The organism is Marinimicrobium sp. UBA4209, assembly GCF_002381585.1.
GTDB classification, from domain to species: domain Bacteria; phylum Pseudomonadota; class Gammaproteobacteria; order Pseudomonadales; family Cellvibrionaceae; genus Marinimicrobium; species Marinimicrobium koreense.
The window spans coordinates 57,732-105,479 of sequence record NZ_DFTP01000070.1 but is presented as its reverse complement, the minus strand read 5'-3'; the positions used below and the strand labels follow the sequence as shown (position 1 = coordinate 105,479).

The window sequence follows — 47,748 nt, the reverse complement described above, 5'->3', positions numbered from 1 at the left end:
ACAAAGTAATTGACGTTAGACAGGTAATAGCCATTCCGGTGAATTCTGCTATGGGGGACCGCCTGACTCAAGTGTTTGGGCATATGGGGCTTTGCAGCGGTGTTGTGAGGAAGCCAAGCCCCGTTCAACGGGAAATCAATCCTCATCTTCACCCAAGCCATAACCGCCCGTAAAGGCACCGATCTGGGGTCCTTACCAGCGATAATGGCATGGCAGTCACACTTCTGGCTGGGCCTCGGGTCCCCACTCGCCGTCATATGGCGAGCCAGGCGCTTACAGTCGTGACTCTCATTCATGAGCTGCTCGAAGGTCATACCCCGGCCCTTGGCCTCATATTCCGCCAATCCTCGCTGTATCTGGGAAAGGGTTTTCAGGTGGTTCCAGTCCAGCAGGCTGGGCTGCTCCAGACGGGCAAACTGGCTGATGGCGTGATTGACGACGTGCTCGTGAGGTAATGACATACGCAGGTCCCTTTTGTGATCTCCAGAGATCCGAAGTGTGTCGGAACCGTGCCATAGACGCAACGGGCCATAATCCGCTAAATCCAGGAATGTGACTGCCGTCACACTGCGCTTTTGAGCAACACAGCCCGTGCCAGAGGGTGAGGCTGCGCCCCACCCCCTGACGCCTGGCCAGACGCTCGCTTACCGTTTCGCATACGGAAGGAAAACCACGCCTTATCAGGCGACGGCGCGGTCGGAGAACGCCGGCTTCTCTTGGTCCCGCTCCTCAATCCGAGCCAGTATCCAATCGTGAACTTCTTGCTCAACCCAGGCAACAGCCCGCCCGCCGAGGGAGACGGAGCGGGGAAATAGCCCGTCTTCGATGTATTTGTAGATGGTGGACCGGCTCAGGCCGGTCAACTCGATTACCTCTTTGAGGCGTAAAAATCTCATGGTGGACTCCTGTAGATCCGTTCATGAGATGTGCCCTATAAGTAAACTATTACCCACGTTCCAGCAGAACTCTACTTCCTCGTGGCCACTATCACTCGTTTATAGTCGTCCTTGCCGCAGTTCGGCAGTACGGTGATCGCGTCGAAACGAGACGTAAGCGTTCCGTCCTGCTTCTCCGGCTTCCCCGTAGCGGGGTCTATCCTAATAGCGAGAGCAGAAATCACCTCAGCTTCCTTGACAGATGCCCAGTAGATGAAATTTGCAACCTTCTCTTTCGTTTTATCACCCTGCGTCTCTACATTTTCGATATCAGCTTCGATACGCTCACGGATAAGTTCGTAGTCCTCCCTTACAAACCCACCTTGCGTATCTTTACCTTCCAGTAGAAGCGCACACGCATAGTCACTAACCTTGCGTCGCAGAAGATCGACACTGGTCTTACTGGCAGATTGCTTTAAGGGATTGCAGACAGGGCTCTTGTCGAGATCAATATCCAGGATGCCGCAAAGTTTAAGCTCCAAGAGCCTAATTTTTTGGTCATTTACTGAAGCCCTTCGCACCCATTTTCGGCCGGAGACCAAGTCTGACGGCTCTTCCGAGGCCAATCGGCGAATCTTAGTATTTATCCTGGTTAGCCTCTCAACCTCTCGAAAAAGTCCGAGAGTCATCGAAACGATATCGGAATCTGAGTAGCGAACAGCGTACATCCGAACCCTGTATAGCTGGCTGCTTTCGTCAATATTCATTCTGACGTAAAGGCTCTTAAGGTCGAGGATATATAGCGACTTCACCTTACCAAATAAACTCGGGCTGGTCCCTCCCGGTGATCTAGCCAGTAAGAGCTTATTTGCCTGGAGCGACTCCAGCATGGCTAGCACCTTACTTCGGCTCGCACCAATTAAGCCCTTCAGGGCGGAAAGGCCCAAAGTCCGAACTGTTCCCGACATATCAGCAAATCGCAGCAGTACAGCTAGAAGCAATGTTTCCTCTGGACCTAACTCCTCGGAGCACCGAGTGTTCATCAGAGTTTCAACCAAGTCTTTATGATAGTCGGTAGCCCCAAGCACCACCTCCTTTTCAAAGCTCCCGTCAAAGCCCTCTGTATATTGGTAATGATACTTCGGCCGTCCTCTACTAGCTTGCCCAGGAAGATGGGGCACTGGCTCTACATACTTGGCTAAGTATCCCCTCCGGACCAAATATCCGGAGATTACCGACCTCAATACATGCGGTTTGACTCCAATCATGGTGCTTAGCTCGGATATAGAATAGTGAACTGCACGTACGTTTTTACTTAGCGTCACCAGCCGACACAAAGCGTACTTCTGGGCTGGAGATAGCCCGGGTGTTTTAATCGTCAATAGCTGAAACAAAGTTAATCACTACCATAGCCGCTGAAAAATTCGGTCTATTCTACACAGATAACAGCTGTTATAGTCTAATATAATTGGTAATATTACTTGTAATGTTTCTTGATGCAATCAAAATATAGATTAACAAAATGAATCAGAAAAATACTTATGATAGCTATAGGAAATGGGAGAGATGGGTAAAAAAAGAGAATGCCCCCGGAACCTCCCAGTGCGTCTGGGCACACAATTATCTTGATGAACGAGGGATACCCCGAATCGCGGAGGCACCTTCCCAGATGGCAATGAAAGAAGAGACTGAGACGGAGGTACTGCTCCAGCGGATACTCCAAGTTGCTGAGCGTGGGTCCTTCGGCCAACAGGAAACGCTGAGAAAAATGTGTCTCGCGTGGAACTCAGTGGCCAAGCGAGCAAGAGATCTCAAGAGCCACAAAAAGCCGTACTCGTTTACGTTGGGCACCCATATCGAAGCGAGACTGAGACGAGTCGCACAGCAATTGAACTTCACGTCTTTACACGAAACCCTGGAGTATTTAATTGACCACGGAGACCAACTAGCGGCACAGATGAAAAAAGATACGCAGGCAGCAATTGAGGCTGAGAAATCCCATCTTCGGCAAAATTACAAGCCGAAGGGAAAGTCAAAGTCGATCAAGGATGTGATGCAGAAAGATGACTCAGCTAAAATCCAAAACTTGGAGCACAACATCCAGTCGCTTGAAGCGCATGTCCAGCACTACTCCGAAATCATTATGAGACAAGAGGTGCTCTTACGTCGCTTTCAGCAACAAGCTGGACTAACAGATGCAGAGATTGAGGAGGAGGCCAAGAAAATAGTGGAGGATGATTTGAGGCAACGAAAAGAAAGCCAGTAGCCGACCATGTCAGCACCGGCGTTAAAGCCCCCAAGGGAGTGAGGAAGCAGTACCTGTGCTACCCATCTATCCAACCAAACCATTATTGGCCACCTTGAACCGCCGGTTCACGGATGTGACAGGTATTCCAAGCGGTATTCCAGAGATTAGTTGAACCAACATTTATACTATAAAATTCAATATCTTATTAATTCTTTTCAGTTTCCCCCGGCACCAATAAACAACCCTCAGATCGCAAGATCTGGGGGTTTTTTATGGGTGGCTCTGCGTCGGCTTACTCCTTGGGCCCCTGACGAAACAGCCCACGCGCCGCGCGCCATGCCGTGCCGGCGGCGCCACGCAACTGGCGGCCCGACAGTTCTCTATTCTCCGCCTGGCGGCGCCGGTGCAGGTATCGCCAGTAGTGGCACCGCTCCGCTTGGGCATAGTATTGGTTAAAGGCGGCCTGTAATGGCTCTCGGGCCTGCTCAGAGTCTGGGTCCGCCAGTGAGAGAGGAATGATCTGCTCGGCCGGAATCGACAGTTGCTCTGCCACCACCGCCAACGAAAGGGCTTCTCCCTTCCGCTCCAGGTGCGTCAGGGCCACCAATAGTGGCGGTTCCGGCTGTCCGGCGCGGCGCCCCAACCAGCGTTGCAGTCGCGCCAGTTGCTCGGCATCGTCTTTCATACCCTCGGCGCCGGCATCGCTGACCCAGATGATGAGATCGGCCGCTGCCACCGCCGCGCGCGCTCGGCGCCGGGGCAACTTTGGCCACGCCGGGGTATCCCACAGTTCGAGCTCGCCCCAGACCGGTGACGTGATTCGTTGGGCGTTGATCCACTTATCACTGGCGTTCGGGTTGATGTCGGACTGGCCGCCGGCCAGTGCCTCGAGCAGGCTGGTTTTACCACTGCCGGCCGGGCCGAGCACCAGCACCTGTAGCGGCTGCCCCGTGCCGGCGGTCAGCTCGCCGCTAAGCAACAGGTTTCCGCTGTACAGCTCAATAGCGTAGAACCCCACTTTGCGCACATATTCCTGCAGCAACCAGCGCTGCATGCGCTCGCTGCCGTAATCCAGAATATGGCCGCCCACGGCGCGGCTGAACTCCTGGTACAGTGCACTCGCCGGGCTGATCAGCGCCCGCCCCATGCGGAACGCATTGTGGTAGCGCGTGGCGGTCTGTTGCAGGCGCCGGGCCCGCACCAGGTTGCCCAGACTGAGGCGATGGCTGAAGGGTACCGTATGCACAATTTCCTGACGCAACTCTCGACTGGCACGCTCGATGATCAACAGTGCGTGGGGTACCGTCAGCTCAAGCAGCGGCCGTTCCTTATCCGGGAAAAAGTGCCCGGCCACCCGCTCCAGCGCATGCTGTCCAAGCAGCCAGAGTGCGGAACCGTCGCTGAGGGCGTATTCCGCGGGGTCCGCGCTCTGCGCCAGAGCCTCCACCTGGGTCCAGGCGCCTTCGGCCGTCGTGGACCAGTGGCCGCTGGGACCGGTGCGCGCGTCCGGAATCCGGCGCTTGTCGGTGCGCGCCAGCCACAGCTGGAGCATCAGCGCACAGCCGCCGCAAATGGCCAACAGCAACAACCAATAGGCCAGGTACCCCGTTTGCCAGAGCCAGACCACGCCGGCCACCGGAACCGCGGTCAGCGGCAGATAGGTCAGCACCAGCGCCAACAGACGCAGGCGACCGAATTGGCGGATCAGGTCTTTCATACCGTCACTATATCAAAGGAGCTTTCTTCACGGTTTGGAGTCGAAGCGTCGTATAGTACTCACCGACCTACGACCGTTTTTGAGGGATGACACATGCCGCTGCTTTCCGGATTCCTGCGCCGCACTCTTGCGCTGAGCGGGCTTACCTCCGCTCTATTGATGGCGCTACCCGCGAGCGCTTCGCAGCCGGAAGACCTGCTCCAGACCCTCGACCAGCTGGAGCACAACCGCCCCGTTCGCGTACAACTGTTATCGGCGCTCTGGCGTGCCGAGGGCAAAGGCGACGACCGGGAGGAAGTCGAGGTGTCGGTGAACACGGTCATCAACCGGGGCACTGATGGCATCAGCGTGACCTACGGCTGGCCACTGCTGGATCGGCTCGATGCCGAAGCGAACCGCCTACTGGAGGACCCGGATGCCCGCACCCCCACCACTGATTTCATGTGGCGCCTGGACCTGAACGAGGTTCGCCCGCTTCTGAATGCCGCCGCCCCGCTGCGCCGGGAAATCCAACGATCGAGCTTTCGGACCCTCGTCACCGACCGCTGGCAGGGCCGGCCTGCCCGCCGTCTGATCTTTGACCGGGACAAAACGGTGCTCGACGAGCGAGCCCGGAAATACGTCAAACAGTTCCACTCCACCCTGGAAGTCTGGGTGGACGAAGCCGGGAAGCCCCTGGCCAGCCGTCTCAATCTTCATGCCAAGGGAAGCCTGCTGTTTGTCATCCGCGGCGAGTACCGGGAGGAGTCCACCCAACACTATCAGGTACTGGATGGTCATCTGATCGTCCGCGAGCGCCAACGCTGGCGGAAAACCGATATTCCGGGCGAGCACCATGAGACCCAACTGACCCAGACGCTCCAGCCTCTGTGAGCGAAGCCATCACCAACCCCCAATATTGTGTGACGCCCCGCACATTTTGAGAAACCGATCCGTCTCGAGGGAATAAAATACGGCGCCAAGCGTTGTCGCTAATGAAACACACGGAAAGGTGGCGCCACGCCGCCTTGGTAATGCGATCAACGACGAAGAGGTCTCGCCATGAAACATCTGAAAAAAAGTGCATTGGCCACATCCATCGCTCTGGCTCTGACAGGCTGCGGCGGCGGCAGCAGTGATTCCGCCCCGAACGCCAACAACCCCGGCGGCAACAATTCAAGCGACAAAGTCAGCTCCTCCGGTGTCATTACCGGGTTTGGCAGCGTTTACGTCAACGGGGTGCGCTACGACACCGCCAACGCCGAGATTGAGTTTGAAGGCGAAGGCCGCATGTCCGAAGACGATCTTCGCCTGGGCATGCGGGTCGAGATCGAAGCGGAACAGGACGGAGACGACCGCCGCGCTACCCGCGTGATGTTCGACAAAGACCTGAAAGGGCCGGTCAGTTCCGTCTCCCCCAACGCCGAGGATCCCACCCTGGGCACCCTGGTGGTACTCGGTCAGACCGTGACCGTGGATGCGAACACGGTATTGAGCAGCGACATTGCCGACACCAATATGGACGGCAGCATTGACCTGAACGACCTGGACAGCAGCCAGGGCCGCGTGGTGGTCGAGGTCAGCGGCTTCCCGACGGAAGAGGGCTTTATTGCCACCCGTCTGGAACGTCTCAACCAGAATGACGACGACAGCGACGACGATGGCAACGAAGCGGAGGTCAAAGGGGTCATCGCCGATCTGGATACCACCAATGGCACCTTCATGATCCGGGATCTGCTGGTTCATTACGACCTGTCCGCCCTGGACGATGACATCGAAGACGGTGAGCTCAGCAACGGCTGGTTTGTGGAAGTCGAAGGCGAGGTTCAGGCCGACGGCAGTCTGCTGGCCAGTAAAATCGAACGCGAAGACGATCGCTGGGACGATGACGATGAGCGCGAAGGTGAGTTCGAAATCGAAGGCATCATTCAGGCCGTCGATACCGACAGCACCCCGAACAGCGTCACCATCAACGGGGTGGTGATTCCCATGGCAGACGCCAGTGCGCTGGTCAGCCTGGTGGGCGTCAAAGTGGAAATCGAGGGATCCTTCAACGCAGAAGGCCGCCTGGAAATCGACACCGATGACGATGGCATCAAGCGCGAGTGGAACAACAATGTGGAGATCTCCGATCGGGTCGAAACCGTCGGCGCCACCAGTTTCACCACCCGCCTGGGCGTGACCGTCACCCCCACCGGCCTGAGCCGGGTGGAAGACGACGATGAGGACGACGGCGATCGCCTCAACCCGGAAGACTTCATGGCTCGGCTGCAAGCGGGCGACAGTATTGAAGCCCGGGGTTATTTCGCCGAAGACGGCACTCTTACCTGGACCCGGATCGAGCGCGATGACGATGAGGACGATCAGGAGTGTTCCCTGCGCGGCCCGGTAGACGCCGACAGCATTGATGCCTCCGCCGGCACCTTCACCATCCTGGGTGTGACCATCGATACCGCCAGCATTGTGGACGATGACGCCTTTGGCGATGACGACGACAGCATCCTCGGCCGGGCGAGCTTCTTCACGACCCTCAGTGGCGGTGCGGTGATCGAAGCCGAGAGCGACGAAGACAATGCCGCCGCCTGCTCTGACGGTCTGCTGATTGCCGAGGAAGTGGAGTTCGACTGGGATGACGACGTCGAAACCACCTACGATCGTGACGATGATGACGATTCGGACGATGACAGCGATGAAGATGAAGATGAAGACGACGATCAGGACGATGATGACAGCGCCGAGTCATAAGGCGTAACCACTCGCCGGGCCACAGGGAAAGGGCCCGGCACTTTGCCATCGATTGCCAAACCTGTCGTCCCTGCTCTATTCTGCTTCTCCCCTTCGACGTGAATCGAGCCCATAACCATGCCTGCAAACGGTCTCCTACCCAGCCCTCGCCTGCTACTCGCCAGTCTGCTGGGCGTTGTGTTGGGTGCCGGAACGGTTCAGGCGGACTCGCCCTTTTCCTTCACCAGTTCCTCCCAGACACTCTATCTGGCCCAGGTTGATGACGACGACCTGGATGAACTGGACGACGACATCGACGATGAGCTTGAAGACCTTGAGGACGAGCTGGACGATCTGGATGATGACATCGAAGACGAGTTGGAAGATGACCTGGAGGACCAACTCGACGACGAACTGGAAGATGAACTGGATGATCTTGCAGAAGACGCTGCCGAGGACGCCATGGACGACGATGCGGAAGACCTCGCCGAGGAGCTGGCCGAAGAAGCGGCCGAAGATGAGCTGGAAGACAGCCTGGATGACGACGCCGAGGACCTTGCCGAAGACCTGGCGGAGGAAGCCGCTGAAGATCGACTGGACGAGGATGATTGGGAAGACGAGCTCGACGACATTGACGACGACCTCGAGGATGAGCTGGACGATGATGACCTGGACGATCGCTTCGATGAGGACGATGAACTGGCCGACGCTCTGGAGGAGCGGCTGCTGGACGCGCTGGAAGAGGATCTGGACAGCCTGATCGAGCTCAATACCGGCGACCTCATCGTCCGCAACGAAATGCTGGTGCTGGCGGACGATGAGTTGCTGAAACAGTTAAGCCGCCACCCGGCACTGGACCTCAGAGAGCGACGGCCGCTCTCTGCACTGGGAACCAATCTGGGCAGTTTTGAGGTCAAAGGCGACGTGCCGCTGGAAGCACTTCGCACCGAGTTGCGCGAACGCTATCCGGGGCTGTCGGTCGACTTTAACCACGGCTACGAATACCACCAGGGCCCGACAACCGCGTCCGATGCCCCCCTGACCCTGTCAGCGCTTTACCGCCCCGGCGCGCCCTCCCGTTCGGGTACCGCCATTGGCATGCTGGATGGACCGGTGAATACCCGACACCCTGCGTTTGCCCGTGCGCGCCTGCAACAGAAAGCCTTCGCCGCACGCCCCTCTGTCCGGGATCTGGAGCACGGAACCGCCATTGCATCGCTGTTGGTGGGGCGAACTAAAGACTGGGAGGGCCTGGTACCCGATGCCGAGCTATACATTGCCTCGGTATTTTCCGAACAGGCCGAGTATGGCTCTATTGCTACCACCCAGACCCTGATTACGGCGCTGGACTGGCTGGCGTCCCGGCCGGTGGAGGTTATCAATATCAGCCTCTCCGGTCCCGCGAATCAGACGCTGGAAACCGTTCTGGAACAGATCCGATCCCGCGGCATACTGCCCGTTGCCGCCGTGGGCAATGCCGGCCCACTCGCCGACCCGCAGTATCCGGCCGCCTACCCCACCGTGGTGGCGGTGACCGCCGTCGACCGGGCGCTCGACCTCTACCCCTATGCGGTGCGTGGTGATCACCTGGATTTTGCCGCCTATGGCGTCAACCTTACCGTCGCTTCAGGAGAGGATGGTTTTACCCGGGTATCCGGCACTTCGTTTGCCTCGCCAGTGGTCACTGCCCTATTGGCCCGGCAACTCGCCCATACCGGCTCGCCGGGGCAGGCGCTTCAAGCGCTGAGTGAGGACACGGTGGATTTGGGTGAACCCGGTAAGGACCCGCTGTTCGGCCTTGGACTGCCGGGGAAAAGCCAACTGATAACGCCGGCCTCCCCCTGAGGCCCGACGCCTCAAAGCAGCTCAAAGGTAAAGCGCGCTTCCAGGCGGTTGTCGGTGTAATCCACACTCTCGAGATTGGAGCCATAGTCCCGATGCTCATAGCGCAACTCAAGCTCCAACCGCTTACCCATCGGGATTTCCAGGCGCGCCCGCCACCGCTCACGCTCATCCAGGCGCTGGCCACTGGCGGGAGTCGAGGCACCACTGAGGTACTGCCGTTCCTCGTAGCGCCAATCCAGCTTGAGCGTCGCCCAGTCTGAAAGGCGACGGTTATACAACACACCAAACCGGTGCCCGTCATAATCAAACCGGAACTGTTCGGCGCGCTTGGCATTGAACCGGTAGTTGGCGCTGAGGTAGTGCGCCGTTCCGTCCAGAAAATAATAGCCCGCGAACTGCGCCCGGGTATCGTCGTTATTGCGCTCTGGTGCCTGCAATAAATCGGTCTGTTTGAACGCCAGCTCCCCGCGCAGATACCAGACGCGGTTAAACAAACGGGACGCCTCCAGAGCGATCTGCCGGTTCTCCAGCAGGCGCACGCCGCCCAAATAGGCAATGCTGCCATCGAGGCGCGTGGTCCAACGCACCGCCCCCAGCCGCTGACTCAGGTTGCCGTAACCATAGTGCAGGTCCAGATCATAATCCGGGTGCTGGTCGAAGCGTCGCTGCTCCATAAAATAGCCGGCACCGATCTCGCGCCCACCGCCCAACTCCTGCTCCAGGTCAAGGTCCACCGAGCCGACCCAGGCCGAGCCCGACTCCCGGGACACCGAGTCGAGCTCCTCGACCACCAGATTGTCTTCGTGGCGCGCACCGGCCGACACCGACAGATCCACTGCGTCCCGCAGGCTATTCCACGGGGATTCCTCGGCGAGGGTCGCCGAAGCGGCAAAGCCCAGCAGACACGAACCTATGACATTGAGCCAAGTGGCACCGAGCCAACCGGACCGGGGACGCCATGCGGCGGCCGTCACAGCCCTCATTGCCCCGCCCGGCGCAAGCGGGCCGCCTCTTCCGCCTCGGTCAAAGGCTCACCGGCCTGCAGCCCCGCAAGTACTGCCGCCACGGTATCCGTGGGTCCGGCCGCGGGCCGATAGCCCTCCGGCACGGCGCGGGCTTCAGACACCAGGGTTTGCCACTCTTCCCCGTCGACCCGACAGGCCAGCCCCGACAACGTATCGGCGCCCACTCGCCCGGCGTACTCGCGGCACCATCGGCCCTCGGCGGTCTCGTAGCTGGCCAGCGGCATTACCTGCCAGCCGCGATCAGCGTCCGTTCGGCGCTCACCGCTCGGGGTCTGCTCCAGGGTCTGATAAACAAACCGCTGCATGGCCTCGGCATCCGGTTCTGGGCTTGTCGCCCAGAACAGAACCGCGCTCAGCGCCACGACCACCGACGCGGCCATGGCCCAGTGAGACGGCGCCACCCCCAGACGCCCCGGGAACCGAAGCAGGCGTCCCCGGGCGGGGGCCTTCGCCGTAGCGGTACGGGTCAGCCGCTCTGGAACCGGCTCGTTCAGAACACCGTCCAGGCTGGTTTTGATCCGATCATCCAAGGCGCGCAAACGCGCGAGCGCTGCGCGCGCTTCGGCACTGTCCGCCAGCAGCGCTTCGGCCCGGGCCGTGCCTTCCGGTCCGGTCTCACCGTCGGAATAGGCCATAATCAGTTGAAAATCGGCGTCGTTCATTGTGCTGTCCTGTTTTGTGGTTGAGCTCAAGACAGCCTTGTGGTTCGGCTCAAGGCTGCTTATGGCTCAAGGCTGCTCGTTTGCCTGCTCCGTGGGAGCCAGAAGCTCCTGCACTCGCAGGCGGGCGCGCGCCAAACGGCTCATGACCGTGCCCTGTGGAATCCCCAGTTGCTCCGCCACCTCCCGATAGGAGTGGCCTTCAACGACTACCAGCAGCATCACCGCCCTCTGCTCCTCGGGCAACTGTTCCAGGGCTTTCAGGGTGTGCCTGAGCAGGTCTTCGTTCTCGGCCCGGTCCGCACTTTGAGCATCTTCCCAGTCCGGCATAGCATCCTCCGGCACGCTGACCGGTGAGCGGTTTGCACGACGCAGGTGATCAATCCGCTGGGTCTGGATGATCCGGTACAGCCAGGAGTCCAGTCGGGTGTCCGGCTGCCACTGATCCTGTTTGACCAACGCCTTTTCGCAGGCGGCCTGCACAAGGTCATCTGCCTCCTCCCGACTGGCCGTCAAGCCCAGGGCAAACCGCCTCAGGCGCGGCAACAGCGCCACCAGCTGCGAACGAAAATCCAGTGTCATTCAGGCCTCATATTCCAGACAACGTACCGGGGCGGGTTTTATTCCCCTTTGGCGTAGAATAAAAACTGTGACGCCAAATAGCCAGACAAACAAAAAAGCCACCGGACGGTGGCTTTGAGCGCTGGTATCGAGCCGACACCGGCGGCGGTCAAGGCGATTGAGCGGCACCGCTTTCCGCCACTTGCTGCCCGCTCAAGCGTTCGGCGGTTTCCTGTTCGTAGCGCAACGCCGCCTGAGCCACGGTACTGGCGGTGCCGTTTTCGATCCACCGACGGATCCGACCGGCATCGCCCAAGGGCGTGCGGGTACCGAAAGAGTTCAGCAGAACCACCGCGGTCGGTTCACCATTCATTTCCGTCACCATGACCAGACAGCGCCCGGCCGCCGTCAGGTAACCGGTTTTGGTCAGGTCCACATCCCACCGACCACTGTGCACCAGCGGATTCGTGTTACCAAAGTGCAGGGTGTAGCCCGGCTTGCGAAAACGCACACTGTGGCGCCCGTCGGCACTGAGCTCTCGAAGGGTTTCATTTCCGTAGGCGGCCTGCGCGAGCTTCAGCAGATCGCCGGCACTGGAGACGTTGTCATCCGACAGGCCCGAGGAGTCGACAAAGCGGGTGCGGGTCATGCCAAGGGAGCGGGCCTTCTCGTTCATCGCCTCAATGAAGGCGTCATAGCCCTCAGGGTGATGGCGGGCCAACAGATAGGCGGCATAGTTTTCCGAGGACATCAGGGCAATACGCAACAGATCGCCGCGCTGGGCTTCAGACCCGGGACGCAAGCGGGAGAAGGCATTGGCCGCCGGTGGAAAATGCCGCTCCTCGACCGTCAACCACTCATCCAGAGATGCGCCGGACTCCAGGACCACCAGCCCGGTCATCAGCTTGGTGACCGAGGCGATCGGCATGCTCCAGTCGGCGCGTTTGGTGTAGAACGGGGTTTCGGCACCGATAGGGGCCACCGCCGCACTGACCGAGGCCAACGTCAACCGCTCGGGGTCCGGGGCCTCCTCGGCCAGGGTCACCGGGGCCAGGGGCAAGGTCAGTAGTGTCCCACGGAGCAGGAAACGTGCGATTGACGACGATCTGACTTTATTGATTAGGGTCATGAATCGGAAGGTTCTCTTTTCGTGGGTTCTCGTAACCGGGGTTTATATTAAGGTATTCTAACGTAAGTTTGGCCATCGCGCCGAGCACTCAATCCCAGAATGGAGGTTCCATGCCACGCCAGAAAGTTGAATTCACCAACGCCGATGGCCACAGCCTGGCCGGCGCTCTGGAACTGCCCGACAGCGGCAGCCCCAAGGCCTTCGCCCTGTTCGCCCACTGTTTTACCTGTGGCAAGGATGTGATCGCCGCTACCCGCATCGCCCGTACCCTGGCCGACCAGGGCATCGCGGTACTGCGCTTTGACTTCACCGGCCTGGGCAGTAGCGAGGGCGACTTCGCCAACACCACCTTTTCGAGCAATGTGTCGGACCTCGAGGCGGCGGCAAAGTTTCTCGCCGAAGAGCACCAGGCCCCGGCCCTGCTGATCGGCCACAGCCTGGGCGGCGCCGCGGTTCTGGCGGTGGCCCGAAGGCTGAAGTCGGTACAGGCGGTGGTCACCATCGCCGCCCCGGCGTCCCCCAAGCACGTGGAGCACCTGTTCGCCGATCAGGCCTGCGACATCCGTCAGGAGGGCCGCGCGCCCGTGACCATCGCCGGGCGCACCTTTGAGCTCGGCGCCGAGCTGCTGGAAGACCTGGACAACTGGCCACTGGAAGAAACCGTCGGCGCTCTGCGCAAGCCGCTGCTGATTTTCCACTCCCCGGTGGATCAGGTGGTCAACGTGGATGAGGCGGCGAAAATTTTCCAGGCCGCCAAGCACCCCAAAAGCTTCGTTTCCCTGGACGACGCCGACCACCTGCTCAGCGACCAGAGCGATGCCGACTACGTTGCGCTCACGCTGGCCGCCTGGGCCAGCCGTTACCTGAGACTCGAACCGGTCCAGGCGCAGAGTCACGACCGCCCGAGTGTCGAGGCCGGCGAAGTGTTGATTACCGAGCAGGACGCACACTTCCTGCGCGGGCTGTACACCGCTGACCACCAATGGCAGGCCGACGAACCGAAAGACAAGGGCGGCAGCAATCAGGGCCCCAACCCTTACGACTTCCTGTTGATGTCTCTGGGGGCCTGCACGTCCATGACCTTGCGCATGTACATCAACCACAAAGAGTTACCGGTGGAAAACCTGGAGGTTCGCCTCCGGCACCAGCGCATCCACGCCGAAGACTGCCGGGACTGCGAAACCAAAGACGGCATGGTCAGTGAGATTCATCGGGAACTCAGTTATGAGGGCTCGTTGAGCGAAGAGCAGCACCAACGGATGCTGGACATTGCCGACAAGTGCCCGGTGCACAAAACCCTGAAGGGCGAAATCCGTATTCGCACCACCAACACCGCCCTTGACCAATAACAGTAAAACCCCGGTCCTGACGGACCGGGATCCGCGTTTGATCACAATTCATCAAAACTTCACCCTGCTGTCATTTTTATTCCCGCCAACCGTCATATTTCCCGTTTAACGTTATCGCGTCCGCCAGAGCACCGCTTTCCATTCTGAAAGCCTGCGGGCGCCAAATTCGAAGATAACCCCACAAATAACGGGAGTAACACAATGATGTTCAAGCTGAGTAAAAAAGGACAATTGTTGGCTCTGATTGCCATGGCCTCCAGCCTCGCCGCCTGTAGCGGCGATGACGGCGAGCAGGGTCCGGCGGGCGAACAAGGTCCGCAGGGCGAAGCCGGTGTCGATGGCCAGAACGGCGTTGATGGGCAGGACGGTACCGACGGTCAGGCCGGAGCAGACGGCCAGAATGGTCAGGATGGCGTCGACGGACAAAATGGTGCTGACGGTGAAGACGGTATTGGCGCCGGTCTGATGACACCCGGCCTGACCCGGCTGGCCACCGTGCCACTGGGTGCGGAAGTCACTGGTGCCTATGTGACCGAAGACGGTGACCTGTTCTTCAACGCCCAGCACCCCAGCGGCAGCAACACCGCCCAGGATGCCGACGGCAAAACCTTTCACACCGGTACTGTCGGGGTCGTGCGTGGGGTTAACGTACATCAGCTGCCGCGCAACCTGATTTCCTCGCCCGTACCGCGCACTCAGCAGGAACAGGAAACCATTCAGGTCGCCTACGGTGACTACCAGGTACTCGGGCAAACCGGCGACAACTTTGGTGGCGCGCTCTCTCAGGGGCTGGGCCACGTGCTCGCCACAGACGACACCACCGTCAGTGTTGAAAGCGACATGCCGGATTTCAATGGCTACCTGGCCACCGGCGAAAACGAAGGTTACCTGTTCACCAACTGGGAATCCATTCCCGGTGGCATGAGCCGCATCAAACTGAACAAGGATGCCAACAGCGGTCACTGGTCGGTCGACAACACCGATGTGATGATGCTCGACTTTGGCGACTGGGGTACCATCGCCAACTGCTTCGGCTCCATGTCTCCCTGGGGTACGCCGCTGACATCCGAAGAGTGGGGTAATGAAGGCGACAACACCCACCGCTGGAACAACCCCGAGCGCGCTGGTGAAGGTTCATCGCAAACCGCGCTGGCCCGCTACATTGATTCGTCGGTCAACACCGCCAACGACGCGGCCCAATTCCCGAACACCTACCGCTACCACTACATTGTGGAAATCACCGAACCGACCAGCGCCAACCCGGTTCCGGTCAAGCATTACTCCATGGGTCGCTACGAGCATGAAAACTCCATCGTCATGCCAGACGAGCGCACCGTGTATCTGTCCCAGGACAACTCTCGCGGTGTGTTCTTCAAGTTCGTGGCCGACCAGCCGGGCGATCTGAGCGCGGGCACCCTGTTCGCCGCCAAACTGACTCAAGACGCTGGCAGCAGCGAACCGCTGACCACCGGCTTCGATATCGAATGGATCGAGTTGGCCAGTGGCAACAACACCGAGATCGAAACCTGGATCGCCGAATACGATGGCATTGGCAGCGACGACTATGTGGAAGGCAAGAGCAGCTACCTGAGCGATGCCGACGCCATTGCCTGGGCGAACGGTGACGCCAACTATCCGAGCTACGATACCGCTTACCAGCCAGCGATCGACGCTGGTTACACCGACGCCAACACCTTTGGCGGTCTGGTGACGGCGGGCGAAACCATGGACGATCGCATCGCGTTTCTGGAGTCACGCAAAGCGGCCCGCGCCAAAGGCGCAACCGCCGAGTGGCAGAAGTTCGAAGGTATCAGTGTCAACCACAAGCGCGCCGAAGAGGCCGTGGAAGGTACCGACCTGATCCCGGATGAAGTCGTGGAAGACGCTTACGTCTATTTTGCCATTGCCGATATGGACAACGGCATGGTCGACGATGAGGGGGATATCCAACTGTCGGCCCGCGTTAAAGATTGTGGCGGTGTCTACCGTATGCGTCTGCTGCCCGGATACGATACCGACCGCATTGAACCGGTTGTGATGGGTTCTACCTATCGTTCCACCGCCGACGGCGCGGAGCGTTGCGATGTCAATGCACTGTCCCAGCCGGACAACGTGATTGTTCTGGACGACGGTCGCATCCTTCTGGGTGAAGACGGCTTCCAGACCAACAACACCCTGTGGATGTATGACCCCAAGATCAATAACTAATACACAGCAATAACGATCCGACCCGCTGTCGCGGTCGGCTCAAAGGGGGTGCGATTTTCGCACCCCCTTTTTTATGCACTGTAACAAACCGTTCACACTCCCGGGGGTACCATACGCCACGTAAAAAAAACGGGAGCCGTGACTCAATGATAAGACGCTTTCTCAGCTTGATCTTGGTAAGCAGCCTGACGTTGCTCGTCGGGTGCGATTCGAACACAACCAACGATCGCTCACCAGCCGAAACGAACACCATCGAGTTTGCCGCCGATGCGGTGCAACAAGGCGGCGTCAACGCACAGGATTACCTGCACGCGGGAGAAGCCTACAACCGCGAAGCCCCCATTCCATCCCAGTGCTACACCAAAACCGACGGACGACATAACCCCTGCTACACCTGCCATCAGACCTATGGCGACCGCCGCCCTAACCAGATGCACGACGGTTTTCTTCAGGGCAGCTACGCCTTTTCTGAATTTGGCGAACGCAATCACTGGCAGAATCTGTTCAAGGACCGACGCCCCTACATCGAGCAAGTCTCCGATGAAGCAATCATTGAGTACGTTCACCAGGACAACTACACCGACTTAATTCAGTGGATGCGCTCGGATCAGTGGTCCGGCGAGGAAGCCATCATTGAGGACCTCCACAGAGGTGCGGACGCCTTTGATGAACACGGGCTGGCCAAGGATGGTTCCCGTTGGGTTGCCTTCAACTACAAGCCCCTGCCTAGCACCTTCTGGCCCACCAACGGCTCCACCGACGATGTCATGATCCGCCTGCCAGCGGCTTTTTCTGAAATCGACGGGCAGTTTTCCCGGGATGTGTACTTCGCCAACCTCAGCCTGCTGGAAATGGCCGTTACCGGTACACAGGAGCTGGACACTCCGCCCCTGAACGAAGCGGCGCTGGATATCGACCTCGACGGCGACGGCGTGCTCAGTGTTGCCAGCCACCGCATCCGCCACCGTCCGTTTTACCTGGGTGATGCCAGTGAAGTACCACTGACCCACATGCTGTACCCGGAGGGGACGGCCTTTTTGCACACCGTGCGCTACCTCGGGGTGGACGATAGCGGTCGCATTTATAACGCACCGCGTATGAAAGAGGTACGCTACATGGTGAAAGACCGGTTTCGTCCCGCCACCAGTTTGACCAGCAGCTACTATATGGAAGCCAAGGAAAAACACTTTGGCAATTTGCCTGGGGTGGCGGACCACGCCGACCGGGGCATGGACAACAAATTCGGTTGGCGGCTCTGGGGCTTTATTGAAGACGCTCAAGGTACCCTGCGCAAACAGCATCACGAAGAACAGTTTTTCTGCATGGGGTGTCATAAAAGTGTCGGCACCTCCATAGACCACACCTTCGCGTTTCCGCGCAAGGTCGCTGGAGCCGACGGCTGGGGTTATATCGACCTGACCACCCAGCAGGATACGCCCAGCCTGGGCGAGTACGAAGGGGAATTCCTGCAGTACCTGGAGCGTGTGGGTGGCGGTGATGAGTTCCGGCAGAACGAGGAAATGCTCGAGCGCTGGTTCCACCCGGACGGCCGGGTCAACCGTGAGAAGGTCACCTCGGTACGCAACCTGTATGAGCTGATCACACCATCGCGCGAACGGGCCCTGGCGCTTAACAAGGCCTACCGGGCCATCGTGGAGGAGCAGAGTTATATCTTCGGCCGGGACGCGACCATCAAACCGGCCACCAATGTCTTCCAGAGCGTCGACCCAAGTACCCCGCCCCTGGAGCCCGAACACCGGCATCAGTGGGACATTCGCCTCGCCTGGCCAGACACCTCCACCGAAGACTACTGGTCCTGGCAGGAATGATATCGTGATGCTCAGTGATCGACGCATACGCACCTCGCTGATCGCAATCGGGGCGGACCTTCTACTGACCGGCGCCAAGGTGGGGCTGGCTCTGCTCACCGGCAGCGCAGCATTGCTCGCCGACGCCTATCACTCGGGCACCGATCTGGTGGTGTCACTGGTGCTTCTGGTCAGTCTGATCATCCGCTTTCGTCAGGAGCGCAAAGGCGCGCAGGCGGGACAAAAGGCGCGGATGCTCGAATCGCTCTTGGCCATCGCGGTTGCCCTCTTGATTCTGTACATTCCGGTGGAAATTCTGCTGGAACTGAACGCCCGAAGCGCCGAGGATGTGCGCTTCCTCTGGGCGGGCATTCTCGGTGTGCTGGTGATTCTCGCCCTGGTGCATTTCATGGCCAGGCTGAAAACCTATGTGGGCCAGGAAACCGATTCGCCGGCATTGGAAGCCGACGGTTATCACAGCAAAATCGACCTGTTCACCACCCTCGCCGTACTGGCCTCGCTGGTGGGGCTGCTGGTCGGTATCAATATTGACGAGCCGGTCGCGTTGATCATTGCCCTGCTGATTGCCGTCGCCGGGATTGAGCTGCTGATCTCAGGCATCCAGGGCCTTCGCTACCGGCAGGAGCTGGATCCCATTTCCCTGCTGGAGCCGGCACTGGAATGGCTGGCCCGACGCTCGTTCAGCCAGCCCTTGGCCCGACTGGGGCGACGGCTGGCTCGCATTCTGTATCAATTCCGCTGGCTGCCGATTGCGGCTCTGCTGGCGCTCTGGCTGAGCACCGGCGTCCACACCATCCCCGCCGGCTACACCGGCATTCACAGCCGCTTTGGTGCGCCGGTGAACACCGGCCTGCCACCGGGGCTGCACCTGACACTACCCTGGCCGGTAGATCAACTCAAACAGGTCGACCATGGCCTGGTCTATACCGCCCGGGTCGGCAGCCGCCACACCTTGCCCAAAGAGGATCGCCAGGGAGCGCTTTGGCGGGAAATCAAAACGCCGCAGGCTCATGAAGATGTGACCGACTATCTGGTCACTCAAGACGAGAATCTCATCGACCTGCAATTCGCATTGCATTACCGCATTGAAAACCCGGCACAGATGACGTTGCAGGTCCAGGACTTGCCGACACTGATCACCCGAACCACCGAGGCGGCCCTGTGGAAGGAAACCGCCGGGCACCTGTTTTTTGAATTGTTAAGTCATGGCCAGCACGATTTTGCCCAACGGGTTGCCAGTGAGGCCCAACGGCAACTGCGGGCGCTCGGCATTGGCATTCAGGTTGTGGACGCCCAGGTATTGGTGGCCCAGCCACCGGCAGTAGCGGTACGCGCCTACCGCGATCTGCTCAATGCCGAGCAGGAAAAACGCCAGTATCAGACCCGTGCCGAAGCACAACAGATTCACGACCGACTCATGGCCCAGGCCGAACGCACGCAACAGAAAGCCCGGGTGAGCGCGGAAGCCAACGAGCGGATTCTGCAGGCCGAAGGCGACGTGGAACGCTTCTTGTCGCTGGCGGAGGTATACCGCGAGAACAGCAGCGCGGTCGGCTTCGAGCAGCAATTGCAACACACCACCGACACACTCAGGGGCCGTCGCCTGTGGTTGACCGACCCGGCCCTGGACACCGACGACATCAGACTCTGGGGGCCCCAGAGTCTACTGGGGACTGACGACAGGAAATAACGCCGTGCAAAAACTGCTCTGGACACTCGCCGCGGTCATTCTGCTGGGTTACTTGGGCATCAGCTCGGCGCTGGTGGTCCCGGAAACGCACATGGCCATGGTCACGCAATTCGGTAAACCCACCCGGGCCATTCATCAGGCGGGGTTGGCCTTCAAGTGGCCCGATCCGATTGAAACCGCCGTGTTCTTTGATAAGCGCCAACAACTGCTATCGCTTGAGCCGACGGAACTGGTCACCCTGGACCGACGCAACCTGGTGGTCAGTGCCTTTGTGGTCTGGCGCATTGTCGATCCCGGCCAATTCCTGACCAGCCTGCGCAGCATGGACACCGCCGAGCAGCGCCTGACCACCCTGGCCAGCTCGGAAATCGGCGCGGCTTTGGCGGCCCGGCCGATCACTCAGATTTTTACCCTCAACGAGCAGGACTTTCAGCTCAATGAGATGTTCGAGCAGATTAGCCGCTCCGCCAACCGTATAGCCGAGCGGGAGCTGGGCATCGAGGTGGTGACCGTACGCCCCAACCGGTTCGGCTTTCCCAAGCAGAACCTGCTGGCCATTTACAAGCGTATGGAATCCGAGCGCGATCGTATTGCCCGTCAGTATCGGGCCGAGGGACAGGAGCAGGCCGCCACGCTGCGCGCAGAGACCGAGCGGGAGGTCCGACAGATGCGCGCCCAGGCGCAGCGCGAAGCCCAGGCGCTGATCGGGCAGAGCGAAGCCGAGGCGGCCCGGCGGTACGCCGACGCCTATCAGACCAACGCCGATTACTATCGCTTCATACGTACCCTGGAAGCCTACAACCAGATTCTGGGTGAGGACACCCGACTGGTACTCTCGGCGGAGTCCCCTCTGTTCGACTTACTGTTCAACCCACCGGAGTTCGACCAGCCGTGACCCTGCACGAGGATATCCGCCATATTTTCCAACAGATTCGCCCATTGCTGATCACGGGCCTGGCAGTGCTCTTGCCGGCGTTGTATGTACTCAGCGGGTTTTATTCGGTGGGCACCGAAGAGCGCGGCGTCATTTTGCGGTTTGGAAAACTGGTCGACGACCAGGTGCTTCCCGGCATGCACTACCATTGGCCCTGGCCGGTGGAGTCCGTGCGCACCGTGCCGGCAACAACCCTGAGAACCCTCGAACTGGATTTTTCCAACTCGGCGCCGCCTCAACTGCAACCGGAGCTGACCACCGGCGACGAGGATCTGGTGGACCTGGCACTGTTAGTGCAATACACCATCGGCTCCCCCGGGCGTTACTTGGACAGTGCCAAAGCGCCGGAAGCATTACTCGAAGAGCTCACCCGGGCCCATACTATTGCCTACATCGGCGCCCACGCCATTGACCCGCTACTGACCGTGGGACGCACGCGACTACAGAACCAACTGACACTCGACCTGCAACGCAGCGTCGAGTCCCTGGCGCTGGGACTGAGGGTGACCTCGGTACAGCTGCGCCGCCTGGAACCGCCCCCCTCGATCAAGGCCGCCTTCGACGACGTGGCCCGAGCGCGCTCCGAGAAACAGAAATTGATCCAGGAGAGCGCCGGCGAGCGCAACACCCAATTGGCCAGAGCCCGCAGCGACATCAGCGCGCTCCGGGCGAACGCCCAGGCTCAGGCCACAGAGAACCTCGAGCGCGCCCGGGGATACCAGGAGCGCTTTATCGCTAACTGGCAGGCGCATCAGGAAGCGCCGGCCCTATCGCGCCAGCGCCTCTATCTGGAACACCTCGAAGCGCTGCTGGGGGAAATGCAGGTCACGGTCCTCACCCCCTGAGCCCCCCTCCCCCGCATGACCCACTCTTATTCTCACCCATCACTATTGAGAATTGTTATTATTCATGATAGATTTCCCCAAAGTAACTGATAGTCAATCTCATTATTTTTAGCAGCCACACCCATTATCAAGGTCAGCATCCGCCCTCAAGGGCAGACTCGCTCTGAAGACCACCATCATTCGGAAGGATAGCTTCATGTTGAAACGCTCTACTGCTCTGTCTCTCGTCATTGCTAGCCTCTCAGCGCCCACCCTTGCTCAGGATCTGGCGCTGAACAGCCTGCCCAAACTGGAGACCGTTCGAATCATCGGTACACAGGTGGAAGCCCGGGAAGTCTCCGGCTCCAGCGCCGTGGTGGAGCCCCAGCAAATGCAGATTGAAGTGGTCACCGATATCAATCAGGTACTGAAAACCGTGCCTGGTGTGTATGTGCAGGAAGAAGAGGGTTATGGCCTGCGCCCGAACATTGGCATCCGCGCCGCCTCCTCCGGCAGAAGCAGTAAAATCACCCTGATGGAAGACGGCATCCTGATGGCGCCGGCGCCCTACTCCAATCCGGCGGCCTATTACTTCCCCACCACCGCGCGTATGTCTGCGGTGGAAGTGCTCAAGGGCGCCCCTCTGCTGCGCCACGGCCCACAGACCACCGGCGGCGTGGTCAACCTGGTGAGCACCCCCATTCCGGAGCGTCGTGCCGGCAAGGTCCAGGCCACCCTGGGCGAGCACAACCAGCAGGACACCCATCTGTATTACGGCGAAACCAACGGCAACTTCGGCTGGCTGCTCGAAACCGTGCAACGCAGCACCGAAGGGTTCAAGGACATTGACCGCAGCAACCGCGACAGCGGTTTTGACATTGCCGATTATGTCGCCAAGGCCCGCTGGACCGGCGATCGCCACGCCCTGGGCGTCAAGGCCCAGTACTCCGAGGAAGTCTCCAACGAAACCTACCTGGGGCTGACCGATGAGGACTTCGCGGCCGATCCGAACCGCCGCTACGGCCTGTCCAGCATCGACCAGATGAACAACAGCCACAAAGGCTTCAGCGCCAACTACCAGTTTGATCTCAACGACGCGGTGACCCTGAACGTTATCGGCTATCACAACGAATTCGCCCGGGACTGGTTCAAGCTTGGTACCAGTCTGGTGGATCAGGCCAATAGCGGTGACGCGGCGGCGCTGGCTGTGCTGCGCGGCGAACAGGACGCTGAGGACCTCGGTTACAAGCACAACAATCGGGTGTACGAATCTCAGGGCGTTGAGGTCAACTCGCGCATTGCCTTGAACGATCACCAGATCGAAGTCGGCCTGCGCCGGCACGAAGATGAAATGGACCGCTTCCAGCCGGTGGAAATTTACGATCAGATCAACGGCAGTCTGGTGTTCGATCGGATAATCGAGCCCACCGGCGGCGACAATCGTCTGGAAGGCGCCGAGGCGCTGTCCTTCTGGGTCACCGATGCCTGGTCACTGACCGATGCCTTGAAACTGGACTTGGCTCTGCGCTATGAAGACGTGGACAGCTATCGCAACCAGTACAGTACGCCCGAGCGCTCGGACGAACCCAGCTACCGCAGCAACAGCTCCGAGGAGTGGCTGCCCGGCGTGTCGCTGACTTACGACCTCTCCGATCAGTGGCAGTTGCTTGCGGGCGTTCACAAGGGCTTCTCGCCCCTGGGCGGGGGCGCCACCGAACAGCAGGAGCCAGAAACCAGTACCAACTTTGAAGCTGGTGTCCGTTTCGGACAGGATCAGCTGTTTGCCGAAGTGATCGGTTTCTATAGCGACTTCTCCAACCAGACCGAAAACTGCTCCATGGCGACACCCTGTAGCAATGGCGCCGAGTCGGGCACCTTTACAACCGGTGAGGCGGTGGTCACCGGCCTGGAGTTCCAGTTGAGCAACACCTATGAGTGGGGCCGCTTCTCCGTACCGGTGCATTTGACTTACACCCACACCCAGGCGGAAGTGAGTGCGGACAACGCCGTCAGCGGTGCTCGGGACGGTGACGAGCTGGCCAGCATTCCGGAAAACCTGCTCAGCCTGCGGGTCGAGCTGGACAACAACAACGGCTGGCGGAACTATGCGGTCGCCAAGTTCATGGACGAGACCTGCGTGTCCCTGGGTTGCAACCGCTCCGGCGATGAGCAGGATCGGACTGAGTCACTGTTCGCCGTCGATCTGGTATCACGCTACGACCTGAACAGCGACACGGCGGTTTACCTGAAAGTGGAAAACCTGTTTGACGAACAGGTAATCATCGCCCGTAGTCCGCTCGGCCCTCGACCCAACAAGCCACAAACCGCCTCAGTCGGTATCGAATACACTTTCTGATTACTGAGCGTCGTGGAACACTCTCCAAAGCCCCGGTGACGGGGCTTTTTTGTGGCCGGAGCAAAGCAGTCGAAGAACTTGACAGAGACCACCAACCAGACTCTACCTAAGAGCCTAAAAAACTCATATCCTATTGTTTTAAAATAACTTTTATTTTCTGGCGCACTTCCTGCTTAAACAGGGTTGTGATTCGCCAGCGCTGAAGATATCGACATCAGCTCTGGTCAGCCTCAACCTAACAAGTGCACGGGAACTGCTATGAAAATGATCCATTTTTTGCGTCTGGCAATGGCCGCCGGCTTACTGACTATCGCTTCAGTAGCCACCCAAGCGGCTTCCATTACTCTGAAATACGACAACAATCTGGCCGCTGAAGGCGCTCCGACGGGCCGCATTTACTCGTCGTACGGCACACCGAACGTCTACGCGGGTGAGTTCGACTTCTCCACCAGTAACAACACCAGCGGCATCGCCGAGTGGGATGACGGTCTGAGTGCGTTCTGTGTGGAAATCGGTACCACGCTGAAAACCACCGCCACCCAGTACACGGTGAACAGCGGTGTCAACCTGATGGATTATTTTGGAACGGCCGGGTCGCACATCAATCGCCTGTTCTCCAACTACTACGACGATGCGCAGACCAGCAAGTACAACGGAGCCGCGTTTCAGCTCGCGCTCTGGGAAATCATCAACGAATGGCCGAACAGCGCTTACAGCATGACCAGTAACGCGTTCAAGTCGGACTATTTCTCTGGCGCCCGCACTACCGCCCAGAACTGGTTGAACACTCTGAGCGACACCAATCTGGCAACGGGCAAGTACGACTTCCACCTGCTGGAGGCGGGCAACTCCCAGAACCTGCTGACAGTGACCACCGCCAGTGTTCCCGAGCCGGCTTCCCTGTTGTTGCTCATGACTGGTCTGTTTGCGCTATTCCGGGCCCGCCGTCGGGTGCGTTAACAGAACGCAATACGCAGTCGGCGCATCGCTGGTGCTGACTGCTCGCATAAAAAAACCGGCCAGGGACAGGGCCGGTTTTTTTATGGCCGGAGCAGGACCAGTTTTCAGTCGGCCTGCCCCAGAGTTTCCAGGGTATTCGCCATATCCAGATACGCCCGGCCACTGGCACTGACGGTATCCTGGTTGAAACGCTCGGAGGCAATGTGCACGTCCTCCAGCACCACCGCCAACACGTTCATCTCGCGGCGCAGGGTGGCCACCGCATTTTCAATGGTGTAGCTCAACTCGTGAATATCCGCCATATCCTGATTACTCACCTCGCCGGACAGCAGCTCGCGCAGACGCGCATTGCCTTCGGTAAAGTTTTTGACCGCCTCTTCAAGCGTCTCCGAGGGCTTGCCCGCATAGTGGTCTACCGGGTCATCGGCCAGGGCCGGCCAGGACAACAGGGCGCACAGTGGCAGTAGGCATAGGGCTCGGGTCAGTTTCATTGGCAACTCCTCGTCGCGTTACAGGTGGGCCTCAATCGCCCAATATAAATGAGAATTGTTTCCATATAATCCCACGATTGGCTCTGCCTCACAAGTCCTACTTAGAGGGTATTCAGCCGGGCGAGGTAGACCTCGGCAGTTGCCAACACGTCCTTGCGCTGGGCTGGCGCCTGGCGATCCCAGTTGGCATACACCAGCTTCATCCGCGGGTTATCGCCCAGGCGGTCCCGGTGACGGTTCAGGAAGTGCCAATAGAGACTGTTGAACGGGCAGCTCCCCTCCCCAGATTTCGCTTTCACATCGTAAGCGCATGTTTTGCAGTAATGGCTCATTTTGTTGACGTACTGCCCGGAGGCGGCGTAAGGCTTGCTGCCCATCAAACCGCCATCGGCGTACTGGCTCATCCCCCGGGTATTGGGCAGCTCCACCCATTCGATGGCATCAATGTAGATACCGAGGTACCAGTCGTCCAGTACATCCGGATGAACACCGGCAAGCAGCGCAAAGTTTCCGGTCACCATCAAGCGTTGAATGTGATGCGCGTAGGCGTACTCCAGGGACTGTCCGATCGCATGGGCCATACAGGCCATGTCGGTTTTTCCGGTCCAATAGTAGTCCGGTAGCGGGCGCTGCGCGGACAGGTGGTTGCGCTGGCGATAGTCCGGCATATGGTGCCAGTACAGGGCCCGCACATACTCTCGCCAGCCAAGTATCTGCCGGATGAAGCCTTCCACCTGCGCCAGGGTGATCTGCGCCTGGTTCGCCTGCCAGTGGGCTTCGGCGGCGCGAATCACTTCGAGCGGATGCAGCATCTTGGTGTTCAGGCTGAACGACAGACGACTGTGGTACAAGCTCCACCCATCCGGCGCCATGGCATCCTGGTAGCGGCCGAAGGCCGGTAGTAAATGCTTCAGAAAATACTGCAACAGCTCCCGGCTCTGGGCCCGGTTCACTGGCCAGAGCAGCGCACTCGGATCCGCCACCCCCAGAGTCTGCACCGCGTGACGATCGAGCATCTGATCAATGTCGGTGACATCGGTGGCAAACACCAGGGGCTCCGGCAGGGCCGCTTCGCGCGGCAGTCGGGCGCGGTTGTCGGCATCGAAGTTCCACTGCCCGCCCAGGGGCTTGCCGTCATCGTCCAGCAGCACCTGATATTCACGGCGCAGTGCCCGATAGAAATACTCCATGCGATGGGTCGAGTAGTGCTCGCAGGCGTCACGGGCGGTCAGAAAGTGCTCCGTGTCCGCGACACTCACCGGCAGGTCCAGCGTGCGAGTGAAGTCGGCCAGTTGTTGATCGAGTCGGTATTCATCCGGCCACTGGTAGGCGAACGCTTCCGCCGACGTCTCGTTCAATACACGGCGAAGCAATTCGGGCAGGTCCGTGTAGGCGGCACTGTCATCCAGGGTGAAATAGCGCACCCGGTGGCCCGCCCGTTCCAGCGCCGAGGCGAACCGCCGCATGGCGGCAAAAAACGCGAGTACTTTCTGGCGGTGGTGCACCACGTAGGCCGTTTCCTGGGGCAGCTCGGCCATGACAAACAGCACGTCTTCATCCGGCGACTGGAACCAGGAGTGAGAAGCGTTGAGTTGATCTCCGAGAATCAGTCTGACCTGAGTCATGGGCATTCGAACCTTTCCGGTAAGGGGTCCGGTTAAGAACGCGCCCGAGGCCGATTCAGATCATCGCGGGGCGTCGGGCCGGCGTTCGATACCGTAGTGCTCGGCCAGGTAGGCGAATACTTCCTCGGGGCCACCGCGAACCACGACTCGATCGGACTTTTTACTCAATTGGTAGCGGTACATCGGGTCATAGTAATCCTCCAGCAGGCGGCGAATCCAGACCCGATGCAACTGCGGATCACCCCGGCGGTGCGCGCTCAGGGACTGCTCCAGAAGGTGCGCCATTTCCTCGTAGCGCACGCCGCCGAGGCGCTTGCGAATGCGCCCGAGGGACACCCGCAGGTCCTCCGCAAAGCGTTCAAAACCGTCTTCCTCGCCCTGATCCTCGGACCACTCCGCCAGCTTGCGCAGGATATAGTTGGTGTAGGTGTGCTCAACCCGCTCTTCCAGCGACACCTCCAGCAGGGCCAGCGGGGCGCGCTCCATGGCCTCCTTCAGTGGCATGGGTAATACGCAGCGACCGATCAGATGGCTTTCATCCTCCACCAGAATCGGCGTATCCGGTGCTCGATGGTGGCAGCGCAGTAGATCAACGGCCACGGCGTTCTCAAAATTGATCTGGCTGGGCTGGCCGCCCACCCGACGTCCGAAGGCGCTGCCGCGGTGATTGGCTCGCCCTTCCAGGTCGACGCTCTGGGGCAACTGGACCAGCAGGTCGGTCTTTGCCACACCGGTACGCCCGGCCAATACGATCAGGGGGTGTTCCCGACAGATTCGCTCCATCTGATCAATCAGAAACCAGCGCAGTGCTTTGTAGCCGCCGGTGACCCGAGGGTAGTCGCAGCCGGCCTCGCGCAGCCACTGCTGACAGATCTGTGAACGCAAGCCGCCCCGGAAGCAGTACAGCACGCCGTCGGGGTTCGCGCGGGCAAAATCCAACCAGGCCTGCACCCGCTCGGCTTTGATATCACCCTGCACCAGCTGATGACCCAGCTCAATGGCCGCATCCTGGCCCTGCTCCTTGTAGCAGGTGCCCACCCGGGCCCGTTCGTCATCGAGCATCAGCGGCAGATTGACCGCGGCGGGAAACGCCCCTTTGGCAAACTCCACCGGAGCACGGGTATCGATCATCGGCGTGTCCGATAGGAAGAGCGCTAGGTAGTCATCAATATCCTGGGGGCGATCGGCCATGTGGGCTCCGCTGTGTGAGGCAACATTCAGTTGCGCCGATTATACGGGCTCCGGCCGGTAGTGACTATGTGCGACAAAACGTGCGACAAAAACGTGTGACAGCGACGGTTCGCTAGGCCGACCGAAAGCGCTCGCTGTCGAGCTCATGGCGTTTCATGATTTTATGGAAATCCGAGCGGTTTCGCCCCGCCAGCCGCGCCGCCTCAGTAATGTTGCCGCCGGTCATTCGCAGTATGCGCACCACATAATCCCGCTCAAACTGCCGCTTGGCTTCCTTCAGAGGCACCAGCGCCGGCGCCCCCTGCTCGGGCAATACCTCCGCGATCAGCGACTCGGCGATCAGCGGTGCTGGTGATAACGCCACCAACTGTTCAATGACGTTGCGTAACTGGCGGATATTACCGGGCCAATCGAACTGCAGTAACATCCGCTGCCCACCGGGCGACAGCTGGCGCACCGCGTCGCCGGTACGCTGGGCAATATCATCGAGGAAAGAGCGGGCCAGCAAGGGAATATCTTCCTTTCGCTCGCGCAGCGGCGGGAGCGCCAACTGGGCAACGTTCAGCCGGTAATACAGATCTTCCCGGAAGTCCTGGGCGGCGATGGCCTGCTCCAGATCCCGGTGGGTTGCGGAGATGATCCGGACATCCACCGGCTGATCGGCCGATGACCCCAGAGGCCGAACCTTGCGCTCCTGTAACACGCGCAGCAGTTTGACCTGCAGGTTCAGGGGCATATCGCCAATCTCGTCCAGAAACAGGGTGCCGCCATCGGCCGCCAGAAAGAGACCATCCCGATTATGGGTCGCACCGGTGAACGCCCCTTTGACGTGACCAAACAGCTCGGACTCCAACAGGTCCGCCGGAATGGCTCCGCAGTTGACGGCGATAAAGGGCTGCTCCGCCCGGGCGCTGGCGTTATGGACCGCCTGGGCCAGAAGCTCCTTACCGGTTCCGCTCTCACCGCCGATCAGTACATTGATGTCACTGCGCGCCAGCCGGCGAGCCTGCTCCAGGCGTTTGAACATCAGCTCACTGCGGGTAACGATGGCATCGGACCAGCCCGCTTTGGGGGCCGCTCCCAACCCGCCCAGCTCAAGCGCCTGATCCAGCACCTGGCGTAACTCCCGATTATCGATCGGCTTGGTCAGAAAAGAGAACAGACCCTGCTGGGTTGCCTCAACCGCTTCGCGAATGGAACCGTGGGCCGTGAGCATGATAACCGGCACGTTGGGCCAGTTCTGCTGTATGTGCGCGAACAGGGCCATGCCATCCATCGGCTCCATGCGCAGATCGGTAATCACCGCAGCGGCCTGTTCGCGATCCAGGCTGGCCAGCGCCTCCTCACCCGAGCTCGCGGTCGCCACCCGGTAGCCGGAGGCATTCAGTCGCATACTCAGGAGCTGGAGAATGTCCGGGTCATCGTCCACCAATAAAATCAGTGGTGGTTCTGTCGCGGTTGTTCGGGCTTCACTCATCGCAGCGATTCCTCATCCGTCGACTCACCCATTTCCGCCTCAATGGCTCGAATACCGTCAATCATATCGTCGAGTTTTTTCTGGGTGTTTTTCAGCCGTCTCTCCAGCAACGCATAAGACTTCGCCTCTGCGGCCAACAGCTCCAGGAATGCCGGAAAACCGGGCGGCGGACGCTCGATACTCCGGGCGGCGACCAACGAGTTGGCCAACAGACCCGGCGTCTGATCCGGCTCACAGGTCGCCAGCATAAGCGAACCCAATACCGCTTCATCCGACGTCATTTCGCGATAGGCGTTGAGCAGTTGATCCCGCTCTTCAACCGGCAGTTGGCAGGCCTGATGACGGAAGGTTACCAGGGCTTCCAGATTGTGAAACGTATGGTGGCTGGTGACTTCTTTAGCCGGCGCCTGCGGCGAAGGTACCGGCTGAGGGCGCACCGCGGAGTCGACCGCACGGTCCTCCCAATGAACGCATCCACTGAACAGTAACAACAGGTATACCAGCCGAAGTTTCATCATGTCGATGCCTCACTGATCGGTAACGCCCGGGACGCCTCTGACACCGGATAGCGAAGCAGAAAACAGCTGCCTTCCCCCGGGGCCGACGTCAGCTCAATACTGCCTCCGAGCCGGGCCACTGACTCTTTGACAATCGCCAGCCCCACTCCGCTACCGTGTACCGATCCGTGCCGACGGACACGTCCCTGCACAAACGGCTGAAATATTTTGTCCTGATCGTTCGGGTGAATACCCGGCCCCTGATCGGCGACGGACAACCAGGCGCCACTCTGGTCAACTCCCCAGCGCACGCGCACGACGCCGCCATCGGATGAATAGTGATAGGCATTGGACAGTAAGTTGGTCAATATCATTTCCAGCAGGTGAGTGTCGCCGTTCAGGCTCCCGGGGCTGCCCTGGTAATCCCAGGTCACCCGATGACGCAGGTTCTGTTGATCGAGGCGCTGGGTAATTCGCGCACACAGCGGTTCCATAGCCACGGCTCGATCCTCTACCGTGACATTGTGGGTTATGACGTTGTAGTTCAATAACTGCTGAATAAGTTCCTGCAGATTTTGTGAATTCTCGAGCAGAATTCGCAAAACATTCTGTTGGCGAGCATTGATCGGCCCCGGCACTTCATCCTGCAGTAAGGACCCCGCTTCCACGATCGCGGACAGTGGTGTTTTCAGTTCGTGCGACACATGGCGCAAAAATATCTGCTTTTGCTGCTCGACCGCCAGCAACTGGCCCCGCAACCATTCCAGCCGCTCGCCCAGCGCCTGCAGGTCCCGGGGGCCGGTGACCCGGATAGGGGTTTCCCAATCGCGGTGGCCCAAATGACGGATCGCCGAGGACAATCGGCGCAGCGGGCGAATCATCTGCCAGAACCCCAGTGCCATAAGCGTCAAGGTCACCGGAAGACTGATCATTCCCAACAGAGACAGGCGCCACAGAATCTGTTGAAGCGCCGCCTCGTTACGATCACTGAGCACCGCAACATATTCACTGACGGCCTCATCGAGTGCGGAGCGACGCTGGGAGAGAACGGCAAGTTGCTCGGTAAATTCTTCGTCCTGCCAGGATTGAATTGCTTCATCATTTAGAGCATGCAGCGTATTTTCAAGCGCGACAAGCGCGCCGTAAACCACGCTCTGTTGCGGTTTGGCAACACGTTCAATACGCCGCGAAGTACCGCCCTCAAACCACTGGGTCAGTTGGTCCAGCTCGGTCAAAATTGCATCACGCTTCTGTTGATAGGGTTCGAGAAACGTCACATCACGCAGCAGGCGATATTGCCGGGCAAAGCGCTCCAGATCACGCACCTGGGCATTCAACCCCGACTGCCGGCTGACCAGCGCGTCGGAGTGATCCACCAGCAGGCGCTGGGTGTGCATTTGCTGATAAAACGACCAGGACGCATAGGCCACCAATGCCAGCATCGGCACCAATGTCACCACGGCAATCAATAACCATTGCTGGGACAGTGACAGGCCTCTTCGGTGCGGCATGAATTTTTCCTCGTAGCGATGGCGACCACCCGGACCGTTCAGAACACGGGCGCACTGTTGCCAATAAGAAACACCCTCGCCCACCGATCATAGCGGGCCTCGCGCCCAATAAACCAAAACTCCGTCGCACTTTAGCAACACTGTATCGGTGGAAAAATTCCACCAAACGGGTAGCAATTTAGCTAAGTGATTGAAAATAAATATTTTTTGAAAGGTGGCACGACCTTGGCAATACACCTCGGCGTCAGGCAAAAAAGACTCAGCACCGTTGCCTGACATGCTTCGGTACCGGCGCGTCAATAGCTGGTAACACACCAACAGGAATGATGAGGTGAATTATGAAAATTGTATCTGTGATTGCAACCACCGCACTTCTGTCTTTGGGAACCCTGAGCGCAGTGGCTCAGGATGACACTCAGACTCAGGGAAGCGGCGCCGACTCCGCGTTCTCGGTGATCGACCAGAACGGTGACGGCAGCATCAACAAGGACGAAGCCAAAAACAGCGGCATCAGTGACCGCCGCTTTGAGTCCATGGACAGCGATGGAGATGGCGAAGTAACCCAGTCCGAATACGAAGGACAGGGCAGTGGAAGCGGCTGGCAGTAATTGCCATGCCGAACCGGAGCGGCCCCGCGCCGTTCCGGTCACTTTACTGAAATTTCCGAACCGTTGGGGAGCACACAATGACACCGCTAGCCCGTCTGGGACGTTACAGCTACTGGATTATTGGCATCAGCCTGACGGCTGCCACCATGACGCTGCTGACTCAACAGGCCAGCAGTGAAGAACAAGTGAACCCCCGTTTGACTGAGGACCACCACTCATCGTCGGCCTGGAGCGAGCAACAGTCTGATAGCGCGCTCCTGGCCAAGGTCAAAACCCGGCTGCTGGCCAACATCAACCTGCCCGGCGCCCGCATTGCGGTCGACACACAGCAGGGGCACGTCACCCTGAGCGGGGAGGTTGATCACCGGGACCAGCAGGAACTGGCGTATTACACGACGCTGAATACGCAGGGGGTGCGCTCGGTCGAGAGCACCCTGAATGTGACACCGAAAGAGGAATGAATTCCGGACTCACCGGACCGTTTCAATGTTCACTGACATGCTTTGTCAATCACAACCAAAGAGGAATGATCCTATGAAACAGTCAATCATGTACGGTATCGCAGGCGCACTGGCGCTGACCTCCGGCGCCGCTCTGGCACAGGACAGCGTCTCCCACAACGAGAACGCGGCCCATGTCTACGTCGGTGGCAGCTACGGTGGCTTCAAGGCCCGTGGCGGAGAGTTTGATGATGAAAAGGATTTTTTTGAATTGAGCTTCGGGGGCTTTTTCAACCCCTATGTGGGCCTGGAAGCCAGCGCGACCTATTTCGGCGAGTACGGCAACGACCTGGCGACCGCAGACGCCGAAGGCTACGGCATGGCGGTGATCGGGCGCCTGCCGCTGTCCGACAGCTGGGGCCTGTATGCCAAAGGCGGGCAGTTTTTCTGGGAAGCGGATATCGACACCCCCGTGGGTTCGGGTGATACCGACGGTGACGATCCCTTCTACGCAGCGGGCATGGATTTCCGCCTGGCGCAGAACCTGAACATGATCGTCGAGTACAGCCGCTACGAAATCGATACGCGCCTCGAGGAACTACCGAACGTTGAGGACACCGACCTCGACACCGTCAAGGTTGGCCTGCGCCTGCGCTTCTGATTACTTAACTCCACCCACGTGCGTTTGCACAGTTTGCCGGCCTCACCCCAGGGCCGGCTTTTTTATGCTCGCAATCAAAGCGCGAAACAGGTGCCGCTGCGAACGGCGGTACAACAAAAATTCCGGGTGCCATTGAACGCCCAATAAATAACCGTAAGCGGGATCCTCAACCGCCTGCACGATACCATCGTGGTCCCGCCCAGCGATGTGCAACCCCCGCCCCAAACGATCGATGGCCTGATTGTGCAGGCTATTGATTCTCTGGGCCCCCTGCCCCAGTAGTTTCAGCAAGAGCGTTCCCGGAACGACGTCCNNNNAGAATGGTACGTCGATGCGAGGTTTTGCGCCGATGCAGACGAAGATCCTGCACCAGTGTACCGCCGAGGCACACGTTCAGTAGCTGTGCCCCCCGGCAAATCCCCAACAACGGACGATGTTCCGCCAGGGCTTTGTGAATGACCCGCTTTTCCAGCTCATCCCGTTCGGGATCATACTTGGGATGGACCTCGGGCTCCGCACCGTACAACACCGGTTGCACGTCGTGTCCGCCGGTCACCACCACCGCATCAAAGTCCGGCAGTGCGTCGACATCACTGGGACGCACCTGTATCGGGCGGGCACCATACAGACGCAGCACTTGAGCGACCAGAAAACGGGGGCCGAATGCACCTCGCTGCGGCCCGGTCACCGCCACTAACGGCGCAACCATCGATCCTCCACCTGCTGGACCCAATCACCAAACCAACGATCCAGCGGATCGGCCAGAAACTCGTGGTACGACCAGCAACAGTCCGCCAGGCGTGGCGCATCCGCCGCCAGAGCTTCCACTTCCAGCCAGTCATTCCAGGCCAACGCCAGGGTCCAGTCCGGACGATGGATTTCACAGTCCGGCAAACGGTAATGAAACGCCGGACGCGCCTTGATCAAGGGGTCATTCAGCTGCTGTCGCACGCGGGGTTCATCCAGGTGAGCAAACAACGGCAACATGTCCAGCGCGCGATTTCGCGAGGGATTGTGAGCGAGATAGTCATCGATCAACTGACTCTGATCAGGCCAGTAATCCGCTCTGGCCAACAGGCGTCGATAATCCGTGGGATAGGGATCAATATAGTGAGTGACCTGACGGGACAAATTGATGTCCGCCCGCGCATAAAGCCAGTCGTACAGACAGGAAAACGCTTTGAGATAAGCGGTTATCGTTCCGGTTTTTTCGTCGGGCACCTCCGGGTTCAGCTGCATACCGAAGGCGTTGATCAGACGATCCGAGGTCCCCTTGGCGCCGGCCGCGCGCAAGCGTCGGATGATTTCCTCTACCTCATCGAGCCGGGTCATGGGCAGCGGCGGGCTGACCAGCTCCATCGGCACCAGTGAGTCGGCCAACCACTTCAGAACCTCTTCGGCCGAGTCTCCGAGTTCACCAGAGAAGGTGCCCCGATCACGCTCCTCCCGCCCGAGCTCCTTGAGCAGGCGGAAATCCAGTTCCACACCCCAGTCCCCGGCAGGGTCGCCACTGAGCACCCGTTCATAGCGCCCATTCGGCTTGACGGTCAGAGACAGGTAATCCGCCACCAGCTCACTGAGCTGATCCAGCGTCAGACCATTCATTTCCAGCTCGACCCCAATACGGCGAGGCTCGCCTTGGGCATTTTCGGCTCTGGCGGGCAGTCGTAGTCCCACGGTCTGGACACCTCCTGAGTATTGGCAATAGTCGTCAAAAACCCCGTACTCAATAGCATGACACAGACCCGCCCACTTTGCCTAATGCATAAAAAAACCCCGGAAGCCTGGCGGCTCCCGGGGTTGATCAAAGCGCACCCGAAGGTGGGATTCGCTTAGTACTGGTACTTCACACCGACTTTGAAGACACGACCGGTATGGTCGTACTCGTAGCGACGCTTCTCGGAGATGTCGGTCCAGCGATCCTGGTAGTCATCGGTGAGATTCAGCGCTTCAAAGTTGATGTCGAGGTTGTCGTTCAGCTCGTAGCCTGCAGAGAAATCGACATTGAAGGTACCTTCGTAGCCTTCAAAACGGTTCCCGGTACCGCTGGTTCCCGTGATGTAATCATCACGATAAGCCGCGGAAATACGGGCGTTGAAACGTTCGTTTTCGTAGTACACCGTGGTGTTGTAGGAGTTGTTGGACAAGCCGAACAGACGCTCGCTGACCACATCGTCTCCAAAGGTGTAGTCTACATCGGAATCAACGTAGGTATAGTTGGCAATAAAGCCAAAGTCCCGCACCAGCTCCGCATCAGTAAAGGTAGAGAAAGGAGCCTGCAGTGCCAGCTCAAAACCTTTCACTTCTGCGCCCGGGCCATTTTCCAGTGATGAAATGGTCCAGGGACGACCTTCCGGATCCGCCTCGGCCGGGGAGGTCGGCGCCAGCAGGGACAAGGGCAGACCGGTAGAGGCATAGGTGCCCTCGCGCTCTACGCCAATCGGACGTGACTCGATATCTTTGGTAAACAAGGCAATAGACGCGATCGCCTCGTCTGCAAAGTACCACTCCAACGAGGTATCAAAAGAATCTGCACGAGTCGGATCCAGTTGCGGGTTCTGGAACGATACGCTGTAGTTGAAGCTGTCAACGCTACCACCAGGACTCAGGTTGCCCAGTCCCGGACGGGTCATCACACTGGCACCGGACACGCGCCAAATCAGGTCTTCGGTCAGATACATGGCGGTGTTGAACGACGGCAGTACGTCATCGTAAGTATCACGCTTTACGGTGACAAACTGACCGGAGTTGTAACCGGAAGATGTCTGATCGGTTTCGGCGTAACGAACACCAACGTCAAACATGAAGTCCTTGCCGGCCAGTTGCGTCTCACCGTTCAACTGCACAAACAGAGAGGTGCTTTCTTCTTCAACGCTACGAATGTTGCCCTGGTCCTGACGCGCTTCCTGATTGAACAGGTCAATTTCGTCGGCCCAGGCCCACAGGTCGGGAATCACCCACTGGCTGGTAGAGCCAGAACCCATTTTGTCGTCGAAAGTAAAGACTTCGCTCAGAGCGTCGGTACCGGGAATTCCGTAGACGTCATCGCTGGAGCAATCAATCAATTCAGCTCCGCAAACACCGGTATCGCGACGGTAGCCTTCGGTATCAAAGGTGAACTTCTTGTAGCTAGCACCAAAATCGACAGAGTACGCATCGTTCAGGTAGTAGGTGAAATCACCCGCGACCGTATCAAAACCGTGTACGGTGTTTGTCGGACGATCACGGAATTCGGACATCTGGAAGTTGGTCGGATCAGTCACATCCGGTCCGTTGAACGCGATGACCGGGAATTCATCATCGGTATAATCGTAGCTGAAGCCCTGATAATCACGATCGTCGTACATGAACGTGATTTCGTAGGGGAAGTCCAGCTCGGATTCCGAGGTGCCCGCCAGGAAGTGACCGGTCAGGTCTTCATTGAACTCATGCTCAACATCCAAAGACACCTGGTTGAACTCGGTGGTCCAGGCTTTCAGGAAGTTTTCATTCCGGACCCAGGCGTTGTTCACGGTCATGGAGTTCAGGTTGTTGCTGGCCGCGTCGTAGGTGTAATCGACCACGTCCATACCACCTTCGTTACCGCGGAACAGGACTTCGCCCCATTTTTCCGCACGGGAAGCGTCCAGCTCGGAGTACAACAGATCCAGGCTCACTGTCGTGGCATCGGTCGGACGGAACTGCAGACCACCGGTAATACCCAAGCGCTTGCGATCGACATCGATCAGACCGTAGCGGGGAATACGCGGGTGGAAGCCGTTACCGACTTCAACACAACCCGAATCATCCGGATTGGCGGTACAGTCCACGCCTTCAACACTGGCAAAATCCGCAGCTTGCCAGCGAACGGTGTTCTGCCCCATTTCGCTGGTGCTGTTATCTGAATAAGCGACTGACGCTGATACACCCCATATACCTTCCGGATCGTTATAGGCGAACAAGCCAGTGACGCGAGGACCAAAATCTTCATTCAGGTCGTTGTACTGACCTTCAACAGCACCGACCAGAGTCAGGCCTTCGTCATAACCAAAGGGACGCCCGGTATTCAGGTCGACCACGGCCCCCAGTGAACCTTCGTCCACATTCGCGGATGCCGTTTTGCGCACGACGATGGAGTTGAACAGCTCAGAGGCAAAGACGTTGAAGTCAAAGCTACGGCTGCGGTTAGGACCACCTTCACCGCCGGTTGCGGCAATCGCTTCCATACCGTTGATACGGATACGGGTAAACTCACCGGACAGGCCTCGCACGGAAATCTCGCGGCCTTCGCCGGAGTCACGGGTAATGGCAATACCGGGGATACGTTGCAAAGATTCGGCCAGGTTCTGGTCCGGGAAGTCAGCGATGTCTTCGGCCAAAATGGCATCGACAGCACCAACATTATCACGTTTCACATCCAAGGCCTGAGCCAGACTCTGGCGGAAACCGGTCACCACCACTTCTTCCAGTACCGGCTCATCCGCAGGCGCCTGGGCCTGGGCGGCGCCGGCAACAGCCAGTGCCAGAGCGGTCATGGATGTGTTGGCCAAGAATTGCTTACCAAACTTGTAGTTAAATAGGGACATGGTGCCTCCTGGTTTATTATGTAGACTAATGTCTTTGACTCTCACTACTGGAACACGCTGGCCTGCAAGGATGCACAAACCAGATGCGACTCTAACGTACAGCCACAGCAACTCCCTTCGGGGAAATCACCAAAGTGAAAACGAAAAGCCCGTACCAACGCTGGCACTTGACTTAACACAGATATCGTTACAAAGGATTTGCTAACGCAGGTATGAAACGCGGGGCAATCGAGTCCGACTGGCTATAGACAGCAGGAAACCCGACTGGAAGAACGTCGTTTGAATGGTTCATTTCTCCCTATCCTCTCTCACTTTATAATTTGGCTGATCGCCTTTTTGCATCGATCGCGTCCTTTATCAAACGACGGACAACGGACCCTGCTTAAGGCTTATATTAGATTCCAGCGGACTAATAGTTGCACAGCTTTGGAGATATCTCAAGGTTTAACACGGCTTTATTTAGGCCAAAGTGCTCAAATCTTTTACAATGGCACATTATCCAGCCTACCCCTGCACTTGAGGAGCACTGCATGACTCTGACGCCCGCTTACCGGCAACGCTTTGGCTCCCTGGCGCGGCTTTATGGCGAACCGGCCCTGGAGCACCTGGCAGGCGCTCACTTTGCCGTAGTTGGGCTGGGTGGCGTAGGCAGTTGGGCGGCGGAGGCCTTGGCGCGTACCGGCGTCGGGACCCTGACCCTGATCGAGCTCGATGGCGTGTGCGTGACCAACACCAACCGGCAACTGCACGCTTTGGAGGGCTATATCGGCGCGTCCAAGAATCAGGTGGTGAGCGATCGCCTCAAGGCCATCAACCCGGAGATGACGGTTCACAGCGAGGAAACCTTTCTGACCAGTGACAATATTGAACAACTGATCAATCGGGACCACGACGTTGTGATTGATGCCATCGACTCCGCCCACATCAAAGCACACCTGGTGGCCTACATCAGTCGCCTCAAGGGCCGCCTGATCACCGTGGGCTCTTCGGGTGGGAAGCGGGACCCGAAGCAGATTGTCTGTTCCGACCTGGCACAAACCGCTTACGACCCCATGCTGCGCAAGGTACGCAATCTGCTCTTTCGACATTACGGATTTCGCAAAGACGCCAAGCGACGCTTTCGGGTGGACGCCATTTATTCCAATGAGCAGATGCACTTCCCTCAGTTGGACGGCAGCGTGTGCGTGGGCGATAAAGGCAACCGGGACCCGGACAGCGGAGTCAAACTCGACTGTGGCGGTGGACTGGGCTCGGCGGTTATGGTCACGGGCAGTTTCGGGTTCGCCGCCGCCAGTCAGGCCGTGGAACGCTATCTTCAGGACCGAGGCTGTTGAGCCGACGCTTTCGCATCAAATTGAACCGCCATTCAGATACCGAAGAGCTGCCGGGTATTGTCGGTGGTCTGACGGGCCACCTGCTCCTCAGAGCAACCCCTCAAATCGGCGAGCGCCTGGGCAATCAACGGTAAGAACTCCGGACTGTTGCGCTCGCCCTGCCGGCCCGACAACGGCATGTCCGGTGCATCGGTTTCCAGTAACAGTGCCTCAAACGGCACCCGGCTGACGGCGTCCCGGGTTTTGCGGGCGCGCTCATAGGTGATGACACCTCCCACGCCGAGCCGAAATCCCATCTGCCAATAGGTTTGCGCCATGTCGGCACTACCGCTGAAGGCATGAACCACACCACCCCGAGGAAAGCGGTGGCGCTTGAGCCGCCGGATCAGTTCATTGTGGGCTTTGACGCAGTGAAGAATGAGCGGTTTGTCACAGCTCCGGGCCAGCTCAAGATGGATGTCCAGCAGGGACTCCTGCTCGTCCATGGGCGTATCGATATGCTTGTCCAGACCACACTCCCCCACCGCCACGCAGCGGGGGTGAGCCAGGAAATCCCGGCACACCGCCTCCCAGCCTTCAACGGCCCGGCTCTGCCACCAGGGATGCATACCGGCGGCGAAGTACCAATCGGAGTGCGGTGCGTCACAAAGCGCCCGGGCTCGCCCCCACTGCTCCGGATCCGTCCCCGGAATAATCAGCTGATGAATTCCCCCGGATCGACACCGGGACCAGAGTGCCTCCCGGTCCCGATCAAAAGCCTCAAAATCCAGGTGACAGTGGCTGTCGATCAGTGGAGTCGTCATCAGCGCCAACGGTAGGCAATGACCGAGTCGGTAAAGAATGTGGGAATATAGGTGACCCCATCATCCGGATTCCACCCCAGGTCGGCGGTATTCATGCGCGGATCACGGGTATCCATCAGGCGGGTCACCTGGCCATCACGGACGTGATACACCAGCCCGACCCAGCAGGTCACCAGGAACTCGTTGGAACCGATTTTCTCAACGCCATCAATGCCGGACTCAAAGCCTTCGGCCACGGTTTCCAGATCGCCTTCGGGATTCGCTCTCAGCAACCGGTTTCCAGCCCCGATATAGATATCGTCGCCGTCGATGTAAAGACCGTTCGGATCTTTCAGGCCCTCCAGAAACAGCTCAGCACCGTCACTTAGAATGCGGTGGACCTTGCCCGTGCGGGTATCGGAGACATAGACGGTTCCCCCATCATCAATGGCGACATCGTTCAGGAACACCGAGTCCGCCACCGGAATCCGGGACATGATCTGCCCGGTTTTCAGGCTCACCGCCAAAACCTCGGTCAGGTCGGCGACATAGAGAGTGTTGCGCAGAACGCCCATGCCTTTCGGGGCGCTCATACCGCGGGCCCAGTCCTGATCAATAATTTCGCCGTCCAGGGATAGCTTGGCAATCCCCCCTTTACCGTCGGCCTGATTGCCTTCGCCTTCGATTTCGGCCACCAGCAGATAGGCTTCGCCATCAACCTCATGGTAAAGCACAGACTCCGGAGTGCGGAGCCCCTCGGTTTCCCACTGCTGTTCGAGCCGGGGTGACTCACCGGCCCCGGCATTCAGTGCGGCCGCCGCCAACGCGGTGGCCAGTACCCCCATGCCGAAACGTTGCTTCCAAAGCTGATTCATTGGTCTCTACTCTCCCACAATTGGTTTTATTGATTGGCCCGGTTATCGATCAGATCATCCACCACGGCCGGGTCCGCCAACGTTGAGGTATCCCCGAGATTATCGAGCTCGTTGGCGGCAATTTTGCGCAGGATGCGGCGCATGATTTTACCCGAGCGGGTTTTCGGCAGGCCGGGCGCCCACTGAATAATATCCGGTTTGGCAATGGCGCCGATTTCCTGTACGCACAGGTCAATCAGCTCCTTACGCAGCGCATCGCTCGGCTCTTCACCGCCCATCAGGGTGACATACGCATAGATGCCCTGGCCCTTGATGTCGTGGGGATAGCCAACAACTGCGGCCTCGGAGACTTTCGGGTGCAGCACCAGCGCACTCTCCACTTCCGCGGTCCCCATCCGGTGGCCGGAGACGTTGAGCACGTCATCCACCCGGCCGGTAATCCAATAATAACCATCCTCATCCCGACGGGCACCGTCGCCGGTAAAGTAGTAACCGGGGTAGGCACTGTAATAGGTATCGATACAGCGCTGATGATCGCCATACACCGTGCGAATCTGGCTTGGCCAGGGCGCCTTGATCGCCAGGTTACCGGAACCGGCGCCCTCTATTTCATGGCCCTCATTGTCCAGCAGCACCGGCTGCACCCCGAAGAAGGGCAAAGTGGCGGAACCGGGTTTCAGGTCGGTGGCACCGGGCAGCGGGGTCAGCATATGGGCACCGGTTTCGGTCTGCCACCAGGTATCCATGATCGGGCAGCGGCTCTCGCCCACCACCCGGTAATACCACTCCCACGCCTCGGGATTGATTGGCTCCCCCACGGTTCCCAACAGCTTCAGGGACTGACGGGAGGTCTGGGTGACCCACTTATCGCCCGCCCCCATCAGAGCCCGAATGGCCGTGGGCGCGGTGTAAAAGGTGTTGACCATATGCTTGTCGACCACCTGCCAACAGCGGGAGGCATCCGGGTAGGTGGGCACCCCTTCAAACATCAGCGTGGTTGCACCGTTCGCCAGGGGGCCGTATACGATGTAGCTGTGGCCAGTGACCCAGCCCACATCCGCCGTACACCAGTAAACGTCACCTTCCTGGTGGTCAAATACATATTTATGGGTCATGGCCGACTGCAGCAGATAGCCACCGGAGGTGTGCAGCACCCCCTTGGGTTTGCCGGTAGAGCCCGAGGTATACAGAATGAATAGGGGGTCTTCGGCATCCATGCTCTCCGGCTCACAGTGATCGGATTGGCGCTCCACTTCCTGTTCGTACCAGATATCCCGACCTTCCTTCCAGCCGACATCGGCACCGGTACGCTTGACCACCAGGCAAGTATGCACACCCGGGCAGGCGTTCATCGCCTTGTCCGCATTGTTTTTCAGCGGGATGTGTTTGCCACCGCGAACCCCCTCATCGGCGGTGATCAGCACCTGGCAATCCGCATCCAGAATCCGGTCTTTCAGTGCATCAGGGGAGAAGCCACCAAACACCACCGAGTGGATGGCGCCCAGACGGGCACAGGCGAGCATGGCGTAGGTGGCCTCGGGAATCATCGGCATATAAATGCACACTCGATCGCCTTTCTTGACGCCGCGCTCACGCAACAGATTGCCCAGCCGGCTGACTTCGGTGTGCAATTCCCGGTAAGTGATCATCTGGTCTTCCGAGGGGTCATCCCCCTCCCAGATGATGGCGACCTGATCCGCCCGCTGCTCCAGATGGCGATCGACGCAGTTTACGCTGACATTGAGCTTGCCGCCCTTGAACCAGGCGACTTCCCCTTTGCGCAGATCGCTCTCACACACCTTGTCCCACTTTTTGTCCCAGGTCAGAAAGGCGTCGGCCTGCTCCGCCCAGAACCCATCCGGGTCCTCTACTGAGCGCTGGTACATCGCCCGATAGCGCTCCGCATCAATGGCCGCATGCGCTTTGAAGGAATCGGGAACCGGGTGGATGTGGTGTTCGGACATGAGAAGCCTCGCTGACAGTTGTTATTGCAATTCGTGGTTGACGCTAGTGTTCAAGATCCGGGCTCGGAGCCGCAAACTCAAGCTTAACAGCAGTTTCTGAAATTGGCCACAGACAACGTTGTCCAAAGCGGCCAAGCCGTAAATAATCGTTAAGCGGATGATGTCGATCAAAGGAGCTCGAAAGCGCCGGAGAGGAAGGAGAGCCACACCCGCCGGATTGGAGGCGGGTGTGGGGCAACCCGGGTCAGGCGACCTGGGTCGGAATGGTATTGGTCGTGCGCTCTACCCGGTTGTTCTCATCGAGATACACCAGGCGAGGCTTGTGATTGAGCAGCTCGGCTTCGCTGTACTGCCCGTAACTGGCGATGATGACCCGGTCGCCGACCTGCACTTTGCGGGCCGCGGCGCCGTTCATGGAGATGGTTCCCGATCCGGCTTCCGCCAGGATCACGTAGGTGGTGAACCGCTCGCCATTGTTGACGTTGTAGATATCAATCTGTTCAAACTCGCGCAGCCCAGCCAGCGCCACCAGATCGCTATCAATGGCGCATGAGCCGTCGTACCAGAGCTCGGCCTGGGTGACCGCCGCCATGTGCAATTTGCCTTTCAGCAGAGTAGAAAGCATAGGCTTCTCCCGTGTTTGGTGCTGACGTCAAGCGTCCAGCACAAGGGATACATTGTCAATCAGGCGCGCACCCCGAGTGTACATCGCGCCGAGAATCGTGATTTCGGCGTCATCGTGGGCCGCCGGGTCGAGCGTATGACTGTTGCACACACTGACATAGTCGGGTCGGAAACCCGCGTTTTCAATCTGTTCCTTCGCTTCTTCCGCCAGCACGAGATAGTCGCGCCGACCGGACTGAATCTGCTCGCGCACCCAACACAGGCTCCGATACAACTGAGACACCCGCGGGCGCTCATCCTCACCAATAAAGCCATTTCGGGAGCTGAGCGCGAGGCCGTCGGCTTCGCGCACAATGTCTCCGGCGCTGATCCTGACCGGCATGCACAAGTCTTCCACCATCCGGCGGATCACGGCCAATTGCTGGAAGTCTTTGGCACCGAACACCGCCTCATCCGGCTGAACGATGTTGAACAGTTTGGTGACAACCGTCGTCACGCCTTCAAAATGGCCCGGGCGACTGGCACCACAGAGCACGTCGGTCATGGTGGGCACGACGACCCGGGTCTGTTCGGCCATGCCGTTGGGGTAAATCTCGGTTTCGTCGGGGCAGAACAGGAAGTCGCAGCCGATGGCTTCCAGTTTGGCCGTGTCGGCCGCCAGTGTCCGGGGGTACTTGTCCCAGTCTTCGTTCAGCCCGAACTGCAGCGGGTTGACGAAAATACTGGTAACGACACAGTCACAGCTGGCCTGAGCCTGCTGCACCAGAGCAAGATGTGCCTGATGCAGGTTGCCCATGGTGGGCACAAACCCAATACGCTTGCCCTGGCGACGTTCCTCAGCCAAAGCGGTGCGCAGCGAGTGAATCTGATGAAATACCTGCATGGCTGGCTCGTTTCAGGCGACAACGCGGTGCGGACCCTAACGCCGTGCCAGGCACAGCGTTACCTAATTACCCAAACTTGGGGGCGGGATAATACACGGTCGTTTCGGGATGTACAATCTTTGTGCAGCATGGCGCCTGATTCATGCTTTCAGAGGCAAAAGCGTCACCCTATGCATCAATATTCCCCTTGCTGCATATATTCCGGCGCCAGGTTTTCGAAGCGGGTGAACTTGCCAATAAACGCCGCCCGACAGGTGCCGATTTCACCGTTACGCTGCTTGCCAAGAATCAGCTCGGCAATCCCCTTGTCCGGGCTGTCCTCGTTGTAATACTCATCCCGGTAAATGAAGAGAATCACATCGGCATCCTGCTCGATGGCACCGGACTCACGCAGATCCGAGTTCATGGGCCGCTTGTTGGGACGCTGCTCCACCCCCCGGTTCAACTGGGACAGCGCAATGACCGGGCAGTCGAATTCCTTGGCCATGGCCTTGAGCGAGCGGGAGATTTCGGAAATCTCCTGGGTCCGCCCTTCGCTCGGACCGGAGAGCTGCATCAACTGCAGGTAGTCCACCATGATCATCGCCGGATTGCCGTGCTCGCGGGCAATGCGCCGCACCCGGGCACGCATTTCGGTGGGCGAAAGCCCCGGGGTATCGTCGATGAACAATGGCTTGTCTTTCATCTTACTGACCGCGGCGGACAGCTTGGGCCAATCCTCCTCGGTCAACTTACCGTTGCGGATCTTGCCCTGATCAATCCGCCCGATGGAGGACATCATCCGCATCACCAGTGCCGCCGAGGGCATTTCCATACTGAACACCAGGGTCGGGCGCGTCTGGGTAAAAATGGAGGACTCGACAAAATTCAGCGCCAGGGCGGTTTTACCCATGGAGGGTCGGGCGGCCAGAATCACCAGTTCGCCGGGCTGCCAGCCGGACGTGCGCTGATCCAGATCCTCCAGGCCGGAGCTGACCCCGGTCAGATCACTGCCCGAACGGAACAGTTCGTCAATGCGCTGTACGGTATCCTTGAGCAGCGCGTTCAGGTCGGTCAGCCCGCCTTCTTTGGGGCGATCCTCGGCAATTTCCGCCACCCGCTTTTCGGCGATCTGCAGCAGGTCGTCGGCGTCGAGCCCCAGAGGGTTGTAACCGGACTTGCTGATCTCCTGGGCGACACTGATGAGCTGGCGCAGCGTCGAGCGCTCGCGCACGATATTGGCGTAGGCGAGGATATTGGCCGCACTGGGGGTATTGGCCGCCAATTCTGTCAGATATCCCAGTCCGCCGACCCGCTCCAGCTCCTCGTGCCGGTGCAGCTCTTCCGACAGGGTAATGACATCCAGTGGCTGGTCTTCTTCGGCCAGCTCGCACATGCGCAGGAAGATCTGGCGGTGGTCATCCCGGTAAAAGTCCCGTTCGGACAGCACTTCGCGCACCGCTTCCAGGCGCATATTGTCCAGCATCAAACCACCCAATACCGCCTGCTCGGCTTCTACCGAGTGCGGCGGGGGCATTTTCGCCGGGGAGGTCTCTTCCTCCGAGGGCAGATCCAAGGGTAGATCAGACATGGGCTCTCAGTACAGGTAATTCTCGGACAAAAAAACGGGCACTACCGATCAGTCCCCGAGGGGTCGATAGTGCCCGATTTCGTCAGACTTGTCACCGCCGGCCATGGAATCAGACCGGCCCAGGGTAGTGCCCGTTACTCGGCCACTACGCTGACTTTGACCGCCTGAATGACTTCAGCATGCACTTGCACGTCGATCTCGTACTCACCGATTTCGCGCAGCGCACCTTCCGGCAGTTTGACTTCAGCCTTGGTGACTTCAACGCCAGCCGCAGTAATGGCATCGGCGATATCGCGAGTACCGATAGAACCGAACAGCTTGCCTTCGTCGCCCGCGTTGGCGCCGATGGTAACGCTGACTTCCGCCAGCTTGGCGGCGCGCGCTTCGGCTTCGCTCAGCTTGGCGGCAGCAGCGGCTTCCAGTTCAGCGCGACGCGCTTCAAACTCAGCCACATTCTCGGCGGTGGCCGGAATGGCTTTGCCCTGCGGCAGCAGGAAGTTGCGGCCGAAGCCGGCTTTAACAGCAACCTGGTCGCCAATGCCACCGAGCTTGCCTACTTTTTCCAGCAGAATAACGTCCATCTCGTTTACCCTCTAAGTTGTATGATCCGGCGATCGGGCGGGGCCTCAGGCCCGGGGTGTTGCCCGCTCGCGAAAATTCAGCCAAGTATCCAGAAATGCCAACACGGCCAACAGCTGTGTCGCAGGTTCCAGCAGTATCAATACCGCGTAAAACACAAACAGCCACTGAACCCCAAGCCCCTTGATGGCTACCAGGCGGTGCACCATTGCCACCCCCTGCAGCACCAAAGGCAGCAGAAACAACGCTGACCACAGTGCGTAATCCAACCCCTGGAACAGGCAATACACGGCGGCGGCCATACTGGTCACGGCCTGTATCGGGTGAAGTTTCAGAGCCTGAAACTCCGCCCCGAACCCACCGGGGTTGTCCACCAGCGAGTGCCACCAACGCCCGAGCATCAGGCCGAGCGCGGCTGGAAAGGCCATCCCGTAGGCCAGCATTCCCAGCACAAAGGTTGCACTGTAGGACGACACTGACGCGTCTACCGAACTGGCCAGCTCTTCGAGCAGCTGATTCCAGCTCTGCAGCGCAGCCTGCACGGCGTCTGGGGCCAGAGCGCCCAGCAAGACCGCCATCAGGGTCGCTACGGCCACTATGCCCATCAGGCAAGTGGCCCACCCGCTGCCGCGCCGTAAAAACAGCGCGGCGCCGTAAGTCAGTAGCACACCCCCGACCACCGCCGTAGCGACCGCCGGGGCAATCTGACTGAAACCGAGCAGGAGCAGTGACGGTAGTACGCCCCATAACAGAATCAGCAGACCGTTGTTTCTCCCCACGCGCAAGGTGACCAGAGCCACGGTGGCGGGGGTCAGCAGGGGCACCCAATTACCAATCAGGGCCACCGCTGTGGCTTGCAAGCGACCGCGCAAAATAAATTCAGCCAGCGCTCGCAATGCTGCACTCCTTCAACCGGTTGACGGCCTCGACTTACTCGTGGCTGTCGGTGTACGGAATCAGGGCCAGGTAGCGGGCGCGCTTGATCGCTGAGGACAGCTGGCGCTGATACTTGGCTTTGGTTCCGGTGATACGGCTGGGTACAATCTTACCGGTTTCGGTGATGTACGCCTTCAGCGTTTCCAGATCCTTGTAATCAATACGCTTCACGCCTTCGGCGGTGAAACGGCAGAACTTACGACGACGGAAAAAACGTGCCAT

At 59.0% G+C, this 47,748-nt stretch carries 43 protein-coding genes; 16 read left to right on the top strand and 27 right to left on the bottom strand.

Annotated features, from left to right (window positions below):
• The 3 genes from B3187_RS10675 to B3187_RS10665 form a co-directional block, all read right to left on the bottom strand.
• Window positions 1–461: AHH domain-containing protein (locus tag B3187_RS10675; protein WP_286806342.1), on the bottom strand; the 461-nt coding region annotated here is incomplete at its 3' end.
• A 219-nt stretch (window positions 462–680) separates the two neighbouring features.
• On the bottom strand, window positions 681–896 hold the full coding sequence (locus B3187_RS10670) for a helix-turn-helix transcriptional regulator (RefSeq protein ID WP_265367032.1): 216 nt from the start codon (window positions 894–896) through the stop codon (window positions 681–683).
• A 71-nt stretch (window positions 897–967) separates the two neighbouring features.
• Window positions 968–1,765: a hypothetical protein gene (locus B3187_RS10665; RefSeq protein WP_286806339.1), complete on the bottom strand. Its 798-nt coding sequence runs from the start codon at window positions 1,763–1,765 to the stop codon at window positions 968–970.
• 632 nt (window positions 1,766–2,397) lie between these two features.
• Here B3187_RS10665 and B3187_RS10660 point away from each other — a divergent pair.
• Window positions 2,398–3,141, top strand: a complete 744-nt coding sequence (locus B3187_RS10660; protein WP_286806338.1) for a hypothetical protein — start codon at window positions 2,398–2,400, stop codon at window positions 3,139–3,141.
• 274 nt (window positions 3,142–3,415) lie between these two features.
• Here B3187_RS10660 and B3187_RS10655 read toward each other — a convergent pair whose 3' ends face one another.
• Entirely contained in the window at window positions 3,416–4,840 is a 1,425-nt protein-coding gene (locus B3187_RS10655; protein ID WP_286806336.1) for a GTPase, read from the bottom strand.
• A gap of 93 nt (window positions 4,841–4,933) precedes the next feature.
• Between B3187_RS10655 and B3187_RS10650 the strand changes: the two genes are divergently transcribed.
• The 3 genes from B3187_RS10650 (at window position 4,934) to B3187_RS10640 (ending at window position 9,388) form a co-directional block, all read left to right on the top strand.
• Entirely contained in the window at window positions 4,934–5,713 is a 780-nt protein-coding gene (locus tag B3187_RS10650; RefSeq protein ID WP_286806334.1) for a hypothetical protein, read from the top strand.
• A 168-nt stretch (window positions 5,714–5,881) separates the two neighbouring features.
• Window positions 5,882–7,564: a DUF5666 domain-containing protein gene (locus B3187_RS10645; protein WP_286806332.1), complete on the top strand. Its 1,683-nt coding sequence runs from the start codon at window positions 5,882–5,884 to the stop codon at window positions 7,562–7,564.
• A 117-nt stretch (window positions 7,565–7,681) separates the two neighbouring features.
• Window positions 7,682–9,388, top strand: coding sequence for a S8 family serine peptidase (locus tag B3187_RS10640; RefSeq protein ID WP_286806330.1), 1,707 nt, complete (start codon window positions 7,682–7,684; stop codon window positions 9,386–9,388).
• Window positions 9,389–9,399: 11 nt separating this feature from the next.
• Here B3187_RS10640 and B3187_RS10635 read toward each other — a convergent pair whose 3' ends face one another.
• From B3187_RS10635 to pbpG, 4 genes are all read right to left on the bottom strand, one after another.
• A complete protein-coding gene (locus B3187_RS10635; RefSeq protein WP_286806328.1) occupies window positions 9,400–10,362 on the bottom strand; it encodes a hypothetical protein in 963 nt (320 codons plus the stop codon).
• 5 nt (window positions 10,363–10,367) lie between these two features.
• Entirely contained in the window at window positions 10,368–11,075 is a 708-nt protein-coding gene (locus tag B3187_RS10630) for a hypothetical protein (RefSeq protein WP_286806327.1), read from the bottom strand.
• A 66-nt stretch (window positions 11,076–11,141) separates the two neighbouring features.
• Window positions 11,142–11,654, bottom strand: a complete 513-nt coding sequence (locus B3187_RS10625) for an RNA polymerase sigma factor (protein WP_286806326.1) — start codon at window positions 11,652–11,654, stop codon at window positions 11,142–11,144.
• A 148-nt stretch (window positions 11,655–11,802) separates the two neighbouring features.
• On the bottom strand, window positions 11,803–12,762 hold the full coding sequence (gene pbpG, locus B3187_RS10620) for a D-alanyl-D-alanine endopeptidase (protein ID WP_286806325.1): 960 nt from the start codon (window positions 12,760–12,762) through the stop codon (window positions 11,803–11,805).
• 110 nt (window positions 12,763–12,872) lie between these two features.
• Between pbpG and B3187_RS10615 the strand changes: the two genes are divergently transcribed.
• The 8 genes from B3187_RS10615 (at window position 12,873) to B3187_RS10580 (ending at window position 24,912) form a co-directional block, all read left to right on the top strand.
• On the top strand, window positions 12,873–14,111 hold the full coding sequence (locus tag B3187_RS10615; protein WP_286806324.1) for a bifunctional alpha/beta hydrolase/OsmC family protein: 1,239 nt from the start codon (window positions 12,873–12,875) through the stop codon (window positions 14,109–14,111).
• 201 nt (window positions 14,112–14,312) lie between these two features.
• A complete protein-coding gene (locus B3187_RS10610; RefSeq protein WP_286806322.1) occupies window positions 14,313–16,319 on the top strand; it encodes an alkaline phosphatase PhoX in 2,007 nt (668 codons plus the stop codon).
• Window positions 16,320–16,465: 146 nt separating this feature from the next.
• On the top strand, window positions 16,466–18,148 hold the full coding sequence (locus B3187_RS10605; protein ID WP_286806320.1) for a hypothetical protein: 1,683 nt from the start codon (window positions 16,466–16,468) through the stop codon (window positions 18,146–18,148).
• Window positions 18,149–18,155: 7 nt separating this feature from the next.
• The gene (locus B3187_RS10600) at window positions 18,156–19,838 is read left to right on the top strand and encodes a protease modulator HflK family protein (protein WP_286806348.1); all 1,683 of its coding nucleotides are present in this window, start codon (window positions 18,156–18,158) and stop codon (window positions 19,836–19,838) included.
• A gap of 4 nt (window positions 19,839–19,842) precedes the next feature.
• A complete protein-coding gene (hflC, locus tag B3187_RS10595) occupies window positions 19,843–20,733 on the top strand; it encodes a protease modulator HflC (RefSeq protein WP_286806318.1) in 891 nt (296 codons plus the stop codon).
• On the top strand, window positions 20,730–21,617 hold the full coding sequence (gene hflK / locus B3187_RS10590) for an FtsH protease activity modulator HflK (RefSeq protein ID WP_286806316.1): 888 nt from the start codon (window positions 20,730–20,732) through the stop codon (window positions 21,615–21,617). The genes hflC and hflK overlap by 4 nt, the downstream gene beginning before the upstream one ends.
• A gap of 196 nt (window positions 21,618–21,813) precedes the next feature.
• Window positions 21,814–23,952 (top strand): TonB-dependent receptor family protein, encoded by a 2,139-nt coding sequence (locus tag B3187_RS10585; RefSeq protein WP_286806315.1) that lies wholly within the window; start codon window positions 21,814–21,816, stop codon window positions 23,950–23,952.
• Between the two features lie 258 nt (window positions 23,953–24,210).
• On the top strand, window positions 24,211–24,912 hold the full coding sequence (locus tag B3187_RS10580; protein WP_123639094.1) for a PEP-CTERM sorting domain-containing protein: 702 nt from the start codon (window positions 24,211–24,213) through the stop codon (window positions 24,910–24,912).
• 104 nt (window positions 24,913–25,016) lie between these two features.
• On the opposite strand, the gene B3187_RS10575 is transcribed toward B3187_RS10580, so the two are convergent.
• From B3187_RS10575 to B3187_RS10550, 6 genes are all read right to left on the bottom strand, one after another.
• On the bottom strand, window positions 25,017–25,403 hold the full coding sequence (locus tag B3187_RS10575; RefSeq protein WP_123639095.1) for a DUF6746 family protein: 387 nt from the start codon (window positions 25,401–25,403) through the stop codon (window positions 25,017–25,019).
• Between the two features lie 101 nt (window positions 25,404–25,504).
• Window positions 25,505–27,028, bottom strand: a complete 1,524-nt coding sequence (locus B3187_RS10570; protein WP_286806313.1) for a cryptochrome/photolyase family protein — start codon at window positions 27,026–27,028, stop codon at window positions 25,505–25,507.
• A gap of 60 nt (window positions 27,029–27,088) precedes the next feature.
• Window positions 27,089–28,219, bottom strand: coding sequence for a tRNA 2-selenouridine(34) synthase MnmH (gene mnmH / locus B3187_RS10565; RefSeq protein ID WP_286806312.1), 1,131 nt, complete (start codon window positions 28,217–28,219; stop codon window positions 27,089–27,091).
• A 112-nt stretch (window positions 28,220–28,331) separates the two neighbouring features.
• The gene (locus B3187_RS10560; protein ID WP_286806310.1) at window positions 28,332–29,696 is read right to left on the bottom strand and encodes a sigma 54-interacting transcriptional regulator; all 1,365 of its coding nucleotides are present in this window, start codon (window positions 29,694–29,696) and stop codon (window positions 28,332–28,334) included.
• On the bottom strand, window positions 29,693–30,214 hold the full coding sequence (locus B3187_RS10555; protein WP_286806308.1) for a hypothetical protein: 522 nt from the start codon (window positions 30,212–30,214) through the stop codon (window positions 29,693–29,695). Before B3187_RS10555 ends, B3187_RS10560 begins: the two co-directional genes overlap by 4 nt.
• On the bottom strand, window positions 30,211–31,704 hold the full coding sequence (locus B3187_RS10550; protein WP_286806306.1) for a sensor histidine kinase: 1,494 nt from the start codon (window positions 31,702–31,704) through the stop codon (window positions 30,211–30,213). Before B3187_RS10550 ends, B3187_RS10555 begins: the two co-directional genes overlap by 4 nt.
• 338 nt (window positions 31,705–32,042) lie before the next feature.
• Between B3187_RS10550 and B3187_RS10545 the strand changes: the two genes are divergently transcribed.
• From B3187_RS10545 to B3187_RS10535, 3 genes are all read left to right on the top strand, one after another.
• Window positions 32,043–32,312, top strand: a complete 270-nt coding sequence (locus B3187_RS10545) for a hypothetical protein (RefSeq protein ID WP_123639101.1) — start codon at window positions 32,043–32,045, stop codon at window positions 32,310–32,312.
• Window positions 32,313–32,389: 77 nt separating this feature from the next.
• Window positions 32,390–32,773: a BON domain-containing protein gene (locus B3187_RS10540; RefSeq protein WP_286806304.1), complete on the top strand. Its 384-nt coding sequence runs from the start codon at window positions 32,390–32,392 to the stop codon at window positions 32,771–32,773.
• A 73-nt stretch (window positions 32,774–32,846) separates the two neighbouring features.
• Window positions 32,847–33,413 (top strand): porin family protein, encoded by a 567-nt coding sequence (locus B3187_RS10535; protein ID WP_024462261.1) that lies wholly within the window; start codon window positions 32,847–32,849, stop codon window positions 33,411–33,413.
• 42 nt (window positions 33,414–33,455) lie between these two features.
• Here B3187_RS10535 and B3187_RS17590 read toward each other — a convergent pair whose 3' ends face one another.
• From B3187_RS17590 to B3187_RS10520, 4 genes are all read right to left on the bottom strand, one after another.
• A complete protein-coding gene (locus B3187_RS17590) occupies window positions 33,456–33,704 on the bottom strand; it encodes a gamma-glutamyl-gamma-aminobutyrate hydrolase family protein (RefSeq protein WP_414673692.1) in 249 nt (82 codons plus the stop codon).
• A complete protein-coding gene (locus B3187_RS10530; RefSeq protein ID WP_286806301.1) occupies window positions 33,664–34,122 on the bottom strand; it encodes a gamma-glutamyl-gamma-aminobutyrate hydrolase family protein in 459 nt (152 codons plus the stop codon). The genes B3187_RS17590 and B3187_RS10530 overlap by 41 nt, the downstream gene beginning before the upstream one ends.
• Complete coding sequence (locus B3187_RS10525; RefSeq protein ID WP_286806299.1) at window positions 34,107–35,090, bottom strand: amidoligase family protein; 984 nt, start codon at window positions 35,088–35,090, stop codon at window positions 34,107–34,109. The genes B3187_RS10530 and B3187_RS10525 overlap by 16 nt, the downstream gene beginning before the upstream one ends.
• 155 nt (window positions 35,091–35,245) lie before the next feature.
• On the bottom strand, window positions 35,246–37,978 hold the full coding sequence (locus tag B3187_RS10520) for a TonB-dependent receptor (protein ID WP_286806297.1): 2,733 nt from the start codon (window positions 37,976–37,978) through the stop codon (window positions 35,246–35,248).
• 530 nt (window positions 37,979–38,508) lie between these two features.
• Here B3187_RS10520 and B3187_RS10515 point away from each other — a divergent pair.
• Window positions 38,509–39,312, top strand: coding sequence for a tRNA threonylcarbamoyladenosine dehydratase (locus tag B3187_RS10515; RefSeq protein ID WP_286806296.1), 804 nt, complete (start codon window positions 38,509–38,511; stop codon window positions 39,310–39,312).
• A gap of 32 nt (window positions 39,313–39,344) precedes the next feature.
• On the opposite strand, the gene B3187_RS10510 is transcribed toward B3187_RS10515, so the two are convergent.
• From B3187_RS10510 to rpsR, 9 genes are all read right to left on the bottom strand, one after another.
• Complete coding sequence (locus tag B3187_RS10510) at window positions 39,345–40,115, bottom strand: TatD family hydrolase (RefSeq protein WP_286806295.1); 771 nt, start codon at window positions 40,113–40,115, stop codon at window positions 39,345–39,347.
• Complete coding sequence (locus B3187_RS10505) at window positions 40,115–40,969, bottom strand: GTP-binding protein (RefSeq protein WP_286806293.1); 855 nt, start codon at window positions 40,967–40,969, stop codon at window positions 40,115–40,117. Before B3187_RS10505 ends, B3187_RS10510 begins: the two co-directional genes overlap by 1 nt.
• 26 nt (window positions 40,970–40,995) lie before the next feature.
• Window positions 40,996–42,933, bottom strand: a complete 1,938-nt coding sequence (gene acs, locus B3187_RS10500; RefSeq protein WP_024462254.1) for an acetate--CoA ligase — start codon at window positions 42,931–42,933, stop codon at window positions 40,996–40,998.
• Between the two features lie 244 nt (window positions 42,934–43,177).
• Window positions 43,178–43,558: an aspartate 1-decarboxylase gene (gene panD, locus B3187_RS10495; protein ID WP_024462253.1), complete on the bottom strand. Its 381-nt coding sequence runs from the start codon at window positions 43,556–43,558 to the stop codon at window positions 43,178–43,180.
• A 27-nt stretch (window positions 43,559–43,585) separates the two neighbouring features.
• Window positions 43,586–44,440 carry a pantoate--beta-alanine ligase gene (gene panC, locus B3187_RS10490; RefSeq protein WP_286806291.1) on the bottom strand — a complete coding sequence of 285 codons (855 nt, stop codon included), beginning with the start codon at window positions 44,438–44,440 and terminating at the stop codon, window positions 43,586–43,588.
• Window positions 44,441–44,616: 176 nt separating this feature from the next.
• Window positions 44,617–46,011 (bottom strand): replicative DNA helicase, encoded by a 1,395-nt coding sequence (dnaB, locus tag B3187_RS10485; RefSeq protein ID WP_024462251.1) that lies wholly within the window; start codon window positions 46,009–46,011, stop codon window positions 44,617–44,619.
• Between the two features lie 134 nt (window positions 46,012–46,145).
• Window positions 46,146–46,592, bottom strand: coding sequence for a 50S ribosomal protein L9 (gene rplI, locus B3187_RS10480; protein WP_024462250.1), 447 nt, complete (start codon window positions 46,590–46,592; stop codon window positions 46,146–46,148).
• 45 nt (window positions 46,593–46,637) lie between these two features.
• Window positions 46,638–47,486 carry a hypothetical protein gene (locus B3187_RS10475; RefSeq protein WP_123639107.1) on the bottom strand — a complete coding sequence of 283 codons (849 nt, stop codon included), beginning with the start codon at window positions 47,484–47,486 and terminating at the stop codon, window positions 46,638–46,640.
• 34 nt (window positions 47,487–47,520) lie between these two features.
• On the bottom strand, window positions 47,521–47,748 hold the full coding sequence (rpsR, locus tag B3187_RS10470) for a 30S ribosomal protein S18 (protein ID WP_024462248.1): 228 nt from the start codon (window positions 47,746–47,748) through the stop codon (window positions 47,521–47,523).

Coding starts and splice junctions, on each gene's coding strand:
- B3187_RS10625 (WP_286806326.1), bottom strand. CDS start 11,654: ATGACACTGGATTTTCGTTCGCAGCTGGTGGCGCTGTTGCCGCGCCTG.
- rpsR (WP_024462248.1), bottom strand. CDS start 47,748: ATGGCACGTTTTTTCCGTCGTCGTAAGTTCTGCCGTTTCACCGCCGAA.
- B3187_RS10575 (WP_123639095.1), bottom strand. CDS start 25,403: ATGAAACTGACCCGAGCCCTATGCCTACTGCCACTGTGCGCCCTGTTG.
- B3187_RS10665 (WP_286806339.1), bottom strand. CDS start 1,765: ATGCTGGAGTCGCTCCAGGCAAATAAGCTCTTACTGGCTAGATCACCG.
- B3187_RS10655 (WP_286806336.1), bottom strand. CDS start 4,840: ATGAAAGACCTGATCCGCCAATTCGGTCGCCTGCGTCTGTTGGCGCTG.
- panC (WP_286806291.1), bottom strand. CDS start 44,440: ATGCAGGTATTTCATCAGATTCACTCGCTGCGCACCGCTTTGGCTGAG.
- pbpG (WP_286806325.1), bottom strand. CDS start 12,762: ATGACCCTAATCAATAAAGTCAGATCGTCGTCAATCGCACGTTTCCTG.
- B3187_RS10585 (WP_286806315.1), top strand. CDS start 21,814: ATGTTGAAACGCTCTACTGCTCTGTCTCTCGTCATTGCTAGCCTCTCA.
- B3187_RS10505 (WP_286806293.1), bottom strand. CDS start 40,969: ATGAATCAGCTTTGGAAGCAACGTTTCGGCATGGGGGTACTGGCCACC.
- B3187_RS10560 (WP_286806310.1), bottom strand. CDS start 29,696: ATGAGTGAAGCCCGAACAACCGCGACAGAACCACCACTGATTTTATTG.
- B3187_RS10670 (WP_265367032.1), bottom strand. CDS start 896: ATGAGATTTTTACGCCTCAAAGAGGTAATCGAGTTGACCGGCCTGAGC.
- B3187_RS10570 (WP_286806313.1), bottom strand. CDS start 27,028: ATGACTCAGGTCAGACTGATTCTCGGAGATCAACTCAACGCTTCTCAC.
- rplI (WP_024462250.1), bottom strand. CDS start 46,592: ATGGACGTTATTCTGCTGGAAAAAGTAGGCAAGCTCGGTGGCATTGGC.
- dnaB (WP_024462251.1), bottom strand. CDS start 46,011: ATGTCTGATCTACCCTTGGATCTGCCCTCGGAGGAAGAGACCTCCCCG.
- B3187_RS10540 (WP_286806304.1), top strand. CDS start 32,390: ATGACACCGCTAGCCCGTCTGGGACGTTACAGCTACTGGATTATTGGC.
- B3187_RS10610 (WP_286806322.1), top strand. CDS start 14,313: ATGATGTTCAAGCTGAGTAAAAAAGGACAATTGTTGGCTCTGATTGCC.
- mnmH (WP_286806312.1), bottom strand. CDS start 28,219: ATGGCCGATCGCCCCCAGGATATTGATGACTACCTAGCGCTCTTCCTA.
- B3187_RS10520 (WP_286806297.1), bottom strand. CDS start 37,978: ATGTCCCTATTTAACTACAAGTTTGGTAAGCAATTCTTGGCCAACACA.
- B3187_RS10615 (WP_286806324.1), top strand. CDS start 12,873: ATGCCACGCCAGAAAGTTGAATTCACCAACGCCGATGGCCACAGCCTG.
- B3187_RS10545 (WP_123639101.1), top strand. CDS start 32,043: ATGAAAATTGTATCTGTGATTGCAACCACCGCACTTCTGTCTTTGGGA.
- B3187_RS10555 (WP_286806308.1), bottom strand. CDS start 30,214: ATGATGAAACTTCGGCTGGTATACCTGTTGTTACTGTTCAGTGGATGC.
- B3187_RS10650 (WP_286806334.1), top strand. CDS start 4,934: ATGCCGCTGCTTTCCGGATTCCTGCGCCGCACTCTTGCGCTGAGCGGG.
- B3187_RS10580 (WP_123639094.1), top strand. CDS start 24,211: ATGAAAATGATCCATTTTTTGCGTCTGGCAATGGCCGCCGGCTTACTG.
- B3187_RS10535 (WP_024462261.1), top strand. CDS start 32,847: ATGAAACAGTCAATCATGTACGGTATCGCAGGCGCACTGGCGCTGACC.
- B3187_RS10645 (WP_286806332.1), top strand. CDS start 5,882: ATGAAACATCTGAAAAAAAGTGCATTGGCCACATCCATCGCTCTGGCT.
- B3187_RS10550 (WP_286806306.1), bottom strand. CDS start 31,704: ATGCCGCACCGAAGAGGCCTGTCACTGTCCCAGCAATGGTTATTGATT.
- B3187_RS10510 (WP_286806295.1), bottom strand. CDS start 40,115: ATGACGACTCCACTGATCGACAGCCACTGTCACCTGGATTTTGAGGCT.
- B3187_RS10605 (WP_286806320.1), top strand. CDS start 16,466: ATGATAAGACGCTTTCTCAGCTTGATCTTGGTAAGCAGCCTGACGTTG.
- B3187_RS10600 (WP_286806348.1), top strand. CDS start 18,156: ATGCTCAGTGATCGACGCATACGCACCTCGCTGATCGCAATCGGGGCG.
- acs (WP_024462254.1), bottom strand. CDS start 42,933: ATGTCCGAACACCACATCCACCCGGTTCCCGATTCCTTCAAAGCGCAT.
- B3187_RS10640 (WP_286806330.1), top strand. CDS start 7,682: ATGCCTGCAAACGGTCTCCTACCCAGCCCTCGCCTGCTACTCGCCAGT.
- B3187_RS10515 (WP_286806296.1), top strand. CDS start 38,509: ATGACTCTGACGCCCGCTTACCGGCAACGCTTTGGCTCCCTGGCGCGG.
- panD (WP_024462253.1), bottom strand. CDS start 43,558: ATGCTTTCTACTCTGCTGAAAGGCAAATTGCACATGGCGGCGGTCACC.
- B3187_RS10630 (WP_286806327.1), bottom strand. CDS start 11,075: ATGAACGACGCCGATTTTCAACTGATTATGGCCTATTCCGACGGTGAG.
- B3187_RS10660 (WP_286806338.1), top strand. CDS start 2,398: ATGAATCAGAAAAATACTTATGATAGCTATAGGAAATGGGAGAGATGG.